The organism is Kocuria sediminis, assembly GCF_009735315.1.
Taxonomy (GTDB): Bacteria; Actinomycetota; Actinomycetes; order Actinomycetales; family Micrococcaceae; genus Kocuria; species Kocuria turfanensis.
Map to the genome: position 1 here is coordinate 403,168 of NZ_WOGU01000002.1, position 44,496 is coordinate 447,663.

The 44,496-nt window shown below is 70.9% G+C and carries 50 protein-coding genes and 1 pseudogene; 47 read left to right on the forward strand and 4 right to left on the reverse strand.

Annotated features, from left to right (window positions below; all coding sequences use genetic code 11):
• From GMA12_RS18730 to tuf, 3 genes and pseudogenes are all read left to right on the forward strand, one after another.
• Window positions 1-71, forward strand: a pseudogene (locus GMA12_RS18730) (30S ribosomal protein S7); the annotation flags it as partial.
• Window positions 72-140: 69 nt separating this feature from the next.
• On the forward strand, window positions 141-2,255 hold the full coding sequence (gene fusA / locus GMA12_RS04080; protein WP_162459450.1) for an elongation factor G: 2,115 nt from the start codon (window positions 141-143) through the stop codon (window positions 2,253-2,255).
• Window positions 2,256-2,415: 160 nt separating this feature from the next.
• Window positions 2,416-3,606: an elongation factor Tu gene (gene tuf, locus GMA12_RS04085; protein WP_156267350.1), complete on the forward strand. Its 1,191-nt coding sequence runs from the start codon at window positions 2,416-2,418 to the stop codon at window positions 3,604-3,606.
• Between the two features lie 81 nt (window positions 3,607-3,687).
• On the opposite strand, the gene GMA12_RS04090 is transcribed toward tuf, so the two are convergent.
• The gene (locus GMA12_RS04090) at window positions 3,688-4,071 is read right to left on the reverse strand and encodes a VOC family protein (RefSeq protein WP_156267352.1); all 384 of its coding nucleotides are present in this window, start codon (window positions 4,069-4,071) and stop codon (window positions 3,688-3,690) included.
• A gap of 521 nt (window positions 4,072-4,592) precedes the next feature.
• Between GMA12_RS04090 and rpsJ the strand changes: the two genes are divergently transcribed.
• The 34 genes from rpsJ (at window position 4,593) to glmM (ending at window position 26,225) form a co-directional block, all read left to right on the forward strand.
• Window positions 4,593-4,901 carry a 30S ribosomal protein S10 gene (rpsJ, locus tag GMA12_RS04095; protein ID WP_003803825.1) on the forward strand — a complete coding sequence of 103 codons (309 nt, stop codon included), beginning with the start codon at window positions 4,593-4,595 and terminating at the stop codon, window positions 4,899-4,901.
• 16 nt (window positions 4,902-4,917) lie between these two features.
• Window positions 4,918-5,574: a 50S ribosomal protein L3 gene (rplC, locus tag GMA12_RS04100; RefSeq protein ID WP_156267354.1), complete on the forward strand. Its 657-nt coding sequence runs from the start codon at window positions 4,918-4,920 to the stop codon at window positions 5,572-5,574.
• Between the two features lie 4 nt (window positions 5,575-5,578).
• Window positions 5,579-6,202: a 50S ribosomal protein L4 gene (gene rplD, locus GMA12_RS04105; protein ID WP_156267356.1), complete on the forward strand. Its 624-nt coding sequence runs from the start codon at window positions 5,579-5,581 to the stop codon at window positions 6,200-6,202.
• Window positions 6,199-6,504 (forward strand): 50S ribosomal protein L23, encoded by a 306-nt coding sequence (gene rplW / locus GMA12_RS04110; RefSeq protein ID WP_047803923.1) that lies wholly within the window; start codon window positions 6,199-6,201, stop codon window positions 6,502-6,504. Before rplD ends, rplW begins: the two co-directional genes overlap by 4 nt.
• A 30-nt stretch (window positions 6,505-6,534) precedes the next feature.
• Window positions 6,535-7,374, forward strand: coding sequence for a 50S ribosomal protein L2 (rplB, locus tag GMA12_RS04115; protein WP_017833299.1), 840 nt, complete (start codon window positions 6,535-6,537; stop codon window positions 7,372-7,374).
• Window positions 7,375-7,386: 12 nt separating this feature from the next.
• Window positions 7,387-7,668 carry a 30S ribosomal protein S19 gene (rpsS, locus tag GMA12_RS04120; protein ID WP_047803924.1) on the forward strand — a complete coding sequence of 94 codons (282 nt, stop codon included), beginning with the start codon at window positions 7,387-7,389 and terminating at the stop codon, window positions 7,666-7,668.
• A gap of 53 nt (window positions 7,669-7,721) precedes the next feature.
• Complete coding sequence (gene rplV, locus GMA12_RS04125; RefSeq protein WP_047803925.1) at window positions 7,722-8,087, forward strand: 50S ribosomal protein L22; 366 nt, start codon at window positions 7,722-7,724, stop codon at window positions 8,085-8,087.
• Window positions 8,088-8,939 (forward strand): 30S ribosomal protein S3, encoded by an 852-nt coding sequence (rpsC, locus tag GMA12_RS04130; RefSeq protein WP_162459451.1) that lies wholly within the window; start codon window positions 8,088-8,090, stop codon window positions 8,937-8,939.
• A complete protein-coding gene (gene rplP / locus GMA12_RS04135) occupies window positions 8,940-9,356 on the forward strand; it encodes a 50S ribosomal protein L16 (RefSeq protein WP_047803927.1) in 417 nt (138 codons plus the stop codon).
• Between the two features lie 2 nt (window positions 9,357-9,358).
• A complete protein-coding gene (gene rpmC, locus GMA12_RS04140) occupies window positions 9,359-9,634 on the forward strand; it encodes a 50S ribosomal protein L29 (protein ID WP_047803928.1) in 276 nt (91 codons plus the stop codon).
• Window positions 9,631-9,921, forward strand: coding sequence for a 30S ribosomal protein S17 (gene rpsQ, locus GMA12_RS04145; RefSeq protein ID WP_162459452.1), 291 nt, complete (start codon window positions 9,631-9,633; stop codon window positions 9,919-9,921). Before rpmC ends, rpsQ begins: the two co-directional genes overlap by 4 nt.
• 360 nt (window positions 9,922-10,281) lie before the next feature.
• The gene (gene rplN, locus GMA12_RS04150) at window positions 10,282-10,650 is read left to right on the forward strand and encodes a 50S ribosomal protein L14 (RefSeq protein WP_017833306.1); all 369 of its coding nucleotides are present in this window, start codon (window positions 10,282-10,284) and stop codon (window positions 10,648-10,650) included.
• 2 nt (window positions 10,651-10,652) lie between these two features.
• Window positions 10,653-10,997 (forward strand): 50S ribosomal protein L24, encoded by a 345-nt coding sequence (rplX, locus tag GMA12_RS04155; RefSeq protein WP_156267358.1) that lies wholly within the window; start codon window positions 10,653-10,655, stop codon window positions 10,995-10,997.
• Complete coding sequence (gene rplE / locus GMA12_RS04160; RefSeq protein ID WP_047804319.1) at window positions 10,997-11,566, forward strand: 50S ribosomal protein L5; 570 nt, start codon at window positions 10,997-10,999, stop codon at window positions 11,564-11,566. The genes rplX and rplE overlap by 1 nt, the downstream gene beginning before the upstream one ends.
• 79 nt (window positions 11,567-11,645) lie before the next feature.
• Window positions 11,646-12,044 carry a 30S ribosomal protein S8 gene (gene rpsH / locus GMA12_RS04165; protein ID WP_047804318.1) on the forward strand — a complete coding sequence of 133 codons (399 nt, stop codon included), beginning with the start codon at window positions 11,646-11,648 and terminating at the stop codon, window positions 12,042-12,044.
• Window positions 12,045-12,067: 23 nt separating this feature from the next.
• The gene (gene rplF / locus GMA12_RS04170) at window positions 12,068-12,604 is read left to right on the forward strand and encodes a 50S ribosomal protein L6 (protein ID WP_062734953.1); all 537 of its coding nucleotides are present in this window, start codon (window positions 12,068-12,070) and stop codon (window positions 12,602-12,604) included.
• A 2-nt stretch (window positions 12,605-12,606) separates the two neighbouring features.
• On the forward strand, window positions 12,607-12,978 hold the full coding sequence (gene rplR, locus GMA12_RS04175; RefSeq protein WP_062734952.1) for a 50S ribosomal protein L18: 372 nt from the start codon (window positions 12,607-12,609) through the stop codon (window positions 12,976-12,978).
• The gene (rpsE, locus tag GMA12_RS04180; RefSeq protein WP_047804315.1) at window positions 12,975-13,706 is read left to right on the forward strand and encodes a 30S ribosomal protein S5; all 732 of its coding nucleotides are present in this window, start codon (window positions 12,975-12,977) and stop codon (window positions 13,704-13,706) included. The genes rplR and rpsE overlap by 4 nt, the downstream gene beginning before the upstream one ends.
• On the forward strand, window positions 13,706-13,915 hold the full coding sequence (gene rpmD, locus GMA12_RS04185) for a 50S ribosomal protein L30 (protein WP_047804314.1): 210 nt from the start codon (window positions 13,706-13,708) through the stop codon (window positions 13,913-13,915). Before rpsE ends, rpmD begins: the two co-directional genes overlap by 1 nt.
• Window positions 13,916-13,917: 2 nt before the next feature.
• Complete coding sequence (gene rplO / locus GMA12_RS04190) at window positions 13,918-14,394, forward strand: 50S ribosomal protein L15 (protein WP_156267360.1); 477 nt, start codon at window positions 13,918-13,920, stop codon at window positions 14,392-14,394.
• 254 nt (window positions 14,395-14,648) lie between these two features.
• Window positions 14,649-15,959, forward strand: coding sequence for a preprotein translocase subunit SecY (secY, locus tag GMA12_RS04195; protein ID WP_162459453.1), 1,311 nt, complete (start codon window positions 14,649-14,651; stop codon window positions 15,957-15,959).
• A 73-nt stretch (window positions 15,960-16,032) separates the two neighbouring features.
• Window positions 16,033-16,596 (forward strand): adenylate kinase, encoded by a 564-nt coding sequence (locus GMA12_RS04200; protein ID WP_156267362.1) that lies wholly within the window; start codon window positions 16,033-16,035, stop codon window positions 16,594-16,596.
• A 118-nt stretch (window positions 16,597-16,714) separates the two neighbouring features.
• Window positions 16,715-17,551: a type I methionyl aminopeptidase gene (map, locus tag GMA12_RS04205; protein WP_156267364.1), complete on the forward strand. Its 837-nt coding sequence runs from the start codon at window positions 16,715-16,717 to the stop codon at window positions 17,549-17,551.
• A gap of 38 nt (window positions 17,552-17,589) precedes the next feature.
• Complete coding sequence (gene rlmN, locus GMA12_RS04210) at window positions 17,590-18,777, forward strand: dual-specificity RNA methyltransferase RlmN (RefSeq protein ID WP_162459470.1); 1,188 nt, start codon at window positions 17,590-17,592, stop codon at window positions 18,775-18,777.
• 242 nt (window positions 18,778-19,019) lie between these two features.
• Window positions 19,020-19,241, forward strand: a complete 222-nt coding sequence (gene infA, locus GMA12_RS04215) for a translation initiation factor IF-1 (RefSeq protein ID WP_017833319.1) — start codon at window positions 19,020-19,022, stop codon at window positions 19,239-19,241.
• A gap of 54 nt (window positions 19,242-19,295) precedes the next feature.
• Window positions 19,296-19,409 carry a 50S ribosomal protein L36 gene (rpmJ, locus tag GMA12_RS04220; RefSeq protein ID WP_017833320.1) on the forward strand — a complete coding sequence of 38 codons (114 nt, stop codon included), beginning with the start codon at window positions 19,296-19,298 and terminating at the stop codon, window positions 19,407-19,409.
• Between the two features lie 170 nt (window positions 19,410-19,579).
• Window positions 19,580-19,948, forward strand: coding sequence for a 30S ribosomal protein S13 (rpsM, locus tag GMA12_RS04225; protein ID WP_062734947.1), 369 nt, complete (start codon window positions 19,580-19,582; stop codon window positions 19,946-19,948).
• Window positions 19,949-20,030: 82 nt separating this feature from the next.
• Entirely contained in the window at window positions 20,031-20,435 is a 405-nt protein-coding gene (gene rpsK / locus GMA12_RS04230; RefSeq protein WP_156267366.1) for a 30S ribosomal protein S11, read from the forward strand.
• A gap of 139 nt (window positions 20,436-20,574) precedes the next feature.
• Entirely contained in the window at window positions 20,575-21,582 is a 1,008-nt protein-coding gene (locus GMA12_RS04235) for a DNA-directed RNA polymerase subunit alpha (RefSeq protein WP_047804308.1), read from the forward strand.
• A gap of 67 nt (window positions 21,583-21,649) precedes the next feature.
• Window positions 21,650-22,411, forward strand: coding sequence for a 50S ribosomal protein L17, sunset domain variant (rplQ, locus tag GMA12_RS04240; RefSeq protein ID WP_156267368.1), 762 nt, complete (start codon window positions 21,650-21,652; stop codon window positions 22,409-22,411).
• 173 nt (window positions 22,412-22,584) lie between these two features.
• Window positions 22,585-23,484, forward strand: a complete 900-nt coding sequence (gene truA, locus GMA12_RS04245) for a tRNA pseudouridine(38-40) synthase TruA (RefSeq protein WP_156267370.1) — start codon at window positions 22,585-22,587, stop codon at window positions 23,482-23,484.
• A 261-nt stretch (window positions 23,485-23,745) separates the two neighbouring features.
• The gene (gene rplM, locus GMA12_RS04250; RefSeq protein WP_062734945.1) at window positions 23,746-24,189 is read left to right on the forward strand and encodes a 50S ribosomal protein L13; all 444 of its coding nucleotides are present in this window, start codon (window positions 23,746-23,748) and stop codon (window positions 24,187-24,189) included.
• A gap of 38 nt (window positions 24,190-24,227) precedes the next feature.
• On the forward strand, window positions 24,228-24,734 hold the full coding sequence (gene rpsI / locus GMA12_RS04255; RefSeq protein ID WP_047804304.1) for a 30S ribosomal protein S9: 507 nt from the start codon (window positions 24,228-24,230) through the stop codon (window positions 24,732-24,734).
• Between the two features lie 135 nt (window positions 24,735-24,869).
• Window positions 24,870-26,225: a phosphoglucosamine mutase gene (gene glmM, locus GMA12_RS04260; RefSeq protein WP_156267372.1), complete on the forward strand. Its 1,356-nt coding sequence runs from the start codon at window positions 24,870-24,872 to the stop codon at window positions 26,223-26,225.
• A gap of 72 nt (window positions 26,226-26,297) precedes the next feature.
• Here the strand turns inward: glmM and mscL are convergent, their stop codons facing one another.
• The 3 genes from mscL to coaA form a co-directional block, all read right to left on the reverse strand.
• A complete protein-coding gene (mscL, locus tag GMA12_RS04265) occupies window positions 26,298-26,690 on the reverse strand; it encodes a large conductance mechanosensitive channel protein MscL (protein ID WP_156267374.1) in 393 nt (130 codons plus the stop codon).
• A gap of 116 nt (window positions 26,691-26,806) precedes the next feature.
• On the reverse strand, window positions 26,807-27,682 hold the full coding sequence (locus GMA12_RS04270) for a M15 family metallopeptidase (protein WP_156267376.1): 876 nt from the start codon (window positions 27,680-27,682) through the stop codon (window positions 26,807-26,809).
• Window positions 27,682-28,638, reverse strand: a complete 957-nt coding sequence (gene coaA, locus GMA12_RS04275; RefSeq protein WP_156267378.1) for a type I pantothenate kinase — start codon at window positions 28,636-28,638, stop codon at window positions 27,682-27,684. Before coaA ends, GMA12_RS04270 begins: the two co-directional genes overlap by 1 nt.
• A gap of 178 nt (window positions 28,639-28,816) precedes the next feature.
• Between coaA and GMA12_RS04280 the strand changes: the two genes are divergently transcribed.
• The 10 genes from GMA12_RS04280 to GMA12_RS04325 all read left to right on the forward strand — a co-directional run bounded on the left by GMA12_RS04280 (window position 28,817) and on the right by GMA12_RS04325 (window position 44,247).
• Window positions 28,817-30,907 (forward strand): PTS mannitol transporter subunit IICBA, encoded by a 2,091-nt coding sequence (locus GMA12_RS04280; RefSeq protein WP_156267380.1) that lies wholly within the window; start codon window positions 28,817-28,819, stop codon window positions 30,905-30,907.
• A 206-nt stretch (window positions 30,908-31,113) separates the two neighbouring features.
• Window positions 31,114-33,006 (forward strand): glutamine--fructose-6-phosphate transaminase (isomerizing), encoded by a 1,893-nt coding sequence (glmS, locus tag GMA12_RS04285; RefSeq protein WP_156267382.1) that lies wholly within the window; start codon window positions 31,114-31,116, stop codon window positions 33,004-33,006.
• Window positions 33,007-33,098: 92 nt separating this feature from the next.
• The gene (locus tag GMA12_RS04290) at window positions 33,099-33,521 is read left to right on the forward strand and encodes a holo-ACP synthase (protein ID WP_156267384.1); all 423 of its coding nucleotides are present in this window, start codon (window positions 33,099-33,101) and stop codon (window positions 33,519-33,521) included.
• A complete protein-coding gene (locus tag GMA12_RS04295; protein ID WP_162459455.1) occupies window positions 33,518-35,080 on the forward strand; it encodes an NAD(P)H-hydrate epimerase in 1,563 nt (520 codons plus the stop codon). The genes GMA12_RS04290 and GMA12_RS04295 overlap by 4 nt, the downstream gene beginning before the upstream one ends.
• Window positions 35,081-35,219: 139 nt before the next feature.
• Complete coding sequence (glgX, locus tag GMA12_RS04300) at window positions 35,220-37,406, forward strand: glycogen debranching protein GlgX (RefSeq protein ID WP_156267388.1); 2,187 nt, start codon at window positions 35,220-35,222, stop codon at window positions 37,404-37,406.
• Between the two features lie 83 nt (window positions 37,407-37,489).
• Window positions 37,490-39,847 carry a malto-oligosyltrehalose synthase gene (treY, locus tag GMA12_RS04305; protein ID WP_162459456.1) on the forward strand — a complete coding sequence of 786 codons (2,358 nt, stop codon included), beginning with the start codon at window positions 37,490-37,492 and terminating at the stop codon, window positions 39,845-39,847.
• Window positions 39,848-39,853: 6 nt separating this feature from the next.
• On the forward strand, window positions 39,854-41,728 hold the full coding sequence (treZ, locus tag GMA12_RS04310; RefSeq protein ID WP_156267392.1) for a malto-oligosyltrehalose trehalohydrolase: 1,875 nt from the start codon (window positions 39,854-39,856) through the stop codon (window positions 41,726-41,728).
• Between the two features lie 50 nt (window positions 41,729-41,778).
• The gene (gene mgrA / locus GMA12_RS04315; RefSeq protein WP_162459457.1) at window positions 41,779-42,861 is read left to right on the forward strand and encodes an L-glyceraldehyde 3-phosphate reductase; all 1,083 of its coding nucleotides are present in this window, start codon (window positions 41,779-41,781) and stop codon (window positions 42,859-42,861) included.
• Between the two features lie 20 nt (window positions 42,862-42,881).
• Window positions 42,882-43,571, forward strand: a complete 690-nt coding sequence (locus GMA12_RS04320) for a LysE family translocator (protein WP_162459458.1) — start codon at window positions 42,882-42,884, stop codon at window positions 43,569-43,571.
• A gap of 136 nt (window positions 43,572-43,707) precedes the next feature.
• The gene (locus tag GMA12_RS04325; protein ID WP_156267394.1) at window positions 43,708-44,247 is read left to right on the forward strand and encodes a hypothetical protein; all 540 of its coding nucleotides are present in this window, start codon (window positions 43,708-43,710) and stop codon (window positions 44,245-44,247) included.
• Window positions 44,248-44,496: the final 249 nt, after the last annotated feature.

Consider the following 44,496-nt stretch of genomic DNA (forward strand, 5'->3'; position numbering starts at 1 on the left):
CCGTGAAGCGCCGCGAGGACACCCACAAGATGGCGGAGTCCAACAAGGCCTTCGCCCACTACCGCTGGTAGAATCTTCTTCGGCCTGTCGGCCCCACCGGGCCGACAGGCCGCCGGCACCATCTCCTGAAGGGAAACACCGTGGCACTTGACGTGCTTACCGACCTCAAGAAGGTCCGCAACATCGGCATCATGGCCCACATCGATGCCGGGAAGACCACCACCACCGAACGCATCCTGTTCTACACCGGTATCTCCCACAAGATCGGCGAGACCCACGATGGTGCCTCCACCATGGACTGGATGGCGCAGGAGCAGGAGCGCGGCATCACCATCACGTCGGCCGCGACGTCCTGCTACTGGCACGACAACCAGATCAACATCATCGACACCCCCGGCCACGTGGACTTCACGGTCGAGGTCGAGCGCTCCCTGCGCGTGCTCGACGGCGCCGTCGCCGTCTTCGACGGCAAGGAGGGCGTCGAGCCCCAGTCGGAGACGGTCTGGCGCCAGGCCGACAAGTACGACGTCCCCCGCATCTGCTTCGTCAACAAGATGGACAAGCTGGGCGCCGACTTCTACTTCACCGTCGACACCATCATCAACCGCCTCGGCGCCAAGCCGCTGGTCATGCAGCTGCCGATCGGCTCCGAGTCCGCCTTCACCGGCGTGGTCGACCTGCTCACCATGAAGGCCTTCGTGTGGCCCGGCGACTCCAAGGGCGACGTCTCCATGGGCGCCAAGTACGAGATCGAGGACATCCCCGCCGATCTCCAGGAGAAGGCCGAGCAGTACCGCAACGAGCTGGTCGAGGCCGTGGCCGAGGCCGACGACGACCTGATGGAGAAGTACCTCGGCGGCGAGGAGCTGACCCTCGACGAGCTGAAGGCCGGCATCCGCAAGCTGACCATCAACTCGCAGGCCTACCCCGTGCTGTGCGGCTCCGCGTTCAAGAACCGCGGCGTGCAGCCGATGCTCGACGCCGTGATCGACTTCCTGCCGTCCCCGCTGGACGTGCCGAACGTCGAGGGCCACGCGCTCAACGACGAGGAGGAGATCCTCACCCGCCCGGTCGACTCGACCGCGCCGTTCTCCGCGCTCGCGTTCAAGGTCGCCACCCACCCCTTCTACGGGCAGCTGACCTACATCCGCGTGTACTCCGGCAAGGCCGGCAACGGCGACCAGGTGCTGAACTCCACCAAGGGCAAGAAGGAGCGCATCGGCAAGCTGTTCCAGATGCACTCCAACAAGGAGAACCCGGTCGACACCATCCAGGCCGGCCACATCTACGCCGCCATCGGGCTCAAGGACACCACCACGGGCGACACCCTGTGCGACATCCAGAACCCGATCGTGCTCGAGTCCATGTCCTTCCCGGACCCGGTCATCTCGGTGGCCATCGAGCCGAAGACCAAGGGCGACCAGGAGAAGCTCTCCGTCGCGATCCAGAAGCTCTCCGCCGAGGACCCCACGTTCACCGTGTCCCTCAACGAGGAGACCGGCCAGACCGAGATCGGCGGCATGGGCGAGCTCCACCTGGACATCCTGGTGGACCGCATGAAGCGCGAGTTCAAGGTCGAGGCCAACGTCGGCAAGCCCCAGGTGGCCTACCGCGAGACGATCAAGAAGGCCGTCGAGAAGATCGACTACACGCACAAGAAGCAGACCGGTGGATCCGGTCAGTTCGCCAAGGTGCAGGTGGCCTTCGAGCCGATCCCGCTGGACGCCGAGGAGCTCTACGAGTTCGACAACAAGGTCACGGGCGGTCGCGTGCCCCGCGAGTACATCCCCTCCGTGGACGCGGGCATCCAGGACGCCATGCGGCTCGGCATCCTCGCCGGCTACCCGGTCGTGGGCGTCAAGGCCACGCTGCTGGACGGCGCCTACCACGACGTCGACTCCTCCGAGATGGCGTTCAAGATCGCCGGCTCCATGGTCTTCAAGGAGGGTGCCCGCAAGGCGCAGCCCGTGCTCCTCGAGCCGCTCATGGCGGTCGAGGTGCGCACCCCCGAGGAGTACATGGGCGAGGTCATCGGCGACCTGAACTCCCGCCGCGGCCAGATCCAGTCCATGGAGGACGTCAGCGGCGTCAAGCTGGTCAGCGCCCTCGTGCCGCTGTCCGAGATGTTCGGCTACATCGGCGACCTCCGGTCCAAGACCCAGGGCCGCGCCGTGTACTCGATGCAGTTCGACAGCTACTCGGAGGTCCCGAAGGCCGTCGCCGAGGAGATCGTGCAGAAGAACCGCGGCGAGTAGGCACCACCCCCTCGGCCCCGGCCGGGAATTTCATCAATCACGCACAGCCAAAGTAGACTTGCAGAGGTTTCAGTACTGCTGAGTGCCTCAGCTCCCCCCGACCAACACCCGGTGGGGTAGTGCTGAGCAAGTTTCGACAAATGTTCTAGGAGGAACAACCATGGCGAAGGCCAAGTTCGAGCGCACCAAGCCGCACGTCAACATCGGCACCATCGGCCACGTCGACCACGGCAAGACGACGCTCACGGCTGCCATCTCCAAGGTCCTGGCGGACAAGTACCCGGACCTGAACGAGCAGCGCGACTTCGGCGCCATCGACTCCGCCCCGGAGGAGAAGCAGCGCGGCATCACGATCAACATCGCGCACATCGAGTACCAGACGGAGAAGCGTCACTACGCTCACGTGGACGCCCCGGGCCACGCCGACTACGTCAAGAACATGATCACCGGTGCGGCCCAGATGGACGGCGCCATCCTCGTGGTCGCCGCCACCGACGGCCCCATGGCCCAGACCCGCGAGCACGTGCTGCTCGCCCGCCAGGTGGGCGTGCCCTACCTGCTGGTGGCCCTGAACAAGTCCGACATGGTCGACGACGAGGAGCTGCTGGACCTCGTCGAGATGGAGGTGCGCGAGCTCCTCTCCGACCAGGGCTTCGACGGCGACAACGCGCCGGTCGTGCGCGTCTCCGCCCTGAAGGCCCTCGAGGGCGACGCCGAGTGGGTCGCCAAGATCGAGGAGCTCATGGAGGCCGTCGACGAGAACGTGCCGGACCCCGTCCGGGAGATGGACAAGCCGTTCCTCATGCCCATCGAGGACGTCTTCACGATCACCGGTCGCGGCACCGTGGTGACCGGCCGTGCCGAGCGTGGCACGCTGCCGATCAACTCCGAGGTCGAGATCGTCGGCATCCGCCCGGTCCAGAAGACCACCGTCACCGGCATCGAGATGTTCCACAAGCAGATGGACGAGGCCATGGCGGGCGAGAACTGCGGTCTGCTGCTGCGCGGTCTCAAGCGTGACGACGTCGAGCGCGGCCAGGTCGTGTGCAAGCCGGGTTCCATCACCCCGCACACCGACTTCGAGGCGAACGTCTACATCCTCTCCAAGGAGGAGGGCGGCCGTCACAACCCGTTCTACTCGAACTACCGTCCGCAGTTCTACTTCCGGACCACCGACGTCACCGGCGTCATCACGCTGCCCGAGGGCACCGAGATGGTCATGCCCGGCGACAACACCGAGATGACGGTCGCGCTGATCCAGCCGATCGCCATGGAGGAGGGCCTCGGCTTCGCCATCCGTGAGGGTGGCCGCACCGTGGGCTCCGGCCGCGTCACCAAGATCATCAAGTAGTCCCTCCGGGCTCCTTGCCGATCAGCAGGACCCCCCGTCGCTCGCGCAGCGGCGGGGGGTCCTGCCATGTCCGGGGCCGGTTCAGCCGGTGCGTTCGTGCAGGCACAGGACGTTGCCCTCGGAGTCGGTGAACCAGGCGGCCCGCATTCCCTCCGTGGTGGCGATGTGGTCCACGGTCCGCAGGCCGGGGAGGTCGTAGTCCTCGAAGCGCACGCCCCGGCCCTCGAGCTCCCGGACCGCGGCCCCCACGTCGGGCACCTCGAAGCTGGCCTGCGTCAGCTCGGACACGGGCGCGTCCGGGCGCAGCAGCAGCTGCAGGCCGGTGTGCCCGTCCTCGCTGAACAGCACGCCCTCCGGCTCGGGGGTGCTCCCGGGGGAGAGGCCGAGGGTCTGCTCGTAGAAGTTCCGGGCGCGGTCGAGGTCCCGCACGGGCACGATCGCGACCAGTCGCGTGGTGGACAGCATGGGACCCATCTCCCCGGACGTCGGTGCGCGGACACGGCCAGGATACGGCCGGCCCCGCCGGCGCGGGTCGCGGAAACCTCACGGTTGCGGCACAGTCGGGTACGCGGGGCCGCCGGTACGCGGGGCGGCCGGCGGCACCCGGCGGGCGCGTGCGTTTGCACCGGGTGCCCATCTCTGGCAGGATGGACGACGTTGTTCAAGCGCCGACGTGTGCTCTCAGCGGTTCGAACCGGCACCACCCGAGAAGTCGTCGGGACCCGAAGCAGAACCGAGGGCCAGCTGCCCGAGACGCTGCCACGTACGGACCACATACAGCCCACCCCGTTCAGCGGATTCGGTGCGCCCGCGTGTGCTGCACGCGGCGACACGCCCGAGTTCGGGGGTCGGAGCTCCAGCAGGGTGAGGAACCCGGAGGATTCCGGATTCAGTCTGCGTGGAGGGGCGCCCAGCAGGCGGCGCCATGCACAAGGAGCACATGCTCCGTCACAGGGAAGTACTTCAAGAAAGAGAGTCACGACGCCATGGCGGGACAGAAAATCCGCATCCGGCTGAAGTCGTACGACCACGAGGTCATCGACGTCTCGGCCCGGAAGATCGTTGAGACGGTGACGCGCGCAGGCGCCACGGTGGTCGGCCCCGTGCCGCTGCCCACGGAGAAGAACGTGTACTGCGTCATCCGCTCGCCGCACAAGTACAAGGACAGCCGTGAGCACTTCGAGATGCGCACCCACAAGCGGCTGATCGACATCATCGACCCCACGCCGAAGGCCGTCGACTCGCTCATGCGCCTCGACCTGCCGGCTGACGTGAACATCGAAATCAAGCTGTAAAGAGGATCGCATCCCAATGACTACCACTTTCGAACGCCAGGTGAAGGGCCTGCTGGGCACGAAGCTCGGCATGACCCAGGTCTGGGACGAGAACGGGAAGTTCGTGCCGGTGACCGTCGTCAAGGCGGACTCCAACGTCGTGACCCAGCTGCGCAACCAGGACCGTGACGGCTACTCGGCCGTGCAGATCGGGTTCGGTGCGATCGACCCCCGCAAGGTGACCAAGCCGCTCGCCGGTCACTTCGAGAAGGCCGGCGTGACCCCCCGCCGCCACGTCGTCGAGCTGCGCACGGCCGACGCCGAGTCGTACGAGCTCGGCCAGGAGCTCTCCGTCGAGATCTTCGAGGCCGGCCAGAAGGTCGACGTCATCGGCACCACCAAGGGCAAGGGCACGGCCGGTGTGATGAAGCGTCACGGCTTCTCCGGCGTCGGCGCCTCCCACGGTGCCCACAAGAACCACCGCAAGCCGGGATCCATCGGCGGCGCGTCCTACCCCGCTCGCGTGTTCAAGGGCATGCGCATGGCGGGCCGCATGGGCAACGCGCGGCACACGACCCAGAACCTCACCGTTCACGCCGTGGACGCCGAGAACTCCCTGCTGCTCATCAAGGGCGCCCTGCCGGGCCCCAAGGGTTCGGTCGTCCTCGTCCGCACCGCAGTGAAGGGAGCCTGACACCATGGCAACTCAGACCGTCAACGTCGACCTGCCCGCCGAGATCTTCGACGTCCAGACCAACGTGCCGCTGCTGCACCAGGTCGTCGTCGCTCAGCTGGCCGCGGCCCGCCAGGGCACGCACAAGACCAAGAACCGCGCCGAGGTCTCCGGTGCCGGCCGCAAGCCCTTCAAGCAGAAGGGCACCGGCCGCGCGCGCCAGGGCTCGATCCGCGCCCCGCACATGACCGGCGGCGGCGTGGTGCACGGGCCGACCCCGCGCGACTACAGCCAGCGCACGCCCAAGAAGATGAAGGCCGCCGCCCTGCGCGGGGCCCTCTCGGACCGGGCGCGCAACGGCCGCATCCACGTGGTGGAGGCCGTCGTCGAGGGCGCCGTCCCGAGCACCAAGGGCGCCATGGCGACCCTGCGCGGGCTCACCGACCGGAAGAACCTGCTGGTCGTGCTCCACCGCAACGACGACGTGGCCGCGCTCTCGGTGCGCAACCTCGACGACGTCCACACCGTCTACGCCGACCAGCTCAACACCTACGACGTGCTGGTCTCCGACGACGTGGTCTTCACCAAGGACGCCTTCGAGTCCTTCGTGGCGGCCGCCGGCAAGAAGAAGCAGGAGGACGCCAAGTGAGCGCGACCACCATCAAGGATCCCCGCGACGTCATCATTGCACCCGTCGTCTCGGAGAAGTCCTACGGTCTCATCGACGAGGGCCGCTACACGTTCTTCGTGGCGCCCGACTCGAACAAGACGGAGATCAAGTACGCCGTGGAGCAGATCTTCGGCGTCAAGGTCGAGACCGTGAACACCATCAACCGTGCCGGGAAGCGGAAGCGCACGCGCTTCGGCTGGGGTCAGCGCAAGGGCACCAAGCGTGCCGTTGTGACCCTGAAGGAAGGCACCATCGACATCTTCGGCGGTCCGCTCGCCTGAGCGGAGACCACTTTAACGAGGAACTGACACATGGCTATCCGTAAGCACAAGCCGACAACCCCGGGCCGTCGCGGCTCCTCCGTTGCCGACTTCGCAGAAATCACGCGCACGACCCCCGAGAAGTCGCTGGTCCGGCCGTTGCCCAAGAAGGGCGGTCGCAACAACACCGGCCGCATCACCACCCGGCACAAGGGTGGCGGGCACAAGCGCCAGTACCGCGTCATCGACTTCCGTCGCCACGACAAGGACGGCGTCGACGCCAAGGTCGCGCACATCGAGTACGACCCCAACCGCACGGCGCGCATCGCGCTGCTGCACTTCGTGGACGGCTCCAAGCGCTACATCATCGCGCCCAACAAGCTGTCGCAGGGCGACGTCGTCGAGTCGGGCCCCGGCGCCGACATCAAGCCCGGCAACAACCTCCCGCTGCGCAACATCCCCGTCGGCACCGTGATCCACGCCGTCGAGCTCCGTCCGGGCGGCGGCGCCAAGCTCGCCCGCTCCGCCGGCGCGTCGGTGCAGCTCGTGGCCAAGGAGGGCAAGTACGGCCAGCTGCGCCTGCCCTCCGGCGAGATCCGCAACGTCGACGTCCGCTGCCGCGCGACGGTCGGCGAGGTCGGCAACGCCGAGCAGTCGAACATCAACTGGGGCAAGGCCGGCCGCAACCGCTGGAAGGGCGTCCGCCCGACCGTCCGTGGTGTGGTCATGAACCCCGTCGACCACCCGCACGGTGGTGGCGAGGGCAAGACCTCCGGTGGCCGCCACCCGGTCAACCCGAACGGCAAGCCCGAGGGCCGCACCCGCCGCCCCAACAAGGAGAGCGACAAGCTCATCGTCCGCCGTCGTCGCACCGGCAAGAACAAGCGCTAAGGAGCCTGACACATGCCACGCAGCCTGAAGAAGGGCCCTTTCGTCGATCAGCACCTTTTCCTGAAGGTCGCCAAGGAGAACGACAAGGGCACCAAGAACGTCATCAAGACGTGGTCCCGCCGCTCGATGATCATCCCCGACATGCTGGGGCACACGATCGCCGTGCACGACGGACGCAAGCACATCCCCGTGTTCATCACCGAGTCGATGGTCGGGCACAAGCTCGGCGAGTTCGCTCCCACGCGGACCTTCCGCGGCCATGTGAAGGACGACAAGAAGGGCAAGCGCCGCTGATCCTCCGGGATCCCGCAGCGTGAGCACTTCGAGAAGACGAGAGAAGGAAAGCAATGGAAGCCAAGGCATCTGCGCGCTACATCCGCGTGACGCCTATGAAGGCCCGGCGCGTCGTCAACCTGATTCGTGGCCAACAGGCGAATGAGGCTCTGGCGATTCTGAAGTTCGCCCCCCAGGGCGCTTCGGAGCCGGTGTTCAAGGTCCTCCAGTCGGCGGTCGCCAACGCGCGCCAGCTGGCCGACCGCGACGGCCTGCCGTTCAAGGAGGACGAGCTCGTGGTGAGCGAGGCCTTCGTCGACGAGGGTCCGACCATGAAGCGGTTCCAGCCGCGCGCCCAGGGCCGCGCCTACCGCATCAACAAGCGCACGAGCCACATCACCGTGATCGTGGCGAGCCCTGACAGCGAGGAGGTCCGCTAAGTGGGACAGAAGATCAACCCGCACGGGTTCCGGCTGGGCATCACCACCGACCACGTGTCGCACTGGTACGCGGACTCCACCAAGGAGGGCCAGCGGTACAAGGACTACGTCCGTGAGGACATCAAGATCCGCAAGCTCATGTCCACGGGCATGGAGCGCGCCGGCATCTCGAAGGTCGAGATCGAGCGGACCCGGGACCGGGTGCGCGTGGACATCCACACCGCCCGCCCCGGCATCGTCATCGGCCGCCGCGGCGCCGAGGCCGACCGCATCCGCGGCGAGCTCGAGAAGCTCACGGGCAAGCAGATCCAGCTGAACATCCTCGAGGTCAAGAACCCCGAGGTGGACGCCCAGCTGGTCGCCCAGGGCGTCGCCGAGCAGCTCGCCTCCCGCGTGGCCTTCCGCCGCGCCATGAAGAAGGCCATCCAGTCGGCGCAGCGCGCCGGCGCCAAGGGCATCCGGATCCAGTGCGCCGGCCGCCTCGGCGGCGCCGAGATGAGCCGCTCGGAGTTCTACCGCGAAGGCCGCGTGCCCCTGCACACCCTGCGCGCGAACATCGACTACGGCTTCTTCGAGGCGAAGACCACCTTCGGCCGCATCGGCGTGAAGGTCTGGATCTACAAGGGCGACCTCACCGCCAAGGAACTGGCGGCCCAGCAGGCCGCCGCTCCGTCGCGCGGCCGTGGTGGCGACCGTGACCGCCGCGGCGGTCCGGGTGAGCGTCGTGGTGGCGGCGGCGACCGTCGTCGCACCGACCGTAACGACCGTGGCGGACGCCGTGAGCGCGGCGACTCCGCCCCCGCCTCCCAGGCCCCGGCCGCGGGGGCGACCAACGCAGAGGGTGGTAACTAAATGCTCATCCCACGTCGTGTGAAGTTCCGCAAGCAGCACCACCCGAAGCGCACGGGCGCCGCCAAGGGCGGCACCACCGTCGCCTTCGGCGAGTGGGGCATCCAGGCGCTCACGCCGGCCTACGTGACGAACCGTCAGATCGAGGCCGCACGTATCGCCATGACCCGCCACATCAAGCGTGGCGGCAAGGTCTGGATCAACATCTACCCGGACCGTCCCCTGACCAAGAAGCCCGCCGAGACCCGCATGGGCTCCGGCAAGGGCTCGCCCGAGTGGTGGGTCGCGAACGTCAAGCCCGGGCGCGTGATGTTCGAGCTCTCCGGTGTCTCCGAAGAGGTCGCCCGCGAGGCCCTGCGCCTGGCGATCCACAAGCTCCCGATGAAGGCACGCATCGTGCGTCGCGAAGGTGGTGAATGAGAATGGCTGTTGGATCCAAGGATCTGAGCATCGAGAACCTCGCGGCCCTCGACAAGGACTCTCTGGGTGAGGCGCTGCGCAAGGCCAAGACGGAGCTGTTCAACCTCCGTTTCCAGTCCGCAACCGGCCAGCTCGAGAACAACGCCCGCCTGAAGGCGGTCAAGCGCGACATCGCCCGCATCTACACGGTGCTGCGCGAGCGCGAGCTCGGCATCCGGCCCCAGGCGGGCTCCGCCGAGACCACCGCCGAGACCACCTCCGAGGAGGACGCCAAGTGACCGAGCAGATCAACAACGGGGCCGAGCAGGCCCCCGAGCGCGGTGACCGCAAGAGCCGCCGCGGCTACGTGGTCTCCGACAAGATGGACAAGACCGTCGTCGTGCAGCTGCAGGACAACGTCAAGCACGCCCTGTACGGCAAGGTCATCCGCCGGTCGTCGAAGGTCAAGGCCCACGACGAGCAGAACGCCGCCGGCGTCGGCGACCTCGTGCTGATCACCGAGACCCGCCCGCTGTCCGCCTCCAAGCGGTGGCGGATCGTGGAGATCATCGAGAAGGCGAAGTAGTCCGGTCCGGCTCTCCCGAGCCGGCCACCGCGGCGACGGCCCGTCCCTCCGTGCGAGGGGCGGGCCGCCGTCGTTCCCCGGCGGCCCGAGCGCTGCGGCGCCTGTGCTAAGCTGGTGAGCTTGTATGGGCGTTTTTCGTCTGCCCGTACGCCCCACAGCTCTTCGTGCCAGCGCATAATGACCGCGTGCAGGGCGCCTCCGCGCCGCCTGGTGGCGGGTTCAGATGCTCCTGGCATGGAGGGCTGGGCCCGGTCCGGCGTGCGACGCCGGGGGAGGGCACATCATCCGACAAGCTGTTCCGCAAGGCCCGCACCGTGCTCTCGATCGGTGTTGGAACCGGCGTGACGACAGGAGTAATCAGTGATTCAGCAGGAGTCGCGACTGAAGGTCGCCGACAACACGGGTGCGAAGGAAATCCTCACCATCCGTGTTCTCGGTGGATCCGGACGTCGCTACGCAGGCATCGGCGACATCATCGTCGCCACCGTCAAGGACGCGATCCCCGGCGGCAACGTGAAGAAGGGCGACGTCGTCAAGGCCGTCATCGTCCGCACCAAGAAGGAGCGCCGTCGTCCGGACGGTTCCTACATCAAGTTCGACGAGAACGCCGCAGTGATCCTGAAGAACGACGGGGACCCCCGTGGTACTCGCATCTTCGGCCCCGTGGGCCGCGAGCTGCGCGACAAGAAGTTCATGAAGATCATCTCGCTGGCCCCGGAGGTGCTCTGACCATGGCGAAGTTCAAGATCAAGACCGGCGACCTGGTGCAGGTCATCTCCGGCAACAAGGACAACAAGGGCAAGCAGGGCAAGGTCCTGCGCGTGTTCCCCGAGACCTCCCGCGTGCTCGTCGAGGGCGTCAACGTGGTCACCCGCCACCGCAAGGCCTCCATGCAGGGCGAAGCCGGCGGCATCGAGAAGGTCGAGGCCCCGATCCACGTGTCCAACGTGGCCTTCGTGGACCCGGAGACCAACAAGCCGACCCGCATCGGCTACCGCACCGAGACCGTGGAGCGCGACGGACGCCAGAAGACCGTCCGTGTCCGCGTCTCCAAGAGCACCGGCAAGGATCTGTGATGAGCGAAACCACCGAGATCAGCGTGTCCCCGCGCTTCAAGGACAAGTACCGCGAGACCGTCGTCCCCGCGCTGCAGGAGCAGTTCGGCTACGGCAACGTCATGGAGATCCCGCGCGTCGTCAAGGTCGTCGTGAACATGGGCGTCGGTGACGCCGCCAAGGACTCGAAGCTGATCGACGGCGCGGTCCGCGACCTCACCGCGATCACCGGCCAGAAGCCGCTCGTGACCCGGGCGAAGAAGTCCATCGCGCAGTTCAAGCTGCGCGAGGGCATGCCGATCGGCGCGCACACCACGCTGCGCGGCGACCGCATGTGGGAGTTCCTCGACCGCCTCGTCACCCTGGCGCTGCCGCGCATCCGCGACTTCCGCGGTCTGTCCGACCGCCAGTTCGACGGCAACGGCAACTACACCTTCGGCCTGACCGAGCAGTCGATGTTCCACGAGATCGACCAGGACCGCATCGACCGCGTCCGCGGCATGGACATCACGGTGGTCACCACCGCGAAGACCGACGACGAGGGCCGCGCGCTGCTGAAGGCGCTCGGCTTCCCCTTCAAGACCAACTAATCTCGCTACGTTCCAGGTCTGCTCGCGCGCCGCACGGCGCCGGCGGAAACCGGGACGAGGAAGGGCACGTGCCCCCAAAATGACAATGACAGATCCTGTCGCGGACATGCTGACGCGTCTGCGCAACGCCAACTCCGCCTACCACGACTCCGTGAGCATGCCGTACTCGAAGCTCAAGGCCCGGGTCGCGGACATCCTCAAGACCGAGGGCTACATCGCGGACTACAAGGAAGAGGCGGCCGAGGTCGGCAAGACCCTGACGCTGTCCCTGAAGTTCGGTCCCAACCGGGAGCGCTCCATCGCGGGCGTCCGTCGCATCTCCAAGCCGGGCCTGCGCGTCTACGCCAAGTCCACCAACCTCCCCAAGGTCCTGGGCGGCCTGGGCATCGCCATCCTGTCCACCTCCTCCGGGCTGCTGACCGACAAGCAGGCCGCGAAGAAGGGCGTGGGCGGCGAAGTCCTCGCGTACGTCTGGTAACCCGGAACAGAAAGGAAGAGAACATGTCACGTATCGGACGTCTCCCCATCTCTGTGCCGGCCGGTGTGGAGATCAAGATCGACGGCAACGTCGTCTCCGTCAAGGGCGCCAAGGGCGAGCTGCAGCACACCGTTGCCAGCCCGATCACCGTCGCGCTCGAGGACAGCACCCTCACCGTCACCCGCCCCAACGACGAGCGCGAGTCCCGTTCGCTGCACGGGCTCACCCGCACCCTGATCGCCAACATGATCCAGGGCGTCACCCAGGGCTACACCAAGGGCATCGAGATCGTCGGCACCGGTTACCGCGTGCAGGCCAAGGGCCAGGACCTCGAGTTCGCGCTCGGCTACAGCCACCCGATCACCTTCAAGGCCCCGGACGGCATCTCGTTCACCGTCGAGGGTGTCAACAAGCTCTCGGTCAACGGCATCGACAAGCAGCAGGTCGGCGAGGTCGCCGCGAAGATCCGCAAGCTGCGCGCCCCCGAGCCCTACAAGGGCAAGGGCGTGCGGTACGCCGGCGAGCAGATCCGCCGCAAGGCCGGAAAGGCTGGTAAGTAATCATGGCTCTGAAGATCAAGGGCAAGTCCAAGGCCGCCGCGCGCAGCCGCCGCCACGTCCGGGTGCGCAAGCACCTGGCGGGCACGGCCGCCCGCCCGCGCCTGGTCGTCAACCGCTCGGCCCGCCACGTGTTCGTCCAGGTCGTCGACGACACCAAGGGTGTCACCGTCGCCTCGGCGTCCACCATGGAGGCCGATCTGCGCGGTGCCGAGGCGGACAAGACCGCCAAGGCCAAGCGCGTGGGTGAGCTCGTGGCCGAGCGCGCCAAGGCCGCCGGTGTCGAGGCCGTCGTGTTCGACCGCGGCGGCAACAAGTACCACGGTCGCGTGGCGGCTGTCGCCGACGGCGCCCGCGAAGGAGGTCTGGCACTGTGAGCGAGCAGAACAACGAGAAGGAAACCCAGGTGACCGAAGCGAGCACTGCCTCCACGGAGGCGACCGGGGCCCAGCAGACCACCGAGGCCAACCGCTCCCAGGACTCCCGCGGCGACCGCGGGGGCCGTGGCGAGCGCGGCGGCCGCGGTGAGCGCGGGGGCCGTGGCGAGCGCGGCGGCCGTGGCGGCCGTGGCGGGCGCGAGGAGGAGAAGGACAAGTTCCTCGAGCGCGTCGTGACCATCAACCGCGTCTCCAAGGTCGTCAAGGGCGGTCGTCGCTTCAGCTTCACCGCGCTGGTCGTCGTCGGCGACGGCAACGGCATGGTCGGTGTCGGCTACGGCAAGGCCAAGGAGGTGCCGGCCGCGATCTCCAAGGGTGTCGAGGAGGCGAAGAAGAACTTCTTCCGCGTCCCGCGCATCGAGGACCGCACCATCCCGCACCGTGTGCAGGGCGAGGCCGCTGCCGGCGTCGTCATGCTCCGTCCGGCGACCCCCGGTACCGGCGTGATCGCCGGTGGCCCGGTCCGTGCCGTGCTCGAGTGCGCCGGCATCCACGACGTGCTGTCGAAGTCCCTCGGCTCGTCGAACCAGATCAACATCGTGCACGCAACGATCGAGGCGCTCCGTCAGCTCGAGGAGCCGGCGGCCGTCGCGGCCCGTCGTGGGCTGCCGATCGACGAGGTCGTCCCCGGTCCGCTGCTGCGCTCGATCCAGAAGGCAGGTGCCTGATGTCCGGCAAGCGTATCCAGCCCGACGGGGCGGAGCTGCGCATCACGCAGATCCGCTCGGTGGTCGGCCAGAAGCAGAACATGCGGGACACCCTGCGGTCCCTCGGCCTCAAGCGGCCGGGCAACGTCGTGGTCCGCAAGGCCGACGGCGTGACCGCGGGCATGGTCAACACCGTCGCCCACCTGGTCAAGGTCGAGGAGGCCAAGTAACCATGGCAGAGAACACTGCTGAGAAGAACGAGAAGGTGCACGCCCTCAAGGTGCACCACCTGCGTCCGGCCCCGGGCGCGAAGACCGCCAAGACCCGTGTGGGTCGCGGTGAGGGCTCCAAGGGCAAGACCGCCGGCCGCGGCACCAAGGGCACCAGTGCCCGGTACCAGGTCAAGGCGGGCTTCGCGGGCGGGCAGCTGCCGCTGCACATGCGCCTGCCCAAGCTGCGCGGGTTCAAGAACCCGTTCCGCGTGGAGTACCAGGTCGTCAACCTCGACAAGCTCTCCGAGCTCTTCCCGGAGGGCGGCGAGGTGACCGTGGAGTCGCTCGTGGCCCGCGGCGCGGTCCGGAAGAACCAGCCCGTCAAGGTGCTGGGCTCCGGCGACATCGCGGTCGCGGTCGACGTGAAGGCGCACGCCTTCTCCGGCTCCGCCGCCGAGAAGATCGCCGCCGCCGGCGGCAGCACCACCGCGCTGTGAGCGCGCGCCGTGGGGCCGGGCACGCCCGGCCCCACGGCACCGTCGGAGCAGGCCCCGTCCACGCGAGCGTGGGCGGGGCCTGACCCGTTGGCCGCCCGCGGCCCGGCGCGCGCCGGGCCGCCCCGGGCGCGGCGGGTTCGTTAGACTGGCCGGAGTCGTCCGTGCCCGCCCGCGCGCGGACCGCAGGACCGAGCTCCCGCCCCACCCCACCCCCGCGGCCGGACGCCGGTCGGATCCAGTCTCTAGGAGGACATGTGCTCAGCGCTTTCGGACGGGCGTTGCGAACCCCCGACCTGCGACGCAAGCTGGGGTTCACCCTCGCCCTCATCGTGCTCTACCGCCTGGGCACGTTCATCCCGGCGCCGGGCGTCGACTACGGCAACGTGCAGCAGTGCCTGGCCCTGGGCACCACCACCGGCGGGGTCTACGACATGGTGAACCTCTTCAGCGGCGGCGCCCTGCTGCAGCTGTCGGTCTTCGCCCTCGGCGTGATGCCCTACATCACGGCGAGCATCATCGTGCAGCTGCTGCGCGTGGTGATCCCGCGCTTCCAGGAGCTGCACGAGGAGGGCGCGCAGGGACAGACCCAGCTCACCCAGTACACCCGCTACCTCACGATCGGGCTGGCGCTGCTCAACGCCACCACGATCGTCTCCCTGGCCCGCTCGGGCGCCCTGCTGGGCGACTGCCCGCTGCCGATCATCCCCAACGACACGATCCTGACGGTCGTCATCATGATCATCACGATGACCGCGGGCACCGCCATCATCATGTGGCTGGGGGAGCGGATCACGGAGAAGGGCGTGGGCAACGGCATGTCCCTGCTGATCTTCACCTCGATCGCCGCGACCTTCCCCTCCGCCCTCGGCGAGATCCTGCGGACCCGGGGCTGGGGCGTGTTCCTGTCGGTGCTGGCCGTGGGTCTCGTGGTGATCACCTGCGTGGTCTTCGTGGAGCAGTCCCAGCGCCGGGTGCGGGTGCAGTACGCCAAGCGGATGGTGGGCCGGCGCACGATCGGCGGCACCACCACCTACATCCCGCTCAAGGTCAACATGGCCGGCGTCATCCCGATCATCTTCGCGTCCTCGATGCTGATGCTGCCCGGCATGCTCGCCCAGTTCGGCATGCCGGACGACGGCTCGGACATCCCCGGCTGGGTCAACTGGATCAACACCTACCTCGTCACCGGGGACCACCCCGTGTACATGGTGCTGTACTTCCTGATGATCGTGTTCTTCACGTACTTCTACGTGTCGATCACGTTCAACCCGGAGGAGGTCTCCAACAACATGAAGCGCTACGGCGGCTTCATCCCCGGCATCCGGGCGGGCCGGCCCACGGAGAAGTACCTGCAGTACGTGCTGAGCCGGATCACGTTCCCCGGGGCCCTCTACCTGGGCATCGTGTCCATGATCCCGCTCGTGGCGCTCGTGCTGGTGGACGCCAACCAGAACTTCCCGTTCGGCGGGCCCTCGCTGCTCATCATGGTGGGCGTGGGGCTGGACACGGTAAAGCAGATCGAGGCGCAGCTGCAGCAGCGCAACTACGAGGGCCTGCTGCGCTGAACCCGGCCCCGGGCCCCCGCGAGGGCGCCCGCTAGACTGGGCCCGCAGCCATTCCCGACCGCAAGGAGACTTCATGACCCGCATGCTCATCATCGGCCCCCCGGGCGCCGGCAAGGGCACCCAGGCCGTGCGCATCTCGGAGAAGCTGGGCGTGCCGGCGATCTCCACCGGTGACATCTTCCGGGCCAACATCAAGGGCCGGACGGCCCTGGGCCAGGAGGCCAAGAGCTACATCGACGCCGGCGACCTCGTCCCGGACTCGGTGACGAACCGGATGGTGCGCGACCGGCTGGCCGAGACGGACACCGCGGACGGCTTCCTGCTCGACGGCTACCCGCGCAACGCCGCGCAGGTGGAGGAGCTCGACTCGATCCTGGCCGAGCTGGACCAGGAGCTCGACGCCGTGCTCAAGCTGACCGCCGACCGCGACGAGCTCGTCCAGCGGCTGCTCGGCCGGGCGCAGAAGGAGGGCCGCACCGACGACACCGAGGACGTCATCCGCCACCGCCTCGACGTCTACGACGCGGAGACCGCCGCGGTCGTGGACCTCTACGACGGGCGCGGGATCGTCCGCGAGGTCGACGGACTGGGCAGCGTCGAGGACGTCACCGCACGGATCCTGGCGGCGCTGTCCTGACCGGACGCCCCGCACCGCCGACTCCGTGACACCCCCGGACACCCCCCGGGGGTCTCACGTTTAACCCACGACCGCCGCGAGCACCCCACTTCGGGGAGCGGCCCGGAAGGAACACCGCATGTTCGGCCGCCGCCGGATCGAGTACAAGACCAACGCCCAGCTGCGCAGCATGCAGCGCGCCGGGGTGGTGACCTCGCGCGCCCTCGACGCCGCCGTGGCGGCCGCCGTGCCCGGGGTGACCACCGCGTCCCTCGACGCGGTGTTCCGCTCCGTCCTGGAGGAGCACAGCGCGAGCTCCAACTTCCTCGGCTACTACGGCTACCCGGCGGCGGTGTGCGTGTCCGTCAACGAGGTCGTCGTGCACGGCATCCCCGGCGAGCAGGTGCTGGAGGAGGGCGACATCCTCTCCGTGGACGGCGGGGCGATCGTGGACGGCTGGCACGGGGACTCGGCGCGCACCGTGCTGCTCGGCCGCCCGGACCCCGCCGACACGGAGCTGTCCGAGGTCACCCGCCAGGCCATGTGGCGGGGGATCGCCGCGGCCGCGACCGGCACGCACGTCGGGGACATCGGCGCGGCCGTGGAGGACCACGTCCGCCAGGTCTCCGGGCATCGGTTCGGGATCCTCGAGGAGTACGTGGGGCACGGCATCGGCTCCAAGATGCACATGGCCCCCGACGTCCTGAACTTCCGCAGCACCGACCGCGGGCCCCGGCTGCGCCCGGGGATGGCCCTGGCCATCGAGCCGATGCTCGTGCGCGGGGGGATCGGCACCCGGGTGCTCGACGACGACTGGACCGTGGTCACCACCGACGGCGCCCGCTCCAGCCAGTGGGAGCACTCCGTGGCCCTGCACGCCGACGGCATCTGGGTGCTCACGGCCGAGGACGGCGGCGCCTCGGAGCTGGAGCCGCTCGGCGTCACCCCCGTCCCGATCCCGGAGGACCGCCCGTGAACCGGCAGACCGACCCACTTCCCACCGAGGAGACCACCGTGACCCAGGCACCGCAGCAGAGCGGCCCGGCCGGCGGCCGGACCGCGACGCCCGTCGAGCTGACCGTCCGCCCGAAGCCCGGCCAGCTGACCTTCACCGCGCCGCGCCGGGGCAAGCCGCCGAAGCACCTCGCCGACTTCGACCTCGCGGGCCGCCGCGAGTTCCTCGCGCAGCTCGGGCACAAGCCGTTCCGCGCGGGCCAGCTCTCCCGGCACTACTTCGACCGGCTCGCCTCGGCCCCCGAGGACATGACCGACCTGCCCGCGGCCGGGCGGGAGGAGCTGGTGGCGCAGGCCCTGCCCCCGCTGCTCACCTCCGTGCGCACCCTCGAGGCGGACCAGGGCGCCACGCTCAAGAGCGTGCACCGGCTCTTCGACGGGGCGATGGTGGAGTCGGTGCTGATGCGCTACACCAACCGGGTGACCATGTGCATCTCCTCGCAGGCCGGGTGCGGGATGAACTGCCCGTTCTGCGCCACCGGCCAGGCCGGGCTGACCCGCAACCTGTCCACCGCCGAGATGGTCGAGCAGGTGGTCCAGGGGGCGCGCCTACTGCGCGGCGGCAAGGTCGGCCGGGCGGAGCAGGAGCCGCTGCGCGTGTCCAACATCGTGTTCATGGGCATGGGGGAGGCCCTGGCCAACTACAAGGCCACGCTGGGCGCCGTGCACCGGCTGATCGACCCCTCGCCCGAGGGCCTGGGCATCTCCGCGCGCGGGATCACCATGTCCACCGTCGGCCTGGTGCCCGGGATCCGGAAGTTCACCCGGGAGAAGCTGCCCGTCACGCTCGCGCTGTCCCTGCACGCCCCCGACGACGAGCTGCGCGACGAGCTGATCCCCATCAACACCCGGTGGAAGGTCGACGAGGCCCTCGACGCCGCCCGCGAGTACTACGACGTCACCGGCCGGCGGGTGTCCATCGAGTACGCCCTGATCCGCGACATCAACGACCAGGGCTGGCGCGCCGACCTGCTGGGGGAGAAGCTCAACTCCCGGGGCGCCGGCTGGGTGCACGTCAACCCCATCCCGCTCAACCCGACCCCCGGCTCCAAGTGGACCGCGTCCCGGCCCGGCGTGGAGCAGAACTTCGTGGAGCGCCTGCGCGCCCACGGCATCCCCACCACCGTGCGGGACACCCGCGGCTCGGACATCGACGGGGCCTGCGGGCAGCTCGCCGCCGTGGTCTGAGCCGTGCCGCCCACCCTCGGGGGCGCCTCCCGCGTTGCGGGAGGCGCCCCCGATCACGTAGAGTGTTCTGTTGGTTGTCTGTGCTCCAGCGATTCCGCACTCATCGGACCCCGCCGACCCCCACCGTGCACCACGAACGGTGATGGTGCGCGCGTACAGGTCCGCTGCGGCGTTTAACGACGATGTACACCCGAAACCCTGCCCGCCGCCCCGGCGGGGGGCACCTGAAGTTAGCGGAGGATATGGCCAAGAAAGACGGAGTCATCGAGATCGAAGGCACTGTGGTCGAGGCTCTGCCCAACGCGATGTTCCGCGTTGAGCTGAACAACGGTCACCTGGTCCTCGCCCACATCTCCGGCAAGATGCGCCAGCACTACATCCGGATCCTCCCCGAGGACCGCGTGGTGGTGGAGCTGAGCCCGTACGACCTCACCCGCGGTCGTATCGTCTACCGCTACAAGTAGGACCGGCGGCCGTCCGGGCCGCACCCACTCGAGAGAACGACGCGAAGGAATGCGATGAAGGTCCAACCGAGCGTGAAGCCGATCTGCGACAAGTGCAAGGTGATCCGCCGCAACGGGCGGGTCATGGTGATCTGCGAGAACCCGCGCCACAAACAGCGTCAGGGCTGACCAGCCCCGACCACCCACGCAAGTGGAACCACGAAAGGCACCGCTCCCGACCGGAGAGATCCAGGCGGGTGCCCCCGGTACAGAGGCCGGGGACCGGCGGACGGACATGACGTCACCGACCGGACAGCGATGCTCCAGACCTCTGGAGAAGCACAAGGAGAACCGCCGATATGGCTCGTCTCGCAGGCGTCGACCTTCCCCGTGAGAAGCGGCTGGAAGTCGCGCTCACCTACATCTACGGCGTGGGACGCACCCGCGCGCTGGCAACCCTGGCCGCCACCGGCATCTCGGGCGACCTGCGCGTGCGCGAGCTCACCGATGCCCAGCTCGTGGAGCTGCGCGACTACATCGAGGACAACTACAAGGTTGAGGGTGACCTCCGCCGCGAGGTGGCCGCCGACATCCGCCGCAAGGTCGAGATCGGCAGCTACCAGGGCATCCGGCACCGCCGCGGCCTGCCGGTGCACGGCCAGCGCACCAAGACCAACGCCCGCACCCGCAAGGGTCCCAAGCGCACGGTCGCCGGCAAGAAGAAGTAGCCCGTTGCCGCTCGCACGCCGGGACCCCACGGTCCCCCGAGCGGCCCACCACCACTCTTCCCGAACTTTGTAGGAGACATCCATGCCCCCGAAGACTCGCGCAGCGGCTTCCCGCAAGCCCCGCCGCAAGGACAAGAAGAACGTCACCCAGGGCCAGGCCCACATCAAGTCGACGTTCAACAACACCATCGTCACCATCACCGACCCCACCGGCGCCGTCCTCTCCTGGTCCTCCGCCGGGGAGATGGGGTTCAAGGGCTCTCGCAAGTCCACCCCGTTCGCCGCCCAGATGGCCGCCGAGGCCGCCGCCAAGCGCGCCCAGGAGCACGGCGTGCGCAAGGTCGACGTGTTCGTCAAGGGCCCGGGCTCCGGGCGCGAGACCGCCATCCGCTCCCTGCAGGCCACCGGCCTCGAGGTCGGCTCCATCTCGGACGTCACCCCGAGCGCGCACAACGGTTGCCGCCCGCCGAAGCGCCGCCGCGTCTGATGCGAGCGTGCCCGCCGGGACCCCACCGGGGTCCCGGCGGGCACGCCGACTGAAGGACCGGGCACCGGTCCGCACCCATCAACTGTTTTCCACCATTTGCGCGCGTCATATAGCGGATGCCCGCTGAAAGGAAACATCAGTGCTCATCGCACAGCGCCCCACCCTCTCCGAAGAGGTCGTGGCCGACAACCGGTCCCGCTTCGTGATCGAACCGCTCGAGCCCGGCTTCGGCTACACCCTCGGCAACTCCCTCCGCCGCACGCTGCTCTCCTCCATCCCCGGTGCTGCCGTGACCAGCATCCGGCTCGACGGGGTGCTCCACGAGTTCTCCACCGTGGAGGGCGTGAAGGAGGACGTCACCGAGATCATCCTCAACGTCAAGAAGCTCGCCGTGTCCTCGGAGCAGGACGAGCCCGTCGTCGCCTACCTGCGCAAGCAGGGCCCCGGCGTCGTGACCGCCGCGGACATCACGGCCCCGGCCGGCGTGGAGATCCACAACCCGGACCTGCACATCGCCACGCTCAACGCCAAGGGTCAGCTCGAGCTCGAGCTGACCATCGAGCGCGGCCGCGGGTACGTCTCGGCCGCCCAGAACAAGGCCGGCGACGCGGAGATCGGCCGCATCCCGGTCGACTCCATCTACTCGCCGGTGCTCAAGGTGACCTTCCGCGTGGAGGCCACCCGCGTGGAGCAGCGCACCGACTTCGACAAGCTGGTGCTCGACGTGGAGACCAAGGAGGCCATCACCCCGCGTGACGCCGTGGCCTCCGCCGGCACCACCCTGGTCGAGCTGTTCGGCCTGGCCCGGGAGCTCAACACGGCCGCCGAGGGCATCGAGATCGGTCCCTCGCCGACCGACGCCGCGATGGCCGCCGACATGGCGCTGCCCATCGAGGACCTCGAGCTCACCGTGCGGTCCTACAACTGCCTCAAGCGCGAGGGCATCCACACCGTGGGTGAGCTCGTGGGCCGCTCCGAGGCGGACCTGATGGACATCCGCAACTTCGGCGCCAAGTCGATCGACGAGGTGAAGGCCAAGCTCGTCGACCTCGGCCTGTCCCTCAAGGACTCGCCTCCCGGCTTCGACCTCGCCGCTCGCGCCGCCGCGATCGACGACGAGAACCCGTTCGACGACGACGACCACTAGTCCTTCCCGCTGAAGTCCCACCGGCCGCCCGGCCCGGGCGGGACGAACTTCCAGGAGATCAACAACCATGCCTACTCCCACCAAGGGACCCCGCCTCGGAGGCGGCCCCGCGCACGAGCGCCTGATGCTGGCGAACCTGTCCCAGCAGCTGTTCGAGCACAAGCGCATCACGACCACCGTCACCAAGGCGAAGCGGATGCGTCCCTACGCCGAGCGGCTGATCACCTTCGCCAAGCGCGGTGACCTCGCCGCGCGCCGGCGCGTGCTCGCGCAGCTGACCGACAAGTCCGTGGTGCACGAGCTGTTCACCACCATCGCCTCGGCGATGGAGGACCGCAACGGCGGCTACACCCGCATCACCAAGATCGGCAACCGCAAGGGCGACAACGCCCCCATGGCCGTCATCGAGCTCGTGATGGAGCCCGTCGCGACCAAGGCCACCGTGGCCGAGGCCGAGCGCGCCACCGCGAAGGCCGCCCCGGCGCCCGCCGCCCCGGTCGACACCCCGGCCGGCAGCACCGCCGCCGAGGTCGCCGCCGAGGAGATCCCCGCCGAGGAGCAGGCCCCCGAGGTCGGCTCCGAGCAGGCCGCCGAGGTCGCCGCCGAGAACACCGAGGCGGAGTTCCCCGGCTCGCACGCCCCGCTGGAGTCCGGCGAGGCCCCCGAGGGCTTCGAGATCAAGGGCAACCGGAACTCGATGAAGTACCACGTGCCCGGTTCGCGCTGGTACGCGGGCACCACCGCCGAGATCTGGTTCGACTCCCCGGCCAACGCCGAGGCCGCCGGCTTCCAGCCGGCCGGCGGCTCCGCCGCGCAGAAGCTGCGCTGAGCGGGTCCGGCCGGACGAACACCGCGCACGCCGCCGGGGACCTGGTCCCCGGCGGCGTTGCCGTGCCCGGCACCCTGTCGCGCCCGGCACCCTGTCGCGCCCGACCCTGCGCGCCCGGACCGACGTGCCCGACCGCGCGCCCTGCCGCCTCCCCCTGACCGAGAGGAACGCCCATGACCGAGTCCCCCGTGCGGGTGCGGATCGACCTCGCCTACGACGGAGCGCCCTTCGCCGGGTGGGCCCGTCAGCCGGGGCTGCCCACCGTCCAGGGCTCCCTCGAGGACGCCCTGGCCGTGCTGGTGCGCCGCGAGGTGCGGGTCGTGGTGGCGGGGCGGACCGACACCGGTGTGCACGCCCGCGGCCAGGTGGTGCACCTCGACCTCACCGGGGAGGAGTGGCGCGGGCTCGCCCGCGGCCGCGGGGAGGACCCCGGGGCGGCGCTCGAGCGCCGGCTCACCGGGGCGCTCGGCCACGTGCTGGGGCGCGGCCGCCGGGAGCACGGCCTGCCGGAGAGCCCGGGGGCGGTCGTGGTGCGCCGGGCCGCGGCCGCGCCGGCGGGCTTCGACGCCCGGTTCTCGGCCGTCTCGCGCCGCTACAGCTACCGGATCGACGACGGCGCGGCGGGCCACGACCCGCTGACCCGCCACCTGACCTGGTGGACCAAGGACGTGCTGGACGCCGACGCGATGGCGGCCGCCGTGCAGGACCTGGTCGGGCTGCACGACTTCCTTTCCTTCTGCCGGCCCCGGGAGGGCGCCACCACGGTGCGGGAGGTCCTCGGCGTGTCCGTGGAGCGGGACCGGGACGGCCTCGTGGTGCTCGGCATCGAGGCGGACGCGTTCTGCCACCACATGGTCCGCTCCGTCGTCGGCGCCGCGGCCCGCGTGGGCGCCGGGCGCGAGACCCGGGACTGGCTGGGGCTCCGCCTGGCGGACCGGGTGCGCGACGCCCGGGTGCTCCTGGCGCCCCCGCACGCCCTCGTCCTCGAGGAGGTGCGCTACCCCGGCGACGCCGGACTGGGGGAGCGGGCCGAGCGCACGCGGGCCCTCCGGGACCCTCTGCACCGGGATTGACCGCCACACCGTCCGGGTGTATGCCGCGGAGTGGTCTTTGACCGCCCGATCCGGTAACGTGGGGTGCTGTTGTGCGTGTCCCGCCTCGGTTCACGTGTACCCGGATCCGCCGTCCAGTTGCAGGACGCATGGCGCTCCGGTGCACCGGGGTCTCGGGCACCGGATGCAGCTCGGCCCTCACCCGAGCCCCGGACGGCACACCGAGAAACGGCGTGATCCCAACTAGCGCCACCGAGAGAACCCGAACGAAGGCAAACTAACGTGCGTACGTACACCCCGAAGCCCGGTGACATTCAGCGCCAGTGGCACGTCATCGATGCCACCGACGTCGTCCTGGGTCGTCTTGCCAGCCAGACCGCAACGCTGCTGCGCGGAAAGCACAAGCCGACCTTTGCTCCCCACGTGGACGCCGGTGATTTCGTCATCATCATCAACGCCGAGAAGGTCGCCCTGACCGGCTCGAAGCTCGAGAAGAAGCGGGCCTACCGCCACTCCGGCTACCCGGGCGGGCTCAAGTCCACCTCCTACGCCGAGCTGCTGGAGAAGAACCCGGTCCGCGCCGTGGAGAAGGCCATCCGTGGCATGCTCCCGAAGAACAAGCTGGCCGCCCAGCAGATGTCCAAGCTCAAGGTCTACGCCGGCCCGGAGCACCCCCACGGTGCCCAGCAGCCCCAGACTTTCGAGTTCACCCAGGTCGCCCAGTAGTTCCGGGCCTACGAGACAAGAACTGATCGAGGAGAATCGTGGCTCAGAACACTGAAGAGCAGAACACCGTGGACGTCGAGGAGCAGCTGAGCAGCTACACCTCCGAGTCGGCCCCCGCCGCGGAGACCGCCGTCGCCGCCGAGCGCCCGGCCCTGACCGTCTCCGGCCAGGCCGTGGGCCGCCGCAAGGAGGCCGTCGCCCGCGTGCGCGTCGTCCCCGGCTCCGGCCAGTGGACCATCAACGGCCGCACCCTGGAGAACTACTTCCCGAACAAGCTGCACCAGCAGGAGGTCAACGACCCCTTCCGCCTGCTGGAGCTCGAGGGCGCCTACGACGTCATCGCCCGCATCCACGGCGGTGGCCCGTCCGGCCAGGCCGGCGCGCTGCGCCACGGCGTGGCCCGCGCCCTCAACGAGATCGACGTGGAGAACAACCGGCCCACGCTCAAGAAGGCCGGCTTCCTCACCCGTGACCCGCGCGTCATCGAGCGCAAGAAGGCCGGTCTCAAGAAGGCCCGCAAGGCCCCGCAGTACTCCAAGCGCTGATCGACGGGCCGTCCGGCCCGCTCGCCCAGCCCCACGGACCCCGTCCGCCCCGGTGCCCACCGGGTGCGGACGGGGTCTTTGCGTTCGTGCGCCGCCTGCCGTCCCCCGCGGCGACGGGAACGTAGGATGGGGGCGATGTCTAGATTATTCGGAACGGACGGCGTGCGCGGCCTCGCGAACGACCTCCTCACAGCCAACATGACCCTGGACCTGGCCCAGGCCGCCGCCCTCGTGCTCGGCCACGGCCACGCCCCCGAGGGGCGGCGTCCCACCGCGGTCGTCGCCCGGGACGGGCGCGCCAGCGGCGAGTTCCTCAGCGCCGCCGTCTCCGCCGGCCTCGCCGGATCGGGGGTGGACGTGCACGACGCCGGAGTGCTGCCGACCCCCGCACTGGCCTACCTGGTCGCGGACCTGGACGCGGACTTCGGGGTGATGATCTCCGCCTCGCACAACCCGGCCCCGGACAACGGGATCAAGTTCCTCGCCCACGGCGGGCGCAAGCTGCCCGACCGCGTCGAGGACGAGATCCAGGCGGTCTTCGAGGCCGGTGACTTCCGCCGCCCCACGGGCGCCGGAGTGGGACGCATCCACCTGCTCACGGACGCGGAGGACCGCTACGTCCTGCACCTGGTCGGGGCCATCCCGCACCGGCTGGAGGGCCTCCGCGTGGTCCTGGACTGCGCCAACGGCGCCGCCAGCGGGGTCTCCCCGGACGCGTTCCGCGGCGCGGGCGCCGACGTGCACGTCATCGGCGCGGAGCCCGACGGGCTGAACATCAACGACGGCTGCGGCTCGACCCACCTGGAGCCCCTCCGGCGGGCCGTCGTGGAGCTCGGCGCCGACCTCGGGATCGCCCACGACGGCGACGCGGACCGCTGCCTCGCCGTGGACGCCTCCGGGCGGGAGGTGGACGGCGACCAGATCATGGCGATCCTCGCCCTGGCCATGAAGGACGCCGGCCGGCTCGTCGACGACACCCTGGTGGCGACCGTGATGAGCAACCTGGGGCTCAAGCTCGCCCTGCGGGAGGCGGGCATCGAGCTGCGCGAGACCGCGGTGGGGGACCGGTACGTCCTCGAGACCATGACCGAGCACGGCTACAACCTGGGCGGGGAGCAGTCCGGCCACGTGATCATGTCCGACTACGCCACCACGGGGGACGGGCTGCTGACCGGGCTGATGCTGGCCTCGCGAGTGGCCCAGACCCGTGCGCCGCTCGCGGAGCTGGCCACGGTGATGACCCGCCTGCCGCAGGTGCTGCTCAACGTCCGCGGCGTGGACCGCGCCGCGGTGGGCTCCAACCCCGGTGTGCAGGCGGCCGTCGCGGAGGTCGAGCAGCGCCTCGGCGAGACGGGCCGGGTGCTGCTGCGCCCGTCGGGCACGGAGCCCGTGGTCCGGGTGATGGTCGAGGCGGCCTCCGAGGAGGTCGCCCGGGCGGAGACGGAGTACCTCGCCTCCGTCGTGGAGCGGGAGCTGGCCCTCACCGTCTGAGCCGCCACCGGGAACGCCGGAGGCCCGCACCGAGAACTCGGCGCGGGCCTCCGGCGTTCCCGGGACCGGGGATCAGGCCCGCCGGCGCAGCTCGTCACGGATCTCGGTGAGCAGCTGCACCTGGGCGTCGGCCTCCTCCTCGTCCGGATCGATGCCCAGGCGCCGGTTGCGGGCCTCGATCACCCGGTTCATGGGCAGGACGATCGCGACGTAGACCGCGGCGGCCACGAGCAGGAAGTTGACCAGCGCGGTGAGCAGCACGCCGAACCTGATGTCGTTGCCGTTGAGGGAGAGCACCGCGAACGAGTCGAAGTTGGGCGAGCCGACCAGTGCGGAGATCCCCGGCATGAGCACCGCCTCGACCATGGCGTTGACGACCTGGGCGAAGGCCGCGCCGACGATCACGGCCACGGCCAGGTCCAGCACGTTGCCCTTCATGATGAAGTCCTTGAATCCCTTGAGCATCCCCGTAGACTACCGGCCCGCGGCCCGCCTGCTGCCACCACCCCGGGGCGCCGGTCCGCGGTGCCGGTCTGCGGCGCAGGTCCGCGGTGCGACGTCCCGGGAGGCCCGGCGGCAGATCAGCCCGGGGCGGCCGCCCCGTAGTCCGGTGCCGGGTCCAGCCCGGTGAACTGCTCCAGGGTGGCGGCGCCCGAGCGCACGAGCTCCTGGGCGCGCACGGGCCCGAGATAGCGCAGGTGCCACGGCTCGTACCAGTAGCCGGTGACGCCCTCCTCGCCCCACGGGTAGCGGACGACGAAGCCGTGCTCGGGCCCGTGCTCGGCCACCCACGCGGCGGCGGCCGTGTCGGCGAAGCACACCTGCAGGTCGCAGCCGCCGCCCTCGCCGACGTCCACGGCCAGACCGGTCTGGTGCTCCGAGTGGCCCGGCCGGGCGGAGACGACGTCCGCGGCGTCGGGGCCCTTCCGCGCCACCCAGCCGGCGTACGTCTCCTGCTGCTCGGACCAGGAGCGGTAGCCGGAGACGATCCGCAGCCGCACCCCGTCCGCCCGCTCCGCGGCCAGCATCCCGCGCGCGGCCGCGGCGGCCTCGGGCCGCAGCCGCTGACCCTCGACGTCCTCGAGCACCGGCGGCGCCCAGTCCGGCGGGATGAGGGGCCGGCGCTTGTTGACCACGACGGACAGGGAGGCCGGGTCGTCCAGCTCCGGCGGCCGGGGCCGCTCCGCCGCGGCCGTGGGAGTCCCGTCGGGGGAGGGCGGGCCCGCGGACGGCGCAGTGCCGACCGGCGCGGTGCCGGACGGGCCGGTGGCCGATGACGCCGGGGGAGCGCTCCCCGGCGCGGGGTCCTCCCGGCCGGCGGAGGGCCCGGCGCCGGGCGCGCACCCGCCGAGCAGCCCGGCCACGAGCAGCCCCGTACCGAGCATCCCCGTGCCGAGCCGCCCGGTGGCGCGGGGCACCGGGCCGGGGCCCCGCGCGGCACACCGGAGGGCGCGCATCAGTTCTTGCGCAGCAGCACGCGGCGGATCGAGTGGTCGGAGTCCTTGGAGAGGATCAGCCGGGCGCGTCCGCGGGTCGGCTGCACGTTCTCGATGAGGTTCGGCTCGTTGATCCGCCGCCAGATCCCGGTGGCGGTCGCGACCGCCTCGGCGTCGGAGAGATCGGCGTAGCGGTGGAAGTACGAGCCGGGGTCGGCGAAGGCCGAGTAGCGCAGCGCCTGGAAGCGCTCCACGTACCACCGCTCGATGTCCGACGGCCGGGCGTCCACGTAGATGGAGAAGTCGAAGAAGTCGCTCAGCGCGAGGGCGGCCCGGTCCCCGGGACCCACCTTGGCCGGTGCGAGCACGTTGAGCCCCTCGACGATCACGACGTCGGGACGGGTGACCACGACCTCCTCGCCGGGCACGATGTCGTAGCTGTGGTGCGAGTACTTCGGGGCCCGCACCTCGGGGGCGCCGGACTTGATCTTGGCGACGAAGCGGAGCAGCGCCCGGCGGTCGTAGGACTCCGGGAAGCCCTTGCGGTCCATGAGCCCGCGGCGCTGGAGCTCGGCGTTGGGGTGGAGGAACCCGTCCGTGGTGATCAGCTGGACGTTCGGGGTGGAGGGCCACCGGGAGAGCAGCTCCCGCAGCAGGCGGGCGGTGGTGGACTTGCCGGCCGCCACGGACCCGGCGATGCCGATCACGAAGGGTGTCCGGGCGTGCTCCTCGCCGAGGAAGGCGTTGGTGGAGGCGTTGAGCCGGTTGGAGGACTCGTCGTAGAGGGTGAGCAGCCGCGAGAGCGGGAGGTACACCTCGCGCACCTCCGCGACGTCGAGCCGGTCGCCGAGGCCGCGCAGGTTCTCGATCTCCTGGGAGGTGAGAGGAACGTCGATCTCGTGGGAGAGCCTCGACCAGGTCTGCCGGTCGAGCTCCACGAAGGGCGAGGTGCGTTCGCTCAGCGTAGATGCGGTCATCGAGCACAGTCTAGACCGCGCCGCGCCGCGTCACGGCCCCGCGCATCGCAGACAGCACCGGGGCCCGGGTGTAGATTTGTGCACGTTCCGGCCGTCGACGTCCGACGGGCCGCGACACCGCAGGGCGCGTGCGATCCGCCGGGGGAGCACCGCCTTCCCCGAGAGCGAGGACAGCACCATGGCCACGGCGACGACCACGGGAACCACACCATCGACCGGCGGCCGCTCAGGGGCGGCCCGCGCGCACGTGCAGCGCTTCGGCACGTTCCTCTCGGGGATGATCATGCCCAACATCGGGGCGTTCATCGCCTGGGGGCTGATCACGGCGTTCTTCATCGAGGCCGGGTTCACGCCCTTCGGTCCGCTGGGCGGATTCGGGCAGAACGCGGAGGGGGAGCCGTACACGGGCCTGGTGGGCCCGATGATCACCTACCTGCTGCCGCTGCTGATCGCCTACACCGGCGGGCGCATGGTCTACGACGTGCGCGGCGGTGTGGTCGGGGCGATCGCCACGATGGGGGTGATCGTGGGCGCCGACATCCCGATGTTCATCGGGGCGATGATCATGGGCCCGCTCACCGCGTGGCTGATGAAGAAGATCGACGGGATCTGGGACGGGAAGATCAAGCCCGGGTTCGAGATGCTGGTGAACAACTTCTCGGCCGGGATCTTCGCGGCGCTGATGGCGATCGTGGGGTTCTTCGTGGTCGGCCCGGCGGTGCTGACCTTCTCCAACGCGGCCGCCGCGGCTGTGGACTTCCTGGTGGTCAACAGCCTGCTGCCGCTGACCTCGATCCTCATCGAGCCGGCGAAGGTGCTGTTCCTGAACAACGCGATCAACCACGGCATCCTCACCCCGCTGGGCACCGCCCAGGCGCTGGAGGAGGGCAAGTCGATCCTCTTCCTGCTGGAGGCCAACCCGGGCCCCGGGCTGGGCATCCTGATGGCCTACTCGTTCTTCGGCCGGGGCGCGGCGCGGGCCTCGGCCCCGGGCGCGGCGCTGATCCAGTTCGTGGGCGGGATCCACGAGATCTACTTCCCCTACGTGCTGATGAAGCCGGCGCTGATCCTCGCCGCGATCGCCGGGGGCATGACCGGGATCTTCACCCTGACCCTCTTCGACGCGGGCCTGCGCGCCCCGGCGGCCCCGGGGTCGATCCTCGCCGTCTACGCCCAGACCCCGCCGGGCTCCTACCTGGGGGTCTCCGCCGGGGTGGCCGCGGCCGCGCTGGTGTCCTTCCTGGTGGCCTCGGTGATCCTCAAGGCCTCCCGGGACAAGGGCGAGGGCGACCTCACGGAGGCGACCTCCCGGATGGAGGCGATGAAGGGCAAGAAGTCGAGCGTCTCCTCCGCGGTGGTCGGCACCAGCGGCGGCGCCGACACCGGCGGGACCACCGCCCGGGAGCTGGGCGACGGCGGGCCGGTGCGCCACATCGTCTTCGCCTGCGACGCCGGGATGGGCTCCTCCGCGATGGGCGCCTCGGTGCTGCGCAACAAGGTCAAGGCCGCAGGCTTCGGCGACGTGAAGGTCACCAACGCCGCGATCGCCAACCTCACCGACGACTTCGACATCGTGGTCACCCACCAGGACCTGGCCACCCGGGCCCGCCCCAAGGTGCCCAGCGCCTCGGTGGTGACCGTGGACAACTTCATGGGCAGCCCCCGCTACGACGAGATCGTCGAGGCCGTCCAGCAGCGCAACGGCGCCGCCGTCCCCGCCGCGGGCGTCCCGGCAGCGGACACCGCCGCGACCGGCACCACGGAAGGCGCCGCTCCCGGCGCCGCGGCCGCGGCCGCGGCGGGCGGGCCCGCGACCGACGGGGACGCCCCGTCCGGGGGCGCGATCCTGACCCGGGAGCGGATCGTGATGGACGGCGGGGCGCGCAACGCCGCGCAGGCCATCGACGAGGCCGGCGGGCTGCTGGTCGCGGCCGGGGCGGTGACCGACGCGTACGTGGCCTCCATGCACGAGCGCGAGGCCTCCGTGTCCACGTTCATGGGCAACGGGCTGGCGATCCCGCACGGCACCAACCAGGCCAAGGACAGCATCCGCTCCTCGGCCCTGTCGGTCGTGAAGTACCCCGAGGGCCTCGACTGGAACGGCAAGCCGGTGACCTGGGTGATCGGCATCGCCGGGAAGGACAACGAGCACCTGGCCATCCTGTCGCGGGTCGCGAAGATCTTCGGCAACAAGGAGAAGGTCCGGCAGCTGGACGCGGCGAGCACCGCCGACGAGGTGCTCGAGCTGCTCGGGAAGGTCAACGACTGACGCCGGACCCGGTCGGGCCCCGCCGGGTCCGGCCGGCCGGGGGCCGCACGGGGCGAGCCCCCGGGGGCTCCGGGACGGCCCCGGAACGGCTCGCCGGACCGGGCCCGTTCCGGGGACACGGCGCCGCGGACGTCCCCGGAAATAGGGTCCGCGCCGCCGGTCGGGCGCGCCCGGGCGGCACGGATCCATGCGGTAGCCTGAAGCGCATGTGTGGAATTGTTGGATATGTGGGCCCCTCCTCCCAGGTCGCGGACGAGCGCGGCACCTCCTCCGGGCACGACGCCCTGGACGTCCTCGTGGAAGGCCTGCGGCGCCTCGAGTACCGCGGCTACGACTCCGCGGGTGTCGCGGTGCTCTCGAACGGCAGCGTCGGCTTCCGCAAGAAGGCCGGCAAGCTGCTCAACCTCGAGCGGGAGCTGGGCGAGCGCCCCCTGCCGCGCTCGACCACGGGCATCGGGCACACCCGCTGGGCCACCCACGGCGGGCCCTCCGACACCAACGCCCACCCGCACGTCGTCGACGGCGGCCGGCTGGCCGTGATCCACAACGGCATCATCGAGAACTTCGCCGAGATCAAGCGCGAGCTGGTCGAGAAGGGCCACGAGTTCGCCTCGGAGACCGACACCGAGGTGGCCGCCACGCTGCTGGCCGACATCTACAACGACCTCGGCGACCAGGACCTCACCACCGCCATGCAGGCCGCCTGCCGCCGGCTCGAGGGCGCGTTCACCCTCCTCGCGGTGCACGTGGACCACCCCGGCCGCGTCGTCGCAGCCCGCCGCAACTCCCCGCTGGTGCTCGGCCTCGGCGAGGGCGAGAACTTCCTGGGCTCCGACGTCTCCGGGTTCATCGACTACACCCGCAGCGCCGTCGAGCTCGGCCAGGACCAGGTCGTGACCATCACGGCCGACGACTACGAGATCACCGACTTCCACGGCAACCCGGCCCAGGGCAAGCCCTTCGAGGTGCTGTGGGACGCCGCCGCGGCCGAGAAGGGCGGCTTCCCCTCCTTCATGGAGAAGGAGATCAACGAGCAGCCCGCCGCCGTGGAGCAGACCCTGATGGGCCGCACGGACCCGGACGGCAACCTCGTGCTCGACGAGCTGAAGATCGACGAGTCCGTGCTCCGCGCGGTGGACAAGATCGTCGTCGTCGCGTGCGGCACCGCCGCCTACGCCGGGCAGGTGGCCCGCTACGCCATCGAGCACTGGTGCCGGATCCCCACCGAGGTGGAGCTCGCCCACGAGTTCCGCTACCGCGACCCGATCGTCAACGAGCGAACCCTGGTGGTGGCCCTGTCCCAGTCGGGCGAGACCATGGACACCCTCATGGCGGTCCGGCACGCCCAGGAGCAGGGGGCCAAGGTCGTGGCGATCTGCAACACCAACGGCTCGACCATCCCGCGCGAGGCCGACGCCGCGCTCTACACGCACGCCGGTCCCGAGATCGCGGTGGCCTCCACCAAGGCGTTCCTGGCCCAGATCACCGCCGCCTACCTCCTGGGGCTCTACCTCGCCCAGCTGCGCGGCAACAAGTACAAGGACGAGATCGCGGAGATCCTCGCGGACCTCGAGGCGATGCCCGCGAAGATCCAGCAGGTCATCGACGCCCAGGACGCGGTCAAGGACCTCGCCCAGTCGATGAAGGACGCGGCCTCCGTGCTCTTCCTCGGCCGCCACGTCGGCTACCCGGTGGCCCTGGAGGGCGCCCTCAAGCTCAAGGAGATCGCCTACATCCACGCCGAGGGCTTCGCCGCCGGCGAGCTCAAGCACGGCCCGATCGCGCTGATCGAGGAGGGGCAGCCCGTCTTCGTGATCGTGCCCTCCCCGCGGGGCCGCGACTCCCTGCACGCGAAGGTGGTCTCCAACATCCAGGAAATCCGCGCCCGCGGCGCGGTGACCATCGTCATCGCCGAGGAGGGGGACGAGGCCGTCGCGGACTACGCGAACCACATCTTCCGCGTCCCGCAGTCCCCGGTGCTGCTCCAGCCGCTGCTCACCACGGTGCCGCTGCAGATCTTCGCCTGCGAGCTCGCCACCGCCAAGGGCTACGACGTGGACCAGCCGCGCAACCTCGCGAAGTCCGTCACCGTCGAGTAGCCGCTCGCCGGCCACCGGCCCGTCGTCCCGTTCCCGGGGCGGCGGGCCGGTGGTCGTCGGAGGCCCCGGCCGGGGGTGGCTAGGGTGGGGGCATGATCATCGGCACCGGCATCGACGTGGTGGACATCGCCCGCTTCGAGGAGCAGATCGCCCGCACCCCCGGCCTCGTGGCCCGGCTGTTCACCCCGCTCGAGCGGGACCTGCACGTCCGGTCGCTCGCGGCCCGCTTCGCGGCGAAGGAGGCGGCGGCCAAGGCGCTGAAGGCGCCGCCGGGCATGATCTGGCAGCACTGCTGGATCGAGAACGACCCCTCGGGCGCCCCGGTGCTGTGCACGGAGGGGACCGTGGCGGAGGAGGCCCGGCGGCAGGGCATCGACCGGTGGCACCTCACCATGACGCACGACGGCGGGATCGCGATGGCCATGGTCATCGCCGAGCGCACCGGGGAGCCCGCCGGCGCCGCGCCGGCGGGGACGCGGGCGGCGGAGTCCTCCGGGGACGGGGCGGCGTCGTGATCGCCGCGTACACGGGCGCGCAGGTCCGCGACGCGGAGGCGCCCTTCCTGGCCCGGGGGGAGGGCCCCGCCCTGATGCGCCGCGCCGCGCACGGACTGGCCCTGGCCTGCGCGGAGCGCCTGCGCGCCCGCCGCGGCCGGGTCGCCGGGGCCCGGGTGGTCGTCCTGGCCGGCACCGGCAACAACGGCGGGGACGGGCTGTGGGCCGGGGCCGAGCTGGCCCGGCGCGGAGCGTCCGTGCTGGCCGTGGCGGTCGGGGACCGGCTGCACCCGGAGGGCGCCGCGGCGTTCGCGGCGGCCGGCGGGCGCGTGCTGCCGCTGGCGGACGCCCCGGTGGGGGAGGGGCCCGCGCGCGTGCTCGCCGCCGACCTCATGCTCGACGCCGTGCTCGGCACCGGCGCCCGCGGCGGGCTGCGCGGGGCCGCCGCGGACCTCGTCCGGGCGGTGCTGGAGCGCTGGCCGGACCGGGACGCCCCGCTGGTCGTGGCCTGCGACGTCCCCTCCGGGGTCTCGGCCGACACGGGCGCCGTCTCCGGGCCGGTGCTCCCCGCGGACGTGACGGTCAGCTTCGGCGGCGTGAAGGCCGGGCTCCTCCTGCCGCCGGGCGAACGGTCCTGCGGGGAGGTGCGCACCGTGCGGATCGGCATCGAGGACGCCCTGCCCGAGCCGGCGCTGCGCCGCCTCGAACCCGAGGACGTCACGGCGCTGTGGCCGCGGCCGGGCGCGGCGTCCCACAAGTACTCCCGGGGCGTGGTCGGCGTCGTGGCCGGCTCGCCCACGTATCCCGGGGCCGCCCTGATGTGCACCCGGGCCGCCGTGGACGCCGGCGCCGGCATGGTCCGCCACCTCGGCGACGCCGCGACCCGCTCGCTCGTCTGCCTCACCAGCCCGGAGGTCGTCGCCTCCGAGGGCCACCCCGCCGACGTGCACGTCCAGGCCTGGGTCGTGGGCCCGGGCGCGGTGGGCGACCCCGCGCAGGAGTCGCGGATCGGGGCGGTCCTCGCCGCCGGGCTGCCCGCCGTCGTGGACGCCGGCGCGCTCACGGCCGCGGCGCGCGCCGCGGCCGAGGGCGGACTCGGCCCCGGGAAGGTGCTGACCCCGCACGCCGGGGAGCTGGAGCAGGTCCTGGCCTGGCTGGCCGCCCTGCGCGGGGAGGCGGACGCCCCCGACCGCGCCGCGATCGAGGCCGAGCCGGCCCGGTGGGCGCGCGCGGCCGCGGAGGCCACCGGCGCCGTGGTCGTGCTCAAGGGCGCCACCACCCTGGTGGCGGCCCCGGACGGCACGATGCTCTCCCAGGCGGACGGGAGCCCCTGGCTGGCCACGGCCGGCAGCGGGGACACCCTCGCGGGGGTCATGGGCGCCGCGCTCGCCGGCTGCGCCGAGGACCCGGACGCGTTCGCCGCCGCCGGGGACTGGGCCCGCGGGGACGCCCGCCTCGCGGTGGCGGCCGCGCTCGCCGTGGCCGTGCACGGGTACGCGTCCCGCCTGGACGGGCTCGGGCCCGTGCCGCCCACGGTCCTCTCCGGCAACGTCCGGCGGGTGCTGCGCTCCCGTCCCTGATCCGCGCACCCGGCTCCCCGGGCGGCTCGGCCCCCGAGCGGCCACGGCCGCCGCCGGACCCGGCTAAGGTTAAGCGCACTTGCCCCGAACACCAGCCCGCTGACGGTGACCCCTGCCCGGCGGTACGACAGGAGATCCCATGGAAGTCTGGCCCGGCCAGCCCTATCCCCTCGGCGCCACCTTCGACGGCACCGGCACCAACTTCGCGCTCTTCAGCGAGATCGCCGAGAAGGTCGAACTGTGCCTGTTCGACGACGACGGGACGGAGACCCGCATCGAGGTCGACGCCCAGGACGGCTACGTCTGGCACTGCTACCTGCCCACGGTCCAGCCCGGCCAGCGCTACGGCTACCGGGTGCACGGGCCGTGGAACCCCGCGGCGGGCCAGCGCTGCAACCCCTCCAAGCTGCTGCTCGACCCCTACGCGAAGGCGATCGCGGGCGAGTTCGACTGGGCCCAGCCGCTGTTCTCCTACAACTTCGGCGAGGAGGACTCCCTCAACGAGGAGGACTCGGCCCCGCACATGGCCATGGGCGTGGTGATCAACCCCTTCTTCAACTGGGAGGGCGACCGCACCCCGCGCACCCCGTACCACAAGTCCGTGATCTACGAGGCGCACGTCAAGGGCCTCACCCAGCAGCACCCCGACGTCCCCGAGGAGCAGCGCGGCACCTACGCCGGCGTGGCCCACCCCGCGGTCATCGCCCACCTGCAGAAGCTCGGCGTCACGGCCATCGAGCTGATGCCCGTGCACCAGTTCGTGCAGGACAGCACCCTGCTCGAGAAGGGCCTGCGCAACTACTGGGGCTACAACACGATCGGCTTCTTCGCCCCGCACAACGAGTACAACTCCACCAACGACCTCGGCGGGCAGGTCCAGGAGTTCAAGGCCATGGTGCGCGCCCTGCACCAGGCGGACATCGAGGTCATCCTCGACGTGGTGTACAACCACACCGCCGAGGGCAACCACATGGGCCCCACCCTGTCCATGAAGGGCATCGACAACCAGGCCTACTACCGCACGGTGGAGGGCGACGAGAAGTTCTACATGGACTACACGGGCACCGGCAACTCGCTCAACGTCCGGCACCCGCACTCCCTGCAGCTCATCATGGACTCCCTGCGCTACTGGGTGACCGAGATGCACGTGGACGGCTTCCGCTTCGACCTCGCCGCCACCCTGGCCCGCGAGTTCTACGACGTGGACAAGCTCTCCACGTTCTTCGAGCTCGTCCAGCAGGACCCGGTCGTCTCCCAGGTCAAGCTGATCGCCGAGCCGTGGGACATCGGCCCCGGCGGCTACCAGGTGGGCAACTTCCCGCCGCAGTGGACCGAGTGGAACGGCAAGTACCGGGACACGGTCCGCGACTTCTGGCGCGGCGAGCCGGCGACCCTCGGGGAGTTCGCCTCCCGGATCACGGGCTCCGCCGACCTCTACGAGCACAGCGGCCGGCGTCCCTTCGCGTCGATCAACTTCGTCACCGCCCACGACGGCTTCACGCTGCGGGACATCGTCTCCTACAACGAGAAGCACAACGACGCCAACGGGGAGGACAACAACGACGGGGAGTCCCACAACCGCTCCTGGAACTGCGGCGTCGAGGGCCCCACCGACGACCCGGAGATCCTGGCGCTGCGCGCCCGCCAGCAGCGCAACTTCCTCGCCACCCTGCTGCTGTCCCAGGGCACGCCCATGGTCCTGCACGGGGACGAGCTGGGCCGCAGCCAGGACGGCAACAACAACACCTACTGCCAGGACAACGAGCTGTCCTGGATCGACTGGGAGGCGATGGACGGCCCGCTCACCGAGTTCACCGCCGCGGTCACCCAGCTGCGCCACCAGCACCCCACGTTCCGCCGCTCGAACTTCTTCGACGGCCGGCCCGTGGAGATGGACGAGGACGACACCGGGCGCCCCATGCCCGACATCGCGTGGCTGAACACCGACGGCTCCCCGATGAAGCCCGCGGACTGGGACGAGCCGCTGTCCCGGTCGCTGGGCATGTGGCTCAACGGCCACGGCATCGCCGGGGTGGACATGCGCGGGCAGCCCATCACGGACGTGAACTTCATCGTGTACTTCAACTCCAACCCGGAGGCCGTGAAGTACAAGCTGCCGCCGGCCCGCTACGGGCGGCAGTGGGAGGAGATCCTGGACACCGCCGGCCAGCACTCCGACGGGCAGATCCGCAAGGCCCGCAGCTCCATCACCCTGGAGGGCAAGTCCACGGTCGTGCTGCGCGCATACGAGGCCCCGGAGGAGGAGCCCGACGCGTCGGTCGCCGCCTCCGTGGCGGTGTACGCCAGGACGCCCTCGGACCAGTGAGCTGAGGCGCCGGCAGGCTGTCGACCCGGACACGGGTCGACAGCCTGCTGGCATTTCCGGGGCCGGGCCGACAGACTGGAGCGGTGCGCACACCTATCTCGACCTACCGACTCCAGATCACCTCCGACCTGACGCTGGACCGCGCGGCCGGGCTCGTGGACTACCTCCACGACCTCGGCGCGGACTGGGTCTACCTGTCCCCGATCCTCCGGGCCGTCGACGGCTCGGACCACGGCTACGACGTCGCCTCCCCGGCCGAGGTGGACCCCGTCCGCGGCGGCCCCGCCGGGCTCAGGGCGCTCGCCGACGCCGCCCACGCCCGCGGCATGGGCGTGCTGGTCGACATCGTCCCGAACCACCAGGGCGTGGCCGTCCCGCAGCAGAACCCGTGGTGGTGGTCCCTGCTCGCACAGGGGCAGGACTCGCCCTACGCGGACGCCTTCGACGTCGAGTGGGAGGCCGGCGGCGGCAAGGTGCTGATCCCGGTGCTGGGCGACGGCGACGACGAGCTGGAGCAGCTGCGCGTCGAGGACGGCACCCTGCGCTACTACGACAACGTCTACCCCCTCGCGGAGGGCACCTGGGCCGCGGGCGACGACCCGCGGGACGTCCACGCCCGCCAGCACTACGAGCTGATCAACTGGCGCCGCGGGGACTCCGAGCTGAACTACCGCCGCTTCTTCACCGTGGCCACCCTCGCCGGGGTGCGCGTGGAGGACCCGGAGGTCTTCGAGGAGTCCCACGCCGAGATCAGGCGCTGGATCGACGAGGGCCTCGTCGACGGGCTGCGGATCGACCACCCCGACGGGCTGCGCGACCCGCGGCAGTACCTCGAGCGGCTGAAGGAGCTCACCGGCGGCGCCTACGTCGTCGTGGAGAAGATCCTGGAGCCCGGCGAGCGGCTGCCCCGGGACTGGGCCACGGCCGGCACCACCGGCTACGACGCCCTGGGCGTGCTCGACCGGCTGCTCACCGACCCGGCGGGGGAGTACGCCCTCACCAGCCTCGACGCCCGCCTGCGCGGCGGGGAGCCGGTGCACTGGGAGGAGATGATCCACGGCACCAAGCGCGCCATGGCCGACAACGCCCTGCACGCCGAGGTCCTGCGCCTGGCCCGGGCGGTCCCCGCCGACGCCGGGCTCGGCCACGACGAGGCCGTGGACGCCCTCGCGGAGATCCTCGCGAACTTCCCCGTCTACCGCAGCTACCTCCCCGAGGGCGCCGAGCACCTGCGCGCCGCCCTCGACGCCGCCCGGGGGCGGCGTCCCGACCTCGCCGGGCCGATCGGCACCCTGGGGGAGCTGCTCGGGCTCGGCGCCACGGACGACGCCGAGCTCGGCGAGCTGGCGCGCCGCTTCCAGCAGACCTCCGGGATGGTCATGGCCAAGGGCGTCGAGGACACCGCGTTCTACCGCTTCCCCCGTCTGACCTCCCTGACCGAGGTGGGCGGCGACCCCTCGCACTTCGCCGTGACGCCCGAGGAGGCCCACGCCGAGCTCGGCCGCCGGGCCGCCGAGGAGCCCCTGGCCATGACGGCCCTGTCCACGCATGACACCAAGCGCTCGGAGGCCGTGCGCGCCCGGATCACGGTCCTGTCCGAGGCCGGCGAGCAGTGGGCCGGCGTGGTGGGCACCGCGAAGAGGCTCGCCGAGGAGGCCGGCGTCCGGGTGGGCGACGGGCCGCTGGTCAACCTCGTGCTGCAGGCCGTGGTGGGCGCCTGGCCGATCTCCCAGGAGCGCACCGTGGACTACGCGCTCAAGGCCGCCCGCGAGGCCGGCAGCTCGACCGCCTGGGTGGACGGGGACGCGGACTTCGAGGACCGGCTCGTGCGGTTCATCGAGCTGGTCTTCCACGACCCCGAGATCCGGGCCGTGGTCGAGGGCTTCGCCCAGCACGTCACCGAGGCCGGCTGGAGCAACGGGCTCGCCGCCAAGCTGGTCCAGCTCACGATGCCCGGCGTCCCCGACGTCTACCAGGGCTCCGAGCTGTGGGCCGAGTCCCTCGTGGACCCGGACAACCGCCGCCCGGTGGACTTCGAGGAGCGGGCCGCGATGCTCGCCCGGCTGGACACGCCCGGCGGCGGGACCGCCGAGGGCATCCCGGCCGTGGGCCCCGACGCCGCGGCCAAGCTGCTCGTCACCAGCCGGGCCCTCCGGCTGCGCCGCGACCACCCCGGGCTGTTCACCGGCTACATCCCGCTGGAGGCCTCCGGCCCGCGGGCCGGGCACGTGTTCGCCTTCGACCGCGGCGGCGCCGTGACCGTGGTGACCCGCCTGCCCCTGAGCCTGGCGGCCCGGGGCGGCTTCACCGACGAGACCCTCGAGCTGCCCGAGGGCGACTTCGAGGACGTGCTCACCCACCGCCCGCACACGGGCACCGTGGCGCTGTCCGCCCTGCTGTCCGACTACCCCGTGGCGCTGCTGCGCCGGAAGGACTCCTGAACCCTCATGAACACCCGTGACCATTTGAACCGCTTCGACGTCTGGGCCCCGCACGCCAGGTCCGTGACCGTGCGGATCGAGGGCGACGACCACGCCATGGTCCCCGCCGCGTCCCTGCCCGCGGGCTCTCCCGAGGGGCCCGCCGCCCGCCGCGACGGCTGGTGGACCCTGCCCGACGACGCCGACGTCCCCGCGGGCACCGTCCGCTACGGATACGTGCTGGGCAAGACTTTCGACGAGGGCACCCCGGAGGAGCGCTCGCAGGTCTCCGAGGTCCTGCCCGACCCCCGCTCGCGCCGCCAGCCGCAGGGCGTGCACGACCTCTCCTGCACCTTCGACCCCTCCGCGCACCGGTGGGGCGACGCCGCGTGGACGGGCCGGACCCTCGCCGGCTCGGTGATCTACGAGCTGCACATCGGCACCTTCACGCCCGCCGGCACGCTGGACGCGGCGGTCGAGCGGCTCGACCACCTGGTGGAGCTCGGCGTCGACTTCGTGGAGCTGCTGCCCGTCAACGGCTTCAACGGCGAGCACAACTGGGGCTACGACGGCGTCCTGTGGTACACCGTGGACGAGTCCTACGGCGGGCCCGCGGCCTACCAGCGCTTCGTGGACGCGTGCCATCAGCGCGGGATCGGCGTGATCCAGGACGTGGTCTACAACCACCTGGGCCCGTCCGGGAACTACCTGCCGCTGTTCGCCGACTACTTCAAGCCCGGCTCCAGCACCTGGGGCGACCTCATCAACCTCGACGGCTGGGGCTCGGACGGGGTGCGCGACTACATCCTCGACAACGTGGAGATGTGGCTGCGCGACTACCACGTGGACGGGTTCCGCCTCGACGCCGTGCACGCGCTGCAGGACCACCGGGCCGTGCACATCCTCGAGGAGATCGCCGAGCTCGTGGAGCGGGTGGGCGTGGAGACGGGCAGGCCGCTGTTCACGGTGGCCGAGTCCGACCTCAACGACCACCGGATGATCACGCCGACCACGGCCCACGGCCTCGGCATGACCGGGCAGTGGCTCGACGACTTCCACCACGCCGCGCACGTGGCGCTGACCGGGGAGACCCAGGGCTACTACGCCGACTTCGCCGCGCTGGGCACCCTCGACAAGGTCATGCGCGACGCGTTCTACCACGACGGCACCATGTCGGTCTTCCGCGGCCGCCACCACGGCCGGCCGGTCGACAAGCAGCGGGTGCGCCCGTGGCAGTTCGTCACCTGCATCCAGAACCACGACCAGGTGGGCAACCGGGCCGCCGGGGACCGGATCAGCGCGAGCCTCTCGGCCGACCAGCTGGTGCTCGGCGCCACCGTGCTGCTCACCCAGCCGTTCACCCCCATGCTGTTCATGGGGGAGGAGTGGGGCGCGTCCACCCCGTGGCAGTTCTTCACCGCCCACCCCGAGCCCGAGCTCGGCGAGGCCGTGGCGAAGGGCCGCAAGGCGGAGTTCGCCGCGATGGGCTGGGACGAGTCCACGGTCCCGGACCCGCAGGCGCCCAGCACCTTCACCGACTCCAAGCTGGACTGGGACGAGCCCGGCCGGGGCGACCACGCCCGGGTGCTGGCCGCCTACCGCGAGCTCATCGCGCTGCGGCGGGCGGTGCCCGAGCTCACGGACCCGCGCTTCGCGACCATCGACACCGACCACGACGAGGACGCCCGCTGGTTCGTGCTCCGCCGGGCCACGGCGCCGGGCTCCGACCACGGGGTCGCGGTCGTCCTGAACTTCGGGGCCGCCCCCGTCGAGGCGCCCGTCCCCGGCGCGGCCGACGCCGAGGTGCTGTTCCGCTCCGGCGAGGTCTCCCTCACCGCGGGGGCCGACGGCGGTGCCGTCGCCGCGCTGCCCGCCCACGGCGCGGCGGTGGTGCGGTACTGAGCCGCCGCGACCCGTCTCCCCGACCGTCCACCGTCCCACGAAAGGCCGCCGTGCTCACCTACGGACCCGATGCCCGATACCTCGCCGCCGAGGACCGCTACGAGACCATGCCCTTCCGGCGCGTGGGGGACTCCGGGCTCAAGCTGCCCGTGATCTCCCTGGGCCTGTGGCACAACTTCGGCGACGACAAGCCGCTCGCCACCCAGCGGGCCACGCTGCGCCGGGCCTTCGACCTCGGCGTGACCCACTTCGACCTCGCCAACAACTACGGCCCGCCGGCCGGCGCCGCCGAGCTGAACTTCGGCAGGAGCCTGCAGCAGGACTTCGCGCCCTACCGGGACGAGCTCGTGATCTCCTCGAAGGCCGGCTGGGACATGTGGCCGGGGCCCTACGGCTTCGGCGGCTCGCGCAAGTACCTGGTCTCCTCCCTGGACCAGTCCCTGCAGCGGATGGGACTGGACCACGTGGACGTGTTCTACCACCACCGCCCGGACCCGGACACGCCGCTCGAGGAGACCATGCGGGCCCTCGACCACGTCGTGCGCTCCGGGCGGGCGCTGTACGTGGGGATCTCCTCCTACAACGCGGAGCTGACCCTGCGCGCCCAGCAGATCATGCGCGAGCTCGGCACCCCGCTGCTGATCCACCAGCCCTCCTACTCGATGCTCAACCGGTGGGTCGAGGCCCCGGGCCCCTCGGGGACCTCGCTGCTGGGGGCGCTGAGCGAGGCCGGCATGGGCTCGATCGTGTTCTCCCCGCTGGCCCAGGGCATGCTCACGGACCGCTACCTCGACGGGATCCCGGAGGGCTCCCGGGCCGCGGCCGAGAAGTCCCTGGACCCGGAGTGGCTCTCGGACACGACCCTGGAGAAGGTTCGCGGCCTGCACGAGATCGCCGCCGCCCGCGGGCAGAGCCTGGCGCAGATGGCGATCGCGTGGGTGCTGCGCGAGCAGCAGGACGGGCAGGTGACCACGGCCCTCGTGGGCGCCTCCTCCCCGGAGCAGCTCGAGGACAGCGTGGGCGCGGTGCGCAACCTCGCGTTCACCCCCGGGGAGCTGGAGGCCATCGACCGGCTGGCCACCGACTCCGACATCAACATCTGGGCGGGCGCCCAGGACTCCAAGCACGCATGATCCGCGGGACCCGGTAGGCCGTGGAGGTCTCGCAGTACCTCGCGCTGCTGGGGCTGTGGATCGCCGGGATCGTCGCCCCCGGCCCGGACGTGCTGGTGATCCTGCGCAACTCGTCGCTGGGCTCCCGCACGGCCGGGGTGCTGACCGCCGTGGGCGTGATGACCGGCAACCTCGTGTGGATCACGCTGTCGCTCACGGGCGTCACCGTCCTGATCAGCCAGGCCGACACCGTGCAGCGGCTCATCCAGGTGGCGGGGGCGCTGTTCCTCGGCTGGCTGGGGGTGAGCGGGATCCGGGCCGGGCTCGCCGCGCGGACCGCGCCGGCGGCCGTGCCGGCGGGAGCGGCCCCGTCCGGGGGGCCCGCCCCGTCCACGGTGGCGCCGCCGGGTGCGGCGCCGCCCGGGCGTGCGCCCGGCCCGGCCCGGGCGTTCCTGCTGGGGCTCGTCACCAACCTCTCGAACGCGAAGGCCATCATCTTCTTCGTGGCCCTGTTCGCCAACGTGGTCCCGGCCGGGGCCCGCTGGTGGGAGACCGCCCTGGTCTTCGTGCTGCTGGTGGCGGTGGGCCTCGCCTGGTTCACCGCCGTGGCGTGGATGGGCTCCGTCGAGCGTCTGGCGGCGACCTTCCGCCGCCACGGCGCCGCCGTGGAGCTGGCCGCCGGAGCCCTGTTCCTGGTGCTCGCCCTGGCACTGCTGGTGAGCGCGCTGTGAAAACCGCCTATGCCGGCGGTCACACGCCGCGCAGGGGTTCCTCCACGGGCGGGGCGGTGATAGGAACTAAGCATCCTTATTGCCGGGGCGTGCGCTCCACGGCCGCTCCGGGCCCGTCAACAGGAAGAGAAGCGCGATGTCCGACAACGAGTACCTGACCCGTTCGATCCACGACCTCACCGCGGCGGCATGGTTCGGCGGCTCCCTCATGGGCGCCGTCGGGCTCAACGGGGCGGCCGCGGCCGCCCGGGACCCGCGGGAGCGCACCCGCCTGTCCAACCTGGGATGGAAGAAGTGGGCGCCCCTCCAGGCGGCGGCGCTGGTCGCCCACGGCGTCGCCGGCGCGGCGCTCATCGCCCAGAACAAGGGCCGGGTGGCCACCCAGGAGGGGGTCGGCGGGGCGACGGCCTCCAAGGCCCTGATCACCGTCGTGGGCGCAGGGGTCACGGCCTACTCCCGCGTGCTCGGCAAGAAGATCGAGAAGCTCTCGGACGAGGGCGCGCAGGGCGCCACCGAGCCCCGCCCGGACGCCTCCCCGGAGCTGGCCTCCGCCCAGAAGCAGCTGAAGGTGCTCCAGTGGGTGATCCCCGCCCTGTCGGGCACCGTGGTGGTCCTCGGGGCCAAGCACGGTGAGATGCAGCGGCCGCGCAACGTGCTCCAGGGCTGGCTGCGCTGACCGGCGGCCCGCCCGCCGGAACGGCCCGTCCCTCCGGGGGCGGGCCGTTCCCCGTGGCGGGGTCTAGACTTGGGGGGTTTGAGTCCTCCCCGCCGCACCCGGACGCCGTCGACGACGCCGGTGCGGCCTGAGCCGCCGGGCGGGGGGCGGACGATCCGCGACGAAGGAGAACCGTGTCCCACCATCCGATCCGAGTGGCCGTGGCCGGTGTCGGCAACTGCGCCTCGTCCCTGATCCAGGGCGTGCACT

Bases quoted from the DNA above. Each gene is read 5' to 3' on its own strand.
- rplQ (WP_156267368.1), top strand. From the start codon at position 21,650: ATGCCTACTCCCACCAAGGGACCCCGCCTCGGAGGCGGCCCCGCGCAC.
- rpmD (WP_047804314.1), top strand. From the start codon at position 13,706: ATGTCCGGCAAGCGTATCCAGCCCGACGGGGCGGAGCTGCGCATCACG.
- rplE (WP_047804319.1), top strand. From the start codon at position 10,997: ATGAGCGAAACCACCGAGATCAGCGTGTCCCCGCGCTTCAAGGACAAG.
- rplP (WP_047803927.1), top strand. From the start codon at position 8,940: ATGCTCATCCCACGTCGTGTGAAGTTCCGCAAGCAGCACCACCCGAAG.
- map (WP_156267364.1), top strand. From the start codon at position 16,715: ATGTTCGGCCGCCGCCGGATCGAGTACAAGACCAACGCCCAGCTGCGC.
- glgX (WP_156267388.1), top strand. From the start codon at position 35,220: ATGGAAGTCTGGCCCGGCCAGCCCTATCCCCTCGGCGCCACCTTCGAC.
- rplB (WP_017833299.1), top strand. From the start codon at position 6,535: ATGGCTATCCGTAAGCACAAGCCGACAACCCCGGGCCGTCGCGGCTCC.
- rplR (WP_062734952.1), top strand. From the start codon at position 12,607: ATGGCTCTGAAGATCAAGGGCAAGTCCAAGGCCGCCGCGCGCAGCCGC.
- rpsK (WP_156267366.1), top strand. From the start codon at position 20,031: ATGCCCCCGAAGACTCGCGCAGCGGCTTCCCGCAAGCCCCGCCGCAAG.
- treZ (WP_156267392.1), top strand. From the start codon at position 39,854: ATGAACACCCGTGACCATTTGAACCGCTTCGACGTCTGGGCCCCGCAC.
- rpsH (WP_047804318.1), top strand. From the start codon at position 11,646: ATGACAATGACAGATCCTGTCGCGGACATGCTGACGCGTCTGCGCAAC.
- GMA12_RS04090 (WP_156267352.1), bottom strand. From the start codon at position 4,071: ATGCTGTCCACCACGCGACTGGTCGCGATCGTGCCCGTGCGGGACCTC.
- rplV (WP_047803925.1), top strand. From the start codon at position 7,722: ATGGAAGCCAAGGCATCTGCGCGCTACATCCGCGTGACGCCTATGAAG.
- rplF (WP_062734953.1), top strand. From the start codon at position 12,068: ATGTCACGTATCGGACGTCTCCCCATCTCTGTGCCGGCCGGTGTGGAG.
- rpsM (WP_062734947.1), top strand. From the start codon at position 19,580: ATGGCTCGTCTCGCAGGCGTCGACCTTCCCCGTGAGAAGCGGCTGGAA.
- rplO (WP_156267360.1), top strand. From the start codon at position 13,918: ATGGCAGAGAACACTGCTGAGAAGAACGAGAAGGTGCACGCCCTCAAG.
- glmM (WP_156267372.1), top strand. From the start codon at position 24,870: ATGTCTAGATTATTCGGAACGGACGGCGTGCGCGGCCTCGCGAACGAC.
- truA (WP_156267370.1), top strand. From the start codon at position 22,585: ATGACCGAGTCCCCCGTGCGGGTGCGGATCGACCTCGCCTACGACGGA.
- rpsS (WP_047803924.1), top strand. From the start codon at position 7,387: ATGCCACGCAGCCTGAAGAAGGGCCCTTTCGTCGATCAGCACCTTTTC.
- rplX (WP_156267358.1), top strand. From the start codon at position 10,653: ATGGCGAAGTTCAAGATCAAGACCGGCGACCTGGTGCAGGTCATCTCC.
- GMA12_RS04325 (WP_156267394.1), top strand. From the start codon at position 43,708: ATGTCCGACAACGAGTACCTGACCCGTTCGATCCACGACCTCACCGCG.
- coaA (WP_156267378.1), bottom strand. From the start codon at position 28,638: ATGACCGCATCTACGCTGAGCGAACGCACCTCGCCCTTCGTGGAGCTC.
- mscL (WP_156267374.1), bottom strand. From the start codon at position 26,690: ATGCTCAAGGGATTCAAGGACTTCATCATGAAGGGCAACGTGCTGGAC.
- tuf (WP_156267350.1), top strand. From the start codon at position 2,416: ATGGCGAAGGCCAAGTTCGAGCGCACCAAGCCGCACGTCAACATCGGC.
- infA (WP_017833319.1), top strand. From the start codon at position 19,020: ATGGCCAAGAAAGACGGAGTCATCGAGATCGAAGGCACTGTGGTCGAG.
- GMA12_RS04280 (WP_156267380.1), top strand. From the start codon at position 28,817: ATGGCCACGGCGACGACCACGGGAACCACACCATCGACCGGCGGCCGC.
- GMA12_RS04270 (WP_156267376.1), bottom strand. From the start codon at position 27,682: ATGCGCGCCCTCCGGTGTGCCGCGCGGGGCCCCGGCCCGGTGCCCCGC.
- rpsJ (WP_003803825.1), top strand. From the start codon at position 4,593: ATGGCGGGACAGAAAATCCGCATCCGGCTGAAGTCGTACGACCACGAG.
- glmS (WP_156267382.1), top strand. From the start codon at position 31,114: ATGTGTGGAATTGTTGGATATGTGGGCCCCTCCTCCCAGGTCGCGGAC.
- GMA12_RS04200 (WP_156267362.1), top strand. From the start codon at position 16,033: ATGACCCGCATGCTCATCATCGGCCCCCCGGGCGCCGGCAAGGGCACC.
- rpmC (WP_047803928.1), top strand. From the start codon at position 9,359: ATGGCTGTTGGATCCAAGGATCTGAGCATCGAGAACCTCGCGGCCCTC.
- GMA12_RS04290 (WP_156267384.1), top strand. From the start codon at position 33,099: ATGATCATCGGCACCGGCATCGACGTGGTGGACATCGCCCGCTTCGAG.
- rplC (WP_156267354.1), top strand. From the start codon at position 4,918: ATGACTACCACTTTCGAACGCCAGGTGAAGGGCCTGCTGGGCACGAAG.
- rpmJ (WP_017833320.1), top strand. From the start codon at position 19,296: ATGAAGGTCCAACCGAGCGTGAAGCCGATCTGCGACAAGTGCAAGGTG.
- rplD (WP_156267356.1), top strand. From the start codon at position 5,579: ATGGCAACTCAGACCGTCAACGTCGACCTGCCCGCCGAGATCTTCGAC.